The following is a 56262-nucleotide window of genomic DNA, read 5'->3' on the forward strand; positions in this document are numbered from 1 at the left end:
CGTGCCCAACAGGCAGCGACGCCAGAAGAAACGGAAAAAACCAATACACAGCCCCAGGGCCAGGATCAACCCCGCGTATCCCAAAAGCCCTTTGGCATCCACTTGCAACAGGGTCAGGTCGTCTACCACCCGTTTGATCACCCGTGGAATGAAAAGCTGCAGCAAATCCACGATGATCAGGCACAGCAGCCCGAACACGATGGTGGTGCGATTGGCCAGCAGATAGGGTTGGATGAGTCTAAAGGGTTTCATAACTCGGTGATCGGTGATCGGTGATCGGTTGTCGGTTGCCGGTTGCCGGTTGCCGGTTATCGGTTGTCAGTGAACTGTAAACCGTGAACCGTGAACCGTAAACTGAAAGCCAGAGTCAGGACGGCAGCAGGTTGAGTGCTTGAACACAATACCCACCGGCGTTGAGATCAATAAGGGTCAGGGCGCCATAACCCAGGCTGATGCGAAACAGGTTTTCCGTGGGCATGCCCAGGATCTGGCAAAGAAGCATGCGGATCACGCCTGCATGGGTGACGACCAATACAGGAGAATCGGATTTTTCCACGGCGGCTTCAAATGCCGGCACCACCCGCTTTTTCAAATCCAGAAAACTCTCCCCATCCGGCGGCCGGAAGCCGGCCATATCCAGGCCGCGCTGTCGGTAGGCATCGGCCCAGCGGCTTTTCACCTCACTGACGCGCACCCCCTCCCATTGGCCCAGGCCGATTTCACGCAGCCCGGGAATCGTTTCAATCTCACACTGACCACCGGTAACGATCCGGGCGGTTTCCAGGCAGCGCGACAGGGGGCTGGCAACGACCGATCCCAGCGCGAGCGAGGCCAGACAGGACTGCCAGTAGGCTGCCTGCGCTTTGCCGACAACGCTCAGTGGCAGATCGATCTGGCCGATAAACCGTTTCTCATTGGTCGCGGTTTCAATTTGACCGTGGCGCAGCAGCAGAATCTTCTTCCGCTGATCCGCAGCCAGCCAATGGGTCAACATGGGTTGCATCGCTCACCTGCTGCCTTTTGAGACTATTATCTGGTCGATGGTTGCCGCTGCCGCGCGTTCGATCTTGGTTTGAATCGTAAGCGCCGCCTGCCGCCGTTGCTCGATCTTCTCGGCGACGATTGGGTCATGGCCGTATTTGTTGAGTTTGGCGTCAAACCGTTTCGCCAGATTCACCACGTTGCTGCCTGAGACTAATTTATCGGCCAGGTGCACCACCTGGGCCTCATCGATGGGTGAATTCTCGTCAACATGGATCTGCATGTGCACGGCAACAATTTCAGCCAGAGCGGGAAAGCCCATTTGCTCAAGCAGCCTCGCCCCGGCTGCCGCATGGTTTTTTTCAAGCCGGGCCACATCATGAACCAGGGCTGCTGATCGTATCCTGGACATATCGAGTCCGGCGCCGGCGGTGTTGACGGCTTGGGCCAGCCGTACGGCCACACGCGCCACCTGTCGGCAGTGATCGATGATCGATGCCGGCAGGCGGACGACCTTTTCCATAAGCTGCCGGCACTCATCGTCAGTTAAAATGGCTGATGTCTCCGACCGGCTGGAAAGCTGGGCATAATCATCGGGCGTGTCCATGTCCAAAAGCACACCGTTGTCTGCCACCGGAATGTCTCTGGCTTGGTCACCAAAGCGGTCGAGCAGGGTGCGCAGGCCCCCATCGCCGTTATGGGCAAGAATTGCTTCTTTAAGATCACCGCGGATCAGCGGCGGATGGCCACGACGGTCGTCAAAAGTGGGGTAGGCGATGGCCGGGGAGTGGATGCGTCCGGTTTCCAGAAGCACACTTAAGGTATGCGAACGGACCAGGGGGATGTCCACGGGATGAACGAAAAACGCCGGCGTCGCCTCCGTTAGGGCACGGACACCGGCCAGAACAGACGAGAACATGCCTTTATCGTGATCTGGATTATGCACCAGAGCAACCGAGCGACTACGGACCGCTGCTTCGATGGTTGCCGATCGAAAACCAGTGACTACATGAATGTCAGTAACGCCCACCGCCTGGTAAAGGCCGATCACCCGATCAATGGCTGCCAGACCGGATAGTTCCAGCAGGGGCTTGAATTCTCCCATGCGGCTGGAATAGCCGGCGGCCAGGATAATCGCTGAAGGGGAAGGGGGGGCTGGCATGTATGTTTTGTCCTTTACGGTTGTTGGATTTTAAAATTTATCGAGTAGGGTCCGGTATTCCGCTTCACTCAACACCTTCACTCCCAGCTTGGCGGCTTTTTCCATTTTTTTGGCGCCCACTTTCGCGCCGCAAACCAGATAGTCGGTCTTCCCGCTGACGGCCGTCTGGACCCGGGCGCCCAGGCCCCGGGCCTCGGCCTGCATGTCCTCCCGCGACATTTTTGTCATCTTGCCGGTGAAAACAATGCCTTTGCCGGCAACGGGACTGTCCGTATCCGCCACTTCCGATGCCAGGGGCGTGCGGCGAAGGTTGAAGCCCAAGTCCAGCATATGAGAGATCAGCGGTCCCAGTCGTTTCAGATCCGCATCAATGGCCTGGCTGGTGATTTTGCCAAAGCCCTTGATCTGTTCGATCCGCTGCTCGGTCAGGCTAAGAATATCATTAATGGCCACATGGGCCAGAAGCTTGCGGCTGTCTCCGGTTCCCAGATTACTGATGCCAAAGGCGGCCAGAAAGCGCCAGTCCTCCACCGGCCTTGTGCGGCTGATGGTGATGGCTTCGGCCAGGTTTTTGGACTGTACCGGACCGAATTGCATATCGAGAAAATCCTGCTCGGTCAGCGCATAGACTGCTTCCAGGCTGCGGTAGCCGCTTTCCACAATGCGGCGGATGGTTTTGATGCCGAACCAGTCGGCATTGCCCAGAATACGGAACCAGTGGCTGATGCGTTGCTCGATCTGGGCCTGGCAGTCCAGGTTGGTACACTTGAGAAAATCATTCTGCCATACCAGTGGATTGTCGCACGACGGACAGGTATCCGGCAGGTGAATTTCTCCATGGGCCTCCAACACCGCTTCCAGTTTGGGAATTACTTCTCCACTGCGGATGATTTCGATACGGGTGCCCGGGCCGATATTCAGATTGCGGATATTGCCGGCATGATGAGCGGTCACGCGCCGGATGGTGGCGCCGGAAAGCGGTACCGGATCCACAATCATGACCGGCGTGATATTACCGGTGCGCCCCACCTGCCACTGGATGTCCGTCACGGTCGTCGCGGCGGTCTCTCCCTTGGACTTGATGGCAATCTGCCAGCGGTAGTGATGGGCCGTGGCGCCCAGCTGTTCTTTCAGCCGATCGTCGGTGACTTCGGCAACCACGCCGTCGGTGGGATAATCCACCTCGGCCAGGAGCGCCTCTGCCAGTAGCCGGTACGATTCCACCAGCTGGTTTCCATCGACGGTGATCGATTTTACCTGGTTGTAGGGCAAGAAATGAACCATGCCGTCATCCAGGGCACGTTTGGCATTTTCGTTGAGCGTGTCCGAGGTGATGATTCCCACCACCATGTTACGGGGGTGTTCGAAAAATTCGGCCATATTCTCGTCGAAGTAGGATTTGACGGCAACGATTTCGCCCACGCCCTGGCCGCGACCGCCAATGGGGACCACGCCTTTGGCAAAGGCGCTGGAAATCTCATACCCGGTTTCGCCGTTGCCCCGCGTCGCGAAGATCGTGCCGTCGTCCCGGCCGGCCAGGCCATCCAGTTTGGGCGTCAAGCGGTACTCGACCGATCCCAGTCCCAGGGCCTGGGCTTCTTTTTGCACGCGGGTGACGAATCGTTCCAATTGCTCCCGGTTGTATGCCTTCTCAATGGAAAGCATCGGTACGGGGTGGCGCACCTGGCGGCGGTCGGCAAACTGCTCCACCTCCACCGTGTGCAGGAAAGGATGCTCCGGCGCCATGGCGCGCAACTTTTCGACCAGGGTGTCGTATTCATCATCGCTGACAATGGGCGCACCCTGGCGATAGGCGCTATTATAGGCTTTGAGCAGATCGACCAGTTCGGCTATGGTTTCGGGTATCTGATCCAAGGTTTCCGGTCCCTGATTACTAATGTTTGGTTTGCAACGTGCAGATGATCAAACGAAGGACAAGGGACGACCGCTTCGCTCGGACGATGGACGGTGGAAAGCGTCTCGTCCGTCTTCCTTCATCCCTCGTTCTCTCATCAAGTCGTCCCCAACGTCCGTGCCACCAACAACGCCGCCCGGCAAACCTGCTCACGGGCTTTCCTGAATGCCGGGGTTTTAAACCCCGGCCGCCACTGGTAGTCGGATAGTTCGTCGGACACCACCAGAATGCCCGCCGCCTGGATGGACCGGAACCCGGCCACGCTGAAAATGGCGGACAGTTCCATTTCCACGGCCAGGGCGCCCTGGGCCTGGTAATGCTTCACCTTTTCCACGGTTTCGCGAAAGATGGCATCGGTGGTCCAGATGGAACCATCGTGGTACGGGGCCTGATGGTGCTGCAGGGCCAGCCGGGACTGCTCGGCCAGTTGCCGGGTGGGCAGGGCCACATGGCATGACGGGGAGCAGTAATGCCCCGATGTGCCTTCATCGACCATCGCGCTTTCCGGTACGATGATATCTCCGGCCTTGACGCGGGGAGAAATGGATCCGCACCAGCCCACAAAGAGAACTTTATCGACCCCCCAAACGGCCAGGGTTTCCAGCAGCATGGCGGCATACGGGGCGCCGACCAGTGGGCCGGCCAGGGCAAAACGCCGATGCGCGTCCGCATGGATTTGCAACTGGCTCATGTAGAATTTGCGCTGCTCCACCATCGGGGTTGCGGCGAGCCGGCCCAGCAGGCGCAGATCACTCTCGGTGGCGGCAAGGATGGCCATGCGGCCGGTGACCGGTGGCGTTTTGCCTTTTACGGGATTGACGATGGCACGACGATCGGGCATGGGTCTGTTTTATCTTTGGGTTTTAAGGTTTATTCCGGAGCCTGCATATCGGTCAGGTCGTCCTTGAGCTCATCCATGATATCGTAGAGCCAAAGGATATCCTCGATGGTCAGGCGGCCGGCCTTGACCGGGGCACGGTCGCTGCCGTCCTGCTTTTTGAGAATACGCGGGCCGATCTGTACTTTGGCCTCGCCTTCGCCATAACGGTTGATTGTTACGACCAGCCCGGTTTCCGGGCACTTCCATTTCTTGAGCACTTTATCTTTGCTGGGATCAAAAGCCATGCTGATCTCCTATTCAGGGTATGTGGGTTGAATTCATGTTTCTTCATCTCTGCGCGTACGTCCACCAACGGCTTGATTATCCGATTAGAATGTCAAATGAGAAACGCCAAATGCCAAATGAAGGATTTGAATCGATTTTAAAAGGACATCATTCCTTCATTTGACATGTTGAATTTTGCCGTTGGCATTTTTGATTTTTATTAGGTCGATATCTGTGAGAAGTCGGCAATCTGACCGAAGATGGCCGAGATGGATGCCAGCAACGCCAGCCGGTTTTGGCGAACCGCGGCATCGTCGGCCATGACCATGACATCGTCGAAAAATTTGTCCACTGGACCTTGCAAGGTCGCGATGGTCCCCAGTGCGCTGTCCAGATCCCCCTGGACCAGCTGTTGGTTGACTTGGGTACTGATTTTTTGACAGGCGCTGAATAGATCACCTTCTGCAACCTGGGTGAACAAGCTTGGATCGACGGCTGCGGCCGGTGGCGGGTCCGCTTTTTTGAGGATGTTTTCTACCCGCTTGAAGGCCGCGGCAAGGGGGGTGAACTCAGGCTTGCCTTTGAGTTTCTCCAAGGCTTTGGCCCGTCGTTCCACATCCGGAATCTGATCGGCAGAGGCGCTGATGACGGCGGCAATTACGTCCTTGGAAAGTCCTTCATCGGCCAATAGGCGGGCAAGACGGTTGTTCAAAAAGGTCAATACGGCGGCCTGGGTTTTTTCAGACGGCTCGGTCTGTTTGTCGGCGAACAGGGAAATGCTTTTTTCTACCAACTGATTTAAAGAAATGTTGATGTTGCGCGCGCGCATGATCTGCAAAATGCCGATGCTCTGACGCCGCAACGCATACGGATCGGCGGCACCGGTGGGAATCAGCCCCACGCAGAAACAGCCGCAGATGGAGTCGATTTTTTCGGCAATGGAAAGCAGCGCCCCGGTTTCCGTTTCAGGCAGTTTTCCGCCGCTGTGGGTGGGCCGGTAATGCTCCTCGATGGCTGCCGCGACATCGGCCGGCTCACCGGCTTTCTGAGCATAAATTCGTCCCATGATACCTTGCAGTTTGGCGAATTCGCCCACCACCTGGCTGACCAGATCGGCCTTGCACAGATGGGCGGCCCGGACCACGTTTTCCTTTACGTCCGGGTTGACGGTATCCGCCAGCCAGGCGGCCAGGGTTTCAACGCGCATGACCTTGTCATGCATGCTGCCCAGCTTGGCTTGAAAAAGCACCCGCTTGAGTTTTTCGACCCAGTCTTCCAAAGGAACCTTGACATCGGCATTGTAAAAATAACGGGCATCGGAGAGCCGCGCCCGAAGCACCCGTTCATGGCCGGTGGCCACCAGGTCCATGTCCCGTGTACGGGTGTTGTTGACCGCCACGAAACCGGGCATCAACTGTCCGTCTTTGTCCACCACGGCAAAGTATTTCTGATGCTCGCGCATGGCCGTGATCAGGATTTCCTTGGGTACCTCGAGAAAGATATCGTCGAATTTACCGGCCGTGGCCACAGGATGCTCCACCAGGTTGGTGACGATGTCCAGCAGTTCTTCATCGGGAAGTACCTGGCCACCGATACCGGTGGCGGCCTTGGCCACTTCATCGGCGGTCATCTGGCGGCGCCGGTTGATATCCACCACCACATTGGCCGCCAAAAGCGTTTCTTCGTACTTTTCAGGCGCGTCGATGGCAACATTGCCCGGATTCATGAACATATGCCCGAGCGCGTGGCGACCGCTTTCGATCCGGCCGTCCAGAGTAAACGAGATCACGTTGTCGCCCAAAAGGGCCACGATACTTTGAATGGGGCGGGCAAACTGGATCGACATGTCGGCCCAGCGCATGCTTTTGGGAAACGGGGTGGCCAGAATCACCTCGGGCAACATGGTCTCCAAGAGCTTTTCCGTTGCCTGACCATGACTGGTTTTTTGTGCGCTCAGGTAGCGGCCTTTTTTTGTTTCCACGACATCAAGCCCGTCCACGGCCACACCGGCTTTTTCGGCAAACTTGACTGCCGCCATGGTGGGTTTGCCCGCATCGTCAAAGGCCACTTTTTCCGGTGGCCCCATGAGCTGTTCGGTAATGGTTTCCTGCATGGGCGCGACCTGATCAACAAACACCGCCAGTCGCCGCGGGGTTCCGCAGGTGCGTGCCTGACCATGGCCGATACGGGCCGCGTCCAGGCGCTGCAAAAGATTCTGGGCCATGGCGTCCAATGCCGGCTGGATGTAACCGGCCGGGATTTCCTCGGCGCCTATTTCTAAAAATAAGGTATCCATGTTCACCTCAATTACGATTTCACGTTCGATGTTGACGCTACCCCAAATGGATCAGGTGGTCGGCTTAAGGAGCGGAAACCCCAGGGTCTCACGCTGTTTCAGATAGCCCACGCCGCAGGCCCGGGCCAGATTGCGGATGCGACCGATGTAGCCGGTGCGCTCGGTGACGCTGATGGCGCCGCGGGCATCCAGCAGATTGAAGGTGTGACTGCATTTGAGGGTGAATTCATAGGCCGGCAGCACCAGATCGTTTTCAATCACCCGTTTAGCCTCTTTTTCATAGCGGTTAAAAAGGTCCAGCAGCATGTCAACATCGGCAATTTCGAAATTATAGGCAGACTGCTCCACCTCCTGCTGGTGGTGAACCTGACCATAGGTGACGGTGTCGTTCCACATGAGGTCATAAACGTTGTCGATGCCCTGCAGGTACATGGCGATACGTTCCAGGCCGTATGTCAACTCCACGGAAATAGGCGCCAGTTCCATACTGCAGGCTTGTTGAAAATAGGTGAACTGGGTACACTCCATGCCGTCCAGCCACACTTCCCAGCCCAGGCCGGACGCGCCCAGGGTGGGAGATTCCCAGTCATCCTCAACAAAGCGGATGTCGTGTTCCAGCGGATCGACACCCAGTGCCTGCATGCTTTGCAGATAAAGCTGCTGAACGTCGGTGGGGGAGGGCTTGAGCAACACCTGGTACTGATAATAATGCTGCAAGCGGTTGGGGTTCTCTCCGTAGCGGCCGTCGGTGGGGCGCCGGGACGGTTGAACGTAGGCCACGCTCCACGGTTCAGGGCCCAGGGCTTTCAATGTGGTATGGTGATGAAACGTGCCAGCACCCACTTCCTGGTCATAGGGTTGAGCCACCACACAGCCTTTTTGGGCCCAAAATTTGTCCAAGGTCAGAATCACATCCTGAAAATTCATCTTGTGTTCCTCGATTGTTTGGTCCGACCTCATCTTCGGTCCGTCAACCAATTGAATCAATTTGTAATCGAATAGCATCAGCGACCCTTACCAAAAAGGTCCAATAACCGCCTTACGTAGCATTTCAATTGGGGTTTAACAAGCCCTAGGTTGGATAATGGCTTATTAGACGACTCCTTGTGAATCCACCCGGCAATCGATCAATCCCGCTGTGGGACGCTCGGCAAGCAGCGTTTCCCAAACCGGTTTGAGGGCGGCAATAGCATCCGCCTCACCCATGGCCCACAGGCATCCGCCGCCACCGGCACCGGTAAAGCGGGCCCCGCACTGCCTGTCCATGGCGGCGGCAGCCAGCCGCTCACCCATGGATTCGAGCACCTGAGGCGTCATGGCTTTACGCAGGGCGGTTTCCTCATTCATGGCCGCTGCCGCGCGGCGCATGTCAACGGCTTCTAATGCATCGGCGAACTGATGGGTCAATTCGATGATGCGCTGCCACACGGCGCGGTCCTTGCCGCCAATGAATCGCCTGACCCAGGTTTGGTTGACATCTTTTGAAACGTGGGTCACGCCCAGATAGGCCACCAGTAGATGGCGGTCGAGGCCGGCGCATGCCGATGGGTCTGCCAGCGGGCGGCGGGAAAATGCGGGGTAGTCGGCCGTGGCCGGCCACCCCCAGCAGTTGACACCACCAAAAGCAGCGGCCAGCTGATCCTGAATCCCGCAAGGCACGCCGGCCACCCCTTGCTCGATGGCATGGGCCAGGAGCACCATTTGCGTTCTGGGGATCGGCGACCGGCCCATGGTTACGCCTAATTTGGAAAAAGCGGCGATCAGCGCCACAGCGGCCACCGATGACCCGCCCAGACCGCTTTGAGGCGGAGAGGTGGAATGAATGCCGATGTGCACCCCTTTCGCGCCGAAATAATCGGCCACGGCGAACATCAGTCCCAAGGGATGGTCGTAAGGGGCCGCCTGCGGTGCAAAGGCTGCTTCGGCGATACCATGCGACGAGATCCAGATCCGGTCATCTGTTGCCGGGCGCAGGCTGACGGTGGTGCGCTGGTCAAGGGCGATATTGACTGTGGCCGGTCGATGGATTCTCAGCGGATAGTGAAACGTGCTGATGTCCAGTGTGCCTCCGAAATCGATACGGCAGGGGGCGGACGCCTTCACCGGGGTGTTCTCAAGCAGCGGGCCGACTGTGCCCATGCTCAGATTGTCTGGGGTTGTTGATATCATTTTTTAGAAGTCAATCCACACATGCGGCCATTGCTGGCTGGTCATTTTTTTATGCAGTTTTGAAGAAATATCATGAGGGTACCATTAAACGGTAAACCCGGAAAGAACGGATATCATTATTGGTAAAAAAATATGCCGAAGCGATTGCCATGCGCATTCTCAAACAGGCGCTAAGGGATTTTCGCTTGACTTTCCTGGCCGCTATACTATCAGGGGTGAGAAAAGTGATGACAATTGAGAACTTGGCTATGGCGGGGATGTTTGGCAAGGCTTTTGCGCACGAAAGATGCGGTTAAGGAACATATGACGATGGTGACCCAAACGCATAAAGAACCGGACCGGTTGCACAGACCCTGGACAAATTCATTTACTCATTTTACCGGCAATGGATTTGCCATGGCCGTCATGACCGGATTGCTGGTATTGGTTTCCGCGCTCAATGGTTACATGAATGTCACCGGTTTGATGTGCATCCTGCCGACCATCAAACGGATCGTGGTCCTTCTGGGCATCGTTATCGAACTGGGCAAACTGACCTTGATCGCCATTTTGCACACGCACTGGGTATCGGCCCATCGGGGGTACCGATGCTTTTTTCTGGCCGGGGCGATTTTGTTCACGGCTCTGACGTTCACCGATGTTTTCGGATTTTTGAGTTACAACCATACCCGAACCGCCGAAGGCCTCGACATGCTGACGGTCGAGAAGGATGCCCTTGATCGGGAAGAGGCCTTGCTGCGTGCGCAGATGCAGCAGATCGACGATACCTTGGACGGTTTGCCGGACAACCATGTCAGCAAACGATTGAAGCTGCGCGAAGCCGCCGGTTATCAACAGATCGAGCAGCGCCTGGTGGAAATCGCCGGTCTGCGCGCCGGTGTATCTCAACGGCAAATTTCTTCAACCACGCACCTGGGACCGATTTTCAACAATGCGCGGATGATCGGGATGGATGAAGAGGCCGCCGTCTTTGTCTATCTTTTTGTGCTGTGCATCGCCACTGAGATGGCTTCTATCGGCACCCTGATCGCGATTATCAAATTCAACAAGGCCGCACGGCAGGTGACCCCTCGCCGGTTGCCCGAAAAAACGGTGGCGGATGACGAAGCGGAAAACACCGAACCCGAAGGGGAGGGGCCGGTGGATGAGGAAATTGCCCCCACAGAGACTTTTGTTGAGGAGCAGGAGGAGACCCCACCGGATGCCATCAGCCACCAGCGCAATCATACGCTCGCCGTGATCGTTGGGCGGTACGACTTATCCGATGCGCAGTTGGCGGAGATCACAGGCAAGAAAAGAGAGCATACGGTACGCGCATGGCTGGCCGGAGAATCCACGATACCCGAAAAAGCCATGCGGGATTTGCTCAGATGGGAGAAAAGTTTGGCCAGGAAGGTAAAGAAGCTAAGGGTCCGCAGTTAGTGCCCATCCATAAATGGCCAATTTGCCCGATATCGGCGTTGCGCGAAAAATTTAATCCTCGGAATATCAACCATATGCCTGTGGTTAAATTTTGATTTTACTTACTATTACCCTGTGATCGGCCGGATTGAGCCTTGAGTGCTGCGCCGCGCGCCATGGCCCTGCGGATGTCCCGTAGCACCTTGAGACTTTTGGGCGATTTGCCGATATGAAACGGGACAAAGGACTCCAAAAATGCCAGGCCTTCGGCAATGGCCGTTGGCGTGAACCGAATCCGGGAGGCCAGGCCCAGGTCATTGCTGTCAATCCACATCAGCTGCTTGAGTGTACCTTTGGAAAGACGCAGTGCATTACCAATCGCCCCGCCGCATCGGGGACAGATGATTCCGCCTTTGGCAGGATCCGCCACCACCGATGCGCATTCGATCCGATCCAGGTCGGTTTTACAGGTATGACAGTGATCGAAATTGGGACGAAACCCCGCGATGGATAAAAACCGCATTTGAAACAGGATACTGAGAATTTCAACCGGTATCTCCCCACGATCGAGTTCGTTGAGTACATGGATCATCAAGTGGTACAGATTTTTTTGGGGCTGCCCGTCGGCCATCCATAAATAAATTAATTCAGCCCAGTAACTGGCATAGGATGTCTTGAGAATATCTTCACGGATTTTAAAGTAGGGCGCTTCAAGGGAGGCTTCCTTGAGAACCGGCATGCCTTTGCCCTTGCCGCGGGTGAGCACGACATGAATCAGGGAAAAAGGCTCCAGTACGCCGGGAAAGCGTTTGACGCTTTTTTTGGCCGATTTGGCGATGGCGCTGGTTTTGCCCTCGGCTTCGGTAAACAGCGTAACAATCAGATCATAATCGCCATATTCGATCCGTCGCAGCAGGATGGCAGCGGTGTTTTGGTTGGTCATGGTTTCAGATGCCGAGAAATACGGTGGCGATGGTAAAGTAGAAATAGACGCTGATGATATCGATGCTGGTGGTGACAAAGGGACCCGTGGCCACGGCAGGATCGATATTGATGCGGGCCAGGAGCATGGGCACACATGATCCCACCAGCGCGGCCACAGACATGGAACAGACCACGGCCATGCAGACGGCCAAAGCCAACATGATGGTGCTATATTGCAGCTGGGCGACGGATCCGATCAGCACGCCGTACACCAGACCAAGAATGAGCCCCACGGCCAGTTCTTTGCCCACCACCGACCACAGATCATGGACATCGAGACGGCCCGTGGCCAACCCGCGCACCACGATGGTGGAGGACTGCGTGCCGATATTACCGCCCATGCCCATGATCACCGGAATAAACGCCGCCAGATAGGTGATGCGATTCAAACTGTCCTCAAAATGGGTAATTACGTAAAAGGCGAATATCCCCCCCAGACAGCTGGCAAAAAGCCACGGCAGGCGGATGCGAGTGCTTTTAAATACGCTTTTGGTTTCAACAAACTCCTCACCCACGCCAGCCATTTTGAGAATGTCCTCGGTGGCTTCTTCGCGGAAGATGTCGATGACGTCATCCACGGTGACGATGCCGACCAGGCGGTTGTTTTCATCGACCACCGGTACGGCCAGGATATCGTACCGGGCGACGAGCTTGGCCACCTCTTCCTGGTCCATGTGGGTCTGGACGGAAAGCACATCCGTGGTCATAAAGGCTTTTAACGGGGTGTAGGGTTTTACCACGACCAGTTGCCGCAAAGAACAGACCCCCACCAGTTTGCCGTGCTCGTCCACGGCGTAAAGGTAAAACGGCATTTCCACATCGGCAAATTCCTTTTGGATTTGCTCGATGGCGTCCTTGGCCGTGATTTCCTGGTTCAGGGCGATGAAATCCGGGTTCATGATACCACCGGCAGTATCATTGGCGAAACGCATCAGGTCCTCGACTTCATCGGACCCCTCTTTTTTCATGCGTTTGAGCAGACTGCTGGCGGTTTCTTCGGGAAGTTGATTGAGCAGGTCGGCCACATCATCGTTGGGCATGTCTTCCAGGATGGCCACAACCGCGTCTGGATCCATACCATCGATCAGGGCCACGAACAGGTCCTCATCCATCTCGCTGAAAAGGATGCCTTTTTGCGCATTGTCCTCGATCATCTCGAACAGCATGCGCTGGTCCTGGAGCGACAGGTCTCGAAAAAGGATCGACAGATCGGCACCATGGGTCTTGTTGACGATTTTGCGCAGACGACTACCGGCGCCCCGGCGCAGAAGTCGCTTGATGCTGATCATCAGAATTCTTTGTCGATCCTGTTGCATAAAAATAGAGTGTTAAGTGTAAAGTTTTAAGTGTTAAGTTGTGGAATGCTGCCGTTCTTCATTTATCTGACGAAAAGCCCTGGCTTAAAGCCTTATACCTTACACCTTAAACCTTTTTTTATGGTAATTTCAAATTCACCACCTGGCCGCTGCTGCCAAAAATGTTCACCGGTTCATCGTTGAAAAAAATCTGCAGCCCATTGGCATCGCCGATCATCAGATTGAAATGGTCGGTGCCCTCCAATTCAAGGCGATCTTCGGGCTTTAGATCATATGCGCGTACGTTTTGATCGTCCACGATGATTTTGAGCCAGGTCTGTTCCAGGGCAACCACCCGCAATTTCAGTTTGGCCGGTTCTTTTTCGTCGTCTGTATACTGCTGTGAGCTCTGATGTTCTGTGGCCGAGGGGGCCGGCCGATTTGGCGATGCCGGGTTGGCGACGGGGTCGGATTCCGGAAAAAAATCCGTGTAGCGCACGACCAGCAATATGCTGGCAATCAAGCCCATGATTAACAGTAAACGGCGGAGGAGCCCGATTTTAGCCTGTCGTTTCAACCGCCGCTTACGGGTGGCGGCCTGCCGCTTGAGATTGGCCAGGTAAAGGTTGATGGCCACATCGGCATCGGCGCCTACGGTACTAGCATAGGCGCGGATAAAACTTTTCAAATAAGCCTGTGGCGGAAGCCGGTCAAGGGCGTTGGCTTCCATGGCCAGAAGACAATTGACGGTGATTTTTGTCCTCGCGGCGACGGTCTCGATGGCCATTTCCCGCTGCAAGCGAAAATTTTTTAAATAGCTTCCAAATGAATCCTGTTTCACTTCCGATTCCATATCAAAACCGCCATATCATGAAGTGGATGATCCATTATTTGATGATTTTAATGTGCGAGCGCTCGCGCAAGGCTTCAAGCCACGAAAGAAATTTTGTATCCACTTCTTCTTTGAACAGTTTCTGATGAATCTCCTCCCTCACACTATCCAGGGGCTTTCCCTCGTCGCGATTGATCGACTCCACGAAAAAGAGCTGAAATCCTAAATCGGTATCCAACACCGCGGTGGTTTGGCCAGCCTTTAACCCTTCAAGGGCGGTTTGAATCAGGGGCGACAGGGAAGATGTTTCAAACTCACCAATATCCCCGCCATTGACTGCCGTTGGGCCCTGGCTGACGCTGCGTGCCAGATCGGCAAAAGATTGCCCGTTTTCTATTCTCTCGCGAATGTTTTCAAGCTGCTCGCGCATGGCCTGTTTCTCACTGTCGGATGAATAATCAGGCACCTTCAACAGGATGTTTCTCAAGTGATAATGACGCTTGCCACCGTAAAGTTCCGGATGATCGTCGTAATACGCCTTGATATCCTCTTCGGTGATCACGATTTTGGATTTGACCTCATAATTGACCAGACGCGTTCTCAGAATCTGTTCCCTGATCTGATTGCGATACTGGTCCATGGTCATTTGTTCCTGCGCCAAAAAGCGACGCAAATCCTCATCGGTAAAATAATTGGCGGATTTAATGCGTTCGATGGTGGCATCGATCTGGGCCTCATCCACCTGAATATCGTTGCGCTTGATTTCCTGGTCGGTGAGTTTTTCATCCACCAGGCGATTCAACATGTCCTCGCGGACCTTGAACAGCATTTCTTGCTGCTTGTCTTCGTCCGGAACCTGCTGCTGGATACGCTCGGCATAGGGTCCCATGCGGCTGTTGAGCTCGGAGAGCAGAATAATGTCTTCGTTGACCACCGCAACGATTCGATCGACGACTGTTGATGCGACCGTTGTGGTGGTCAGGCCGAGAAAAATGGCCGTCATCATCCCAATGCATACTGCGATACAATGATTTCGCTTCAAGTTGATCTTAGTCCTCGGCCTGATCGGCCGTGTTGGTGTCAGGGGTTGCAGATTGGTCCCACAGTTCCCAGTTGATGGTTACCTGGTAACGCTCACGCAGCTGGTCCATCCATGGGGCATACGCAGCTTCCACTTTTTCCCGGCGCAGTTGTTGGACGATCCGATGTTTCAGGTCCGCTTCCGGCGGTTTATCTTGATCAACGGAAAATTCCGTTTCGTGGGCCTTGTAGTATTTTTCGATGTCCTGTGCCGATATGGTCACCGATCGGGCCAGATCAACCGCGATCACTTTTTCGATCAGCAGCCGTGCCCGCAATCGATCCTTCCATAAAGAATAGGGGATCGCGCTCTCCAGTAGCATCTGCTGGAATTCGTCATCCTGGTAATCTTTTTTGAGGTCCTCGATGGCGGTTTCCAATTCCTGGTCGTCCAGCGTAATGCCCAACTCTTCGGCCCGGCGCTGGATGATCAGTTCTTCGGCCATTTGGTTCAATACCCGCAAGCGTGCCTCTGCCAACAACACCCGGTCGACATTGCGGTTATCGCTATAGGCGATTTTGGCTGTTTCGAAAACGCGTTCGAATTGGCCTTTGGTAATCGTTTGACGATCGGTGCGGATCAGAACGGTATCGTCGGACCCGTAGGGGTCGGGCGAATCGCAGCCGGTAAAAAGCAGGCCTGCAAGTAAACAAATGGTCAAGACCAAATGGTGCCACGGCGCCTTGCGGGATCGATCCGGTATTGGCCGGGGTTGTCGATAACGTACTGCAAATTTTCTAAATATTCTTATCATAAACGATCAGGAGTTAACATGTTGCGCTATTTCGATCAAGATGTTTTTCGTTTCGGCCAGCATGGCGCGGGGTGCGCTTTTGGATAACGCGGTTTTCATCAGGTAATCCGGCGTCAGCTGATAGCGGCCGTTGCCGGCGTTGATCATTTCCACGATGCCCAAGGGGCGTTGCTGATGCATATCGCTGAAGGCCAGGGCCAGTTGCTGACCAAAAAGATCCAGACGTTTGACGCCGGCCCGGACGCACAGCACCCGCAGCATGATTTTGAGCAGCAGGTTTTCGGTTTCCTCGGGCAGGGGGCCGAATCTATCGACCAGCTCGGCTTTCATGGCCGAGATCTGTTTGAGATCGGTCACCTTGGCCAGGCGGCGGTAGATCAAAAGCCGCTGGTCGATATCAGGCACATAGGTTTCGGCGATGTAGGCGGACATGGGCAGGTTGATTTCCGGCTCCAGGCCTTCGGTAATGGGCTCGCCCTTTAACTGGGCCACGGCCTCTTCCATGAGTTTGAGAAACATATCATAGCCCACGGCGGCAATATGGCCCGACTGACTGGCTCCCAGAATAGCGCCGCCACCACGGATTTTCAAATCGTTCATGGCGATCTGAAAGCCCGATCCCAGATCGCTGTGCTCCATGAGCACTTTCAGGCGCTTCTGGGCGTCAATGCCCAGGCGGCTCTCTTCAGGAATAAACAGGTAGGCATAGGCCTGCTCGTCCGAGCGACCCACCCGGCCGCGCAGCTGGTACATCTGGGCCAGGCCGAACCGATCGGCCCGGTTGACCAGGATGGTGTTGGCCGTGGCCACGTCAATGCCCGACTCGATGATCGTCGTGCACACCAGCATGTCGATTTCGTTCTCCATGAACTGCATCATCACCGTTTCAAGGGCGTCCTCGGCCATTTGTCCATGGGCCACGGCCAGGCGGACCTCGGGAACGATCTGTTTGAGGCGGCCGGCCATGCGTTCGATGGAATTCACGGTGTTGTGCACGAAAAAGATCTGTCCACCGCGGGCCAATTCGCTTCGGATGGCCTCGCCGACAACGGTTTCATCGAACTCGCACACATAGGTGATAATGGGATGACGCTGTTCCGGGGGCGTCGAAATCACGCTGATGTCACGAATCCCCATCATGGACAGATGCAGGGTGCGGGGAATCGGCGTGGCGGTAAGGGCCAGCACGTCCACCGTGGCACGCAGGCGCTTGAGTTTTTCCTTATGCCGTACGCCAAAGCGCTGTTCCTCGTCAATGATGAAAAGGCCCAGATCGTTAAAGGTGACATCCTTTTGCAGCAGGCGGTGGGTGCCGATCACAATGTCCACGGTGCCTTTCTTGATTTCCTCGACGATACTGCGCTGCTCGGCCTTGGAGCGGAAGCGGCTCAGGCAGGCTACCTTGATCGGGTAATTGTCGAAACGCCGCGAAAAGGTGGCGTGGTGCTGTTCGGCCAGCACCGTGGTCGGTACCAGCATGGCCACCTGTTTGGCCTCGCTGACCGCCAGAAACGAGGCGCGCAGGGCCACCTCGGTCTTGCCATAGCCCACATCGCCGCATACCAGGCGATCCATGGGATTGGGGTCGCGCATGTCGGCCAGCACGTCTTCGATGGCCTGCAACTGGTCCGGGGTTTCCTCATAGGGAAAATCCGCCTCGAAGTCCGCGAAATGGCTGTCTGCCCCACCATAGCCATGCCCGGCCTTGATTTTGCGCTGGGCATAGATTTTGAGCAATTCGCCGGCGATTTTCTCGGCGGATTGACGCACCTTTTCCTTGGCCCGCTCCCAGGAGCGGCCGCCCATTTTGTCCAGGGCCGGCATAGTGCCCTCGACGCCCATGTATTTTTGGATCAGGCCCAGGCGGTCCACGGGCAGGTAGAGCCGGTCGTCGTCCCGGTAGACAACAAGCAGAAAATCATTGACCGTGCCTTCCAATTTCAGTTTGACCAGCCCCTCGTACCGGCCGATGCCGTGCTCATCGTGGACGACCAGCTCACCCTGCTTGAGATCGGAAAAGGTGAGCAGATCGGTGTGCACGCGTTTGGCAGGGCGGGTGGAACGTTTGGTTCGCGGACCGAAAATTTCGGTTTCCGTGACCACGCTCAGCCGGTCCGCCGGCCATACAAAGCCGCCGGTCAGCCGTCCCTGGCAGATGAAAACCCCCTTGGGTCGCCCTGACAAGGGAAAGGGTTCTTTTACCAAAGCCTTCACCTGATAGGGCGCCAGGATCGCGGCCAAACGGTCGACCTGCCGCGCGGTCTCGCAGACCATCACCAGGGTACGGCCGGCTGCCTGCTGATCGCCGATCCACTGTACCAACGGCTGGGCGGGCTGCTCCCCTTTGCGCGCCTGGTCCATGGTTTGGGCCAGGTCGCCATTGTCCGTCATGGTGGCCTCGACGGTCAGACGCTGGGCCTGGCCGGTCAGCGCCAGCGGCGTCAGTGAAATCGCCTGACGCTCGGTCAGACCGGATTCGATTTCCGCCCAGCTTAAAAACAGCGCTTCAGGGCGGACGCAAATGCGCTGGTCGGAAAGGGCCTTGTCATAGTTGACCTGGGCCTGCCCGGCGCTTTTGTCGGCTGCCTGACCCAGTTCGGCAGGGTTCTCGGCAATGATCACGGTGTCCGGCGGCAGGTAATCAAAAAGGGTGTCCATGCGGGGATAGATCAAAGGGGTCAGATTCTCGATACCGGGAAAGACGCCCTGATCCTTGATTCGCTGCACAAGGTCCCGAACCGTGGTCGGTGGCAGGTCCTGATGGATGGCCTGGCCCCGCAGGCGGTTGATGATTTCATCCAGGCGGTCTTTTTCCAGGGTTACCTCCCGGGCCGGAAGGATCACCGCCTCCTGGGCATGGTCACGGCTGCGCTGACTGGATGGTGAAAAAAAACGGATGCTCTCGGCAAAGTCACCGAACAGTTCGATGCGTAGGGGCTCGTCGTACAAGGGCGAGAAAATGTCGATGATACCCCCGCGCACGCAAAAGTCACCGGGCTCTTCGACCACCACCGTGCGGGTGTATCCGCCGGCCACCAGTTTGGCCACCAGGCGGTCCGGCTCGATTTCCTCCTCGGCGATGAGCAGCTCGGCATAATCGGCCATAACGGACTTGGGAATCAACCGCTGGCGCAGGGCCGCAGCCGTGGTGACCGTGACCTGGGGGCCTTTTTCGAAAGAACCGGAAAAAAGGGTGTACAGGGCCCGGATGCGCCGGGCGGCGGTCTCATTGTGGTAGGCCATGAACTTGAACGGCGAAAGGTTGTAGGCCGGAAAATAAGCGGCCGATTGTCCGGTTTCACTGTTGAAACACTCGATTTCAATCCGCCGCTGGTCGGCCAGCTTGGCCGAGGCGGTGATCAACAGCACGGGACGCGACAACTGGCGGACAATGGCCGTGGCCAGGTAGGCTGCGGCGCTGCCCGCAAGGCCCGTGATGGTCAGGGGACCGGTGCGCCGGCCAATGGCGCGGACCAGTCCCCGTGATGCAATTTCCTCTTGTTGGTGATCCACAAACACGATTGTTGGTCTTTCCGTTTTTATTTGAAGACATGACCGCCCGCAACAGGCTGTCGCCTGCCGGGAGACGCTCCACATGATTCATTTTGTAAGTGATAACGAAACCATTGGCAAGCCTGATGGGGAATTTGTTCGATAACACCCCCACCACCTTAATTGATTCCGGAGTCTCCCAGCACTTCCGGGCCGACCAAGTCCGGGAAATAATAACGCAGCACTTGGGCCGGGAAACCGATGGTCAGCGGTGCTCTGTGGGAGGTTGCACAGGCGAGCCCTTCCTGAACCAGTTGACTGACAATGCGACGCGCATGCCGGTCGCTCTGGTGATCCATGCCCATGATGGATCGGGCCTCACCACGCGGCACAGTGCCTTGTAAAAACAACGCTTTCAAAAGCCGGCCGGCACGGGGATCCAGTGGGTCCAGCGCGCCGCGTGATTTGTCGCGATCCCGTATGTAGCCATCGATGCGTGCATCAATCCGGTTCAAGGCCAGGATCCGGTCCATAAACGTAATTTGATCCAGGCAAACCTCAAGAAAGTAAAGACAATAATCGGCAAAAAAGGCCTGATCGAACCCCTGGCCATTTTCGTCGGGAGAATCGGCCGATTGCAGGTTGGTCATATACCAATATTTGTCCCGCGAAAACCCCCTTGACAGGGACCACAGGTTTCCCCGGTTGATCCCGATATGGGCCAGATACAACCCGGAAAAGAGTCTGGCCACACGGCCGTTGCCGTCCCGAAACGGATGCAGCCAGACCAGCCGATGGTGACTGGCGGCGGCGGCAATCAACCGTTCGTCGCCATGGAACTGGCCTGGGTGGTACAGCTCGCTGAAGGATTCATACACACCCGGCAATTGCCGGGCATCCGGGCCGTGGGGCGTGATCCCACCGTCCAGGGACACCGACCCGTCGCGAAGCTTGCCCGGTAATACGGAAAATTGAGTAAAACCGTCCCCGCCATGGGTGAACTGATGTTGGGGGGGAAGGTTTTCATAAAAGGTACGATGAATGGTGCCGACAAAATCGAGGCTGCACGGATTATCGGGCGGGGCCGTGGAAAGCGCATGCATCATGGCCCTTTCGGTTTTTACGTGGGCGGCACACAGTTCCTGGGCATAGCGACGCTCCGCGTCCTTGGCATAATCTTTGTTCAGCGCCGCTTCGATATCCAAAATGGTGGTCTTGTGCCCTTCGATCAGATTGGAGTGGTAACTGTTGATAAATCTCAGCCGGTCGCCCAGCGCCTTGGCCGTTTCCTTGGCAATCCGTCCTTCCAGTGTGGCTGCGGCGATAACGACCGCCTGGGCCATGTCCTTGAGTTCACCCAGCCGCTGGTCTGGCAGTGGCGGATGAAAAACCAGATTGGGCGAGGGATTGGAGGGAAGTTGTGTCATGTCTGGTTTTATTTCCGGTTTATCTATCTAAAAATTATACATATATAACTTAGTTAAACCCGATTCTATGTCCGGTTTAATGGGAAGGGTCAAGTCCGGTACTATGTCCGTTTAATATAATATGTTTACAATTCGTTCAATGATATTGGTGAAAATATATGTCCGGAAGGGTGAGGGGGTGAGGGGGTGAGGGGGTGAGGGGGTGAGGGGGTGAGGGGGTGAGGGGGTGAAGGGGTGAAGGGGTGAAGGGTGAAGGGTGAAGGGTCGAGGGTATCTGGATCACAGGCACAAAGCCCAAAAAAGCCCTATTTTGCCCCAATTCAAAAAATGCCTTGACCGGCCTAAAAGGCCGTGATAGTAGGCTTTTCAACGATTTGCCACCGTAGCTCAGCTGGTAGAGCAGCTGATTCGTAAGAAGCTGGGCGGTTGTTAAAAATTAGGTAGTTACAACGCTGTGAGTTGTTTGTGTGCCAAAAACCGCGATTTACCCGCCTAAATCCACAGGTCCAATATTTACCTCTCCAATATCGTCCACATGCTCATCGGTAAGATGGCTGTAAATCATCGTCGCTTTTATATCGGAATGACCAAGGAGTTGTTGTATCTCGAGAAGGGTGCGGCCTTCTGCAGCTTTCATACTGGCAAACGTATGCCGTAGGCTGTGCAATGAAAGATTTCCGTATCCTCCCTTTATGAGGGCTTCCTTCACCCGGTGCGATACAGTATCCGGGTGGCGCCAACGCTCAAAAACATAACCGCTTTCTTTGGGGCCAATGGAGAGCAAGACCGACAAGAACAATCGATTGATTTTATAGGACCGTTCTAATTTTGATTTCGTGGTTTCGGTTTTTACCGTGTAACGACCGTCTTCAAGGCTGACATTTTCCCATCTGAGGCCGACCAATTCCGACCGGCGCCGGCCAGTGGCAATGTAAGCGGTCACCATCCTCCGCAAATCCTTATCCTTTATTTTGGACAACAACCCGCTCAACTCAGCCTTTTTAATAAATTTTGGCAGCCTTTTTTTTCTTGGCAGCTCTTTGACGTCTGCGAATGGGGAATTTTTTATGTATTTCCATTCGACCGCTTTTTTAATCACAATTCGCGCATGGCGAATATAGTTGTTTATGGAGTCCGTTTTGTTTCTGTTTTTCCGGCATTCGGCGATCATCAAGTCAATGTGTTTTTGGCCCAATCGATCGAGCTTGATTGATTTACCGGCCATGTCAACCAGCTTTGAAAGTGCCAACCGGTTTGCACGAAATGTTGACTTGCTGTCGATCGCGGTCTCTGCCCATTCCAAATATTCTCTTTGAAACGCTCCCAGGGTAACGGTGCATATCCCTGTGATGTCAGCAATCCGGCCGGCAAAGGCTTCTCGTTGGATAGCCTTATAAGCTCTCTGTGCCTTGGTCTTGTCCCTGGTTTTTAGCGATGCCCGCTTACCGTCTTCATAGCGGACATAATAGGATAAAAACTTGCCAGTCTCAGGATGGTATCGCTTATAGAGCTTCATGATGATTTTCATACGATAATAATATCCTATTTGGCAAGATCCTGATGGGTTTCGAACTGACAGTAACTACGTAACCTGTTGAAATTTTGTGATGGCGTTGGATGCTGTTCATTGACAAAATTATATTGAATAATTTTTTACCATTATTATGTAGATTCTGCATAACACTGCTAATTAAGACATAAAATAGAATTTACGGCTCGCATTTCATTACAACTTTCAATTTGGCTTGCTGTTATTTAAAAAAATAACAGCACTTTAAAAGCATGGAGTGGAGCATGTAAATTAAATGTAGAGGTTTTTAGTTGCTCAATTGATTAAAAAGCGTTTAATATTGGTCAGTTTTAATCTGTTGACAGGCTTTTTTCTTTAATTTGCGCTGCAACAACAAAAGCAAAAGAAGAAGTCTATATAATCTGTAAGGTGGCGCCCCGCTGCGCGCGGCGCCACCGGCCCGAGTTGAGCGGCACGCCGCTCCAACGCCGTGGTGGCTGTCACTGGCTGGCGCTAATAAAGCATGTCAGCAACTCGAGCATAATAGGATGGCTTGCGCGCTGATTCGCGGTCGCCACCAAGTCGTTGGAGCGGACTGGCACGTCTTGCACGCAAGCCTTAAAGGCTTACAGCAAGCCTGTGCCAGCCGCTCAACTCGGGCCGTTCGATGTAATAAAATGATAAAATTAAAATTCAAACTTGATGATCAATTCCTCGTCGATGGCTTTAAAAGATATAGACGACAGCATGCGATTCGCAATAGCTGGTTTGTTTTAAAGATAATTCTTTCATGTGTTTTTTTGATTCTCGCATTTGTTTCCATATATCATGGAGATTACAAGCTGTTATTTTTCTTTGCGGTTGTGGTTATTCTAATGCTCTATGGGCATAAAATTGATTACCTTTTTATTAAGCGTCGTAGTCGTAAATCGCCACATATAAACGAGGACGTCGAGATTATTCTGAGCGAAAATGGTTTCCAAGCTGTCAGTTCAAAGTCTGAAACCAAGGCTAAGTGGTCAATTTTTACTGAAGCTGTGGCTTTTCGAGATGGATTCCTGCTTTTCCAAGGGCCAAGATTATTTAACTGGTTGCCTTTCAATAAGATTTCAGAAGGTAACATTCAAAAGCTAATTGATCTTATAAAAGCCAACATTGAAATTTATAAAATCATCGAACAACCGGCTTCACAGGGATTCGGGCCAAAAAGCGGCCCTCACCCGTGAGCCGGAGCGTTCGGCTTCCTGGAAATAAACAAGTCAGGATGCTATTTCTATTAATATTAAGATAAGGAGAAGCTAATTATGAAAAAAAAGTTTTCAGTTGTATCAGTTGTGGCATTAATTATTCTAACAGGATGTGCGGCACAGTCGCCTATTGTAAAAACACAACAAGTTGCACCTCCATCTTTTGATGAATACGTAAATATTCCATTTAAAAAGTTTACAAATAGAATGTTTTTAAATGATGTTAAAGATAAATACATCAGGCTTGATGCTGATTTTGGGTATCTATATGATGCTACTCGCGTTGGAGGTTATCCATCAGAAGAGTGGGTCAGGATACAGATCATAAAAGACTCTATTGGTTTTGATAATGTAATGGTCCCAAAATCTGAGTCTGATTTGATATTCGAGTTAATGCGCGGTGAAGCGATCACGATATATGGCAAAACAACAGTTTGGTCGTCATCATACAAAGGTATCAAGCAACCGGATGAAATCGCCATAAGAGTAACAAAGGTTGAGAGGAGAAAAAGCCAAAATTCGACCACCATTCCTGATATTACAGGCTGGGAGATGGTGAATATCCAAAATCATAATGATCTTGAGATCAAGACATACCACAATGGCGGTAAGACCATTATAATACAATACAAGGGGGGGCAGCCTATTGGGTTTTGGAAAGCACCCATCCCCCAAGGACAAGCTATGACTACTTATTGTGATAAGGATGGTGATGGTAATTTTGAAACTGTCCTTACGAATAACCCATATTGCGAATAGTAATAGCCGAATCGGGTAGCCGGGGGTTTTTCTCCTCCAGCCCCCACACCACCCTAGCAAGCGGGTCCGCACTGGGCGGTTCCCAGAGTCATCCGGGCCGTGGCCGGGATATTGAATGACAAACAACAGCTCTTTGACAGATACTACTGGCGGCCATCAGGAGCACAATGGTTTCATATCGCGCCAAGCAAGGCATATTTGACCTGGTCGGCCCTGCTGTGCTTGAGCCTATGAGCACTGGCACCTACTCTGAGTTCGGCCCTTCACCATGTCCCGGCCATTACACCGGGCGTTGGGCTACTATGGCCTCTGCTGACTTCTGACCGATCACCCGGGCGGTTGCCCGCCGAGGCGTTGCGCACGAACAAGCAGCCGATATCCATCCTGGTTGCGCCCTTTGTTTCTTTGCACGGCGTCGGGCGGCTGCATTCCCGAGGCCGTTGGGACTTGGTCAACCGGTTGCCCGGCCGGTCGTTTCTACGGATGGTTTCGGATGCCGTCTGTGGCAACCTGCCGGTCAGATCTCCCCGGATAAGGACGTGAACTGTCACTGCACAACCGCGCCATTTACCGTATCTCCTGAACCCAGGCTTCGTTATGTTGTGCTAACTTACCCGGAGACTCGGCCTTATATGACGTTTCTGTTCGTCGGCTCACAGTTTTGCACTCGGGCTTCCTCCAGACAGCTCCTCGCGAGGCTGCCCTTGCCGTCGGCTAATGTTTCGATCTGAGCCAGAGGGGCTCGGATCGGGTTCACACATAGGGGACTTGCACCCCATTAGTTCACGCCCATGCCGGGCGTACACATCGTCATTCACTATATTGCCATTCCGCTCCATGGCAACTGGTGATACCGGGCGTTACCATCACAAATTTTCAAAGAGCGATAAAGCTTAATCAAACCTACTTATTTAAATTCAGCAGATATCGAACTCCCCATGACTTAATAGGTTCACCGCAACCCCATACGATGCAAAACATCAAGTACGAAAGCATCATCACGTTCAACAAATTGTCGCATCGATTCCAGGCTGATCCGGCGGTGGCCACCTTCTGTGCGGTACCCTGATATGGTCCCATCATCAAAAAGGCGTCTCAGCGTTTTGAGGGAAAGGGCGAACATTTTAGACGCGTTGGTCAGCGTTATGTATTGCGGTGCCGTCAAATCAATACACTCTCCGTAGGGAAATCACATCACAATACGTTCCTTTATTAATGGTGGGTGGCCTTATACCATCCGCCAGGTTTATTAAGCGATGATCCGGATTTCAGCAGGAACGCTTTCATGCAACCATTCTTTTACATTCTGGATGGCTTGAAGCTTCCACCGACCGCCATCGGCTTCGAAAAGTGCGGCCGTGGGCAGCTCACCATCGCCATTGCCGGATCTCATTCGGAAAACAAACCGACTTGCAGGCTGCTCGGCTTCCAGGAATGTTCGGTAAGGGGTGAGGGTAACCGGATTGGGCAGGTTGATATTTTCAACCCGGGCGATGCCGGCCTTGGCTGTGACCTGCTGGGTGATCCCATCGTCACCGACTGTCACGACTTTTTCGTCCTTTATGTTGCCGACGATTGAAAGGATCCGCTCCACCGTTTCATCCTTGATGAACATGGATTGCAATTTGATGTTGAAACTTTCAATGCTCATGTACTGGCCCCATGGAAAATCATCCATGATCAACCGGGCCCGGATGTATTCCTTGCGCTGCTCGAACCCGCCGAACAACGGACTGTACAGTCGGACGTCATCAAAGTTCAGGATGTGAATGGTCAGGTCTTCAACTTTGAGTCCATCCGGGTTAGTCATGATGTAGTCGGTCAATCCGGATAGGGTGTGGACGGTGAGCTCACCTGGTTCAGGATCCTTTACCGAATAAATCTGCTTGCTTGTGTAATCGCGGCCGTCAAAATTCAATTCAACTGGCCTGCTAAGATCGATGACTTTTTCCATGGCTTGAGTGATCATTTTGTTGAATCTCCTTTTCTTAATTTGGTGACGTTGCCGGATTCCTCGGTTTGTTCCTGTTGCTCTTGTTGACGCTGTTCAAACTGCAGCCTCATTTGTTCGGGGCTGTGTTCGTAGGCCTCGGCCCGGCCCTTGATATCAGCCCCGATATAGGCGTTGGTGGAATAGGGCTCGGCTGTTGCCAGTTTGGACGAACAAACTATGTCCAGCTTGGCATAGCTTCTTTCCTTGGGTTTGATTTTGACTTTGAGGGTGACCTCCCTGGGAGCGGTTTCAATCGAATTTGGATCGGCGATGTTGTCCAGGACGCGTTGGAGCTCATCATCGAACCGCTCAATAGCCGCGCCGCCTCCCAGGTTAGCCAGGGATAGCTTTTTTTCGCTGATATTCAGTGGCATTGGGGTATCCTTTTTTTATTTTGCTTTAAGATTGAGTACTATCAATCCGTGTTGCATATTCCGGCAAGTTACTCGGCATGGTCAGGTGAACACCGTCATGGGTGATCAAGCCGGCCACCGTCTTGGTCATCAGATTCACGCAGATGGCGGCGGTCTGCAAAAGACGCTTGTTGAGCTCTACCCGCCAGTGGGGATTATCCATGGATATGGCGTCGATCTTGGCCACCCGTTTCCGGAACATCCGCCGGAATTCCTCCAGGCCGCATTCGTTATTCATGTCTACCCAAAGGAATTCTTGGATAGTTCTGGCTGCTTTGATTACGTCAATGATGTATTTCTCTTCGTCGTTCATGATTATTCACCTACGAATCCAGAAAACTGCTCAATACAGGTTGGCATACGGCCGTCGGACTCGCCGGCGATATCTTCGATGATCATGGATGCCTCCGCAGGATCGATATCCAAGCCGTTGAGGTACCCGGTGAAGCGGTCGAACTCCTGAAGCAGGAATCCGGAAACGAGTTTGGCGTCATTGGGTTTCATGGTTTCCTCCTGTATTTTTGGGTCGAAAAAAGGACATCTGAATCCGGTCCGGCGCCGGCCGGTCGTATTTGGTCAAGATCCTTGCCAGCTGGCATTCCGGACAGAGGCCGTTGACGAATTCGCTTGGCGGGTATTCGAGTCCGCAGCGGCACCGCAGGCCGGCTTCCAGTTTTTTCCGGTGTGGCATGGTCACCACCTGATCAGTTGACCGGTAAAGGGCAGACCATGCGTTTGTGTGAAAAACGCCAGCATGTCTTCCCACTCATGGCCTTCCCTCCTGAAACCATCGGCGACGGCAAGATTTTTCATGGGCCCTTCGCAGAGCCAATTATTGATAAAAACCGTTCCATGGGGGAGGATGTCGATCCTGTCTGCAAATAGGCATGTCGATTCCAAAAGCTTGCGACACGCTTTCGTTCTCAAACCGGTGTAATGGTAAAGACGGTCGCCGGCCTTAAACGGCCTTTTGCGCATGGCCCGGATCGTCTGGCGTTTCTCGCCGGACTCTACCAGTGGGGCGAATTGTTTCTTGTAATTTAGGATGGGCACGATCTCACCTTTCAATATTCATCCCGGTCATATCCCCAATCGTCCTCATAGTCGTAATATAGCGACGCCCTGAAATCATGATCCTCCAGAGCTTTCACTTTCGCCTTCTGTTCAGGGGACCATTCGGATTGAGGTAAATTCTCCTTGATGATGGAGACCTCTCTTCGGATACTTGCAGCATTTCGCTCGGCATTCATCCGGGCTTCCGTTGCGCGCTTGGCAATCTTGTATTGTTCCTTTGCCTTATCCACTAATCGCTGGGCCTCTTTGCGGGTTTCATCGATATCTTTGCTGGTGATCCTCCCAATCCCATCCGGGTTTACGCCCAGGCAAACCTCAAAATGGCAGTCGTCAAAACTGTTCATTACTTTGACGCTGGCACTTTCAAATTCCATAACAAAGTCCTCCATTTCAGTATTGAGAAGGTATAGCATAATATAACAAATATGATTGACAAAGTGTTATAATATGGTATTTTGAGCTATGAAAACGATCAAGTGGAACAACAAGGCCCGCAAGCAGATAAAGAAAATTCCGAAACATTATCAGGAAGCGATTTTTGATTCGGTGGACAAATTGGAGGATTTCCCAAAATGCACGAACCTTGATATTGTTCCTCTCAAGAACCATCAATACGATTACAGACTTCGTGTGGGCCGTTACCGGGTATTGTTTGACGATAAGAAAGAGGTCCAAATCATCGCGATACAGGAGGTCAAGAAAAGAAATGAACGAACATATTAACCACCAGATCATTACCCAGAACGGCAAGCCGGCATTTGCTGTTGTTCCATGGGATGAATACCAGCGCTTACTGCGTAACCAAGTTGACGCTGACGATTCTGATATTTGGTTTCCCAATGACGTTGTTAAGGCAAACGTCAGGGGGGACACACTGGTAAAAGCCTGGCGTGAGCACTTCGGACTTACCCAGGAGGAACTTGCGGATCGGGCAGGAATCAAGCAGCCTTCTCTTGCGCGGCTGGAAAGGGGCGATTCAACTCCCAGGAAAAGCACCCTAAAAAAACTTGCCGATGCCATGGATATCAGTGTTGAGCAGCTCATTGACTAGAATTTCCCCATCTCGGCCAACTCGTTCATCTCATCAACAACCGCCTGACATTCATCCAGGTTCATGGAATATGGGAACGTGGTTGAAATCGCGTTTTTCTGAAACAGGTTTTTAGTGGCTATACTGAATAATTTCTCATCTTGGCTCTTTTTGGCGATCAGGTCCGATCTTGCGGCGCGGAGTTCGACATCAATTGTTTGGTTGTTACCACTCTGACCCTCCAGATCGGCGCCGGGGTTATCGCTTTTGTCATCTGATTCACCGTTTCCCATCCAATCGAGTTGGAATGGAAAACGCATATCTTTATAAATCCGCTCGAACTTTGCGACCAGCTCCCGCTGTTGGTCTTCTGGCATGCTCCAGATGGCTTTTTCATATTGGTGAACGTATGCCGCAAGGCCTGTTTTGACACCGTCTCCGGTACGCATCTTGTTCCATTTATCCGGCCAGAAAGGGTGCTTTTCGTTCCATTGAGGGAGGCCATCCAGGCGGGTGTCCTCCGGCGGTCGGCTATTGGCTCCGGAATATCGGGATGCATCGGTAAGCTGGCTTTGCTGACCGTTTGTTTCCTGGATACGGGCGTACCAATCCGTAACCTTGAGCATGAGGTCGGTGGGTTTGGTGTTGATGGCTACACGAAGCGCTTCAGCAATAGGCTTTTTGGTCAATTGGACGTTGCGGTGGATGAATGCCTCAATTTTGCTGAACGACTCGGGTGTTTTTACTCCAGCAGAGGCCACATTTTCTTTGAGCAGTTCCCAAAGCTGATCTTCGTTCATGCCATCGACGAGGGGAGGGGCGGTTCCATTCGATTTTTGCTCGGGGTATTTCGTTTCCTGTTTTTCGACTTTTTTTGAGGAGTCACTGGGCGCAGGTTGTTGGCTTTTGCTATTACCGGAATATAAGGACGGTCCATTGCGGTCCTTTAATAAGTCTGTGACATTGTCCGGCGGAGTCTGTTCCTGGGGATCCCGTTCTGTTTGATCAGCGGTTTTCATATAATCGTTCCATGACGCTTCGCCGTCTCGGATCGTTCGATACATGGAGCGGAGTTCGGCTATTTCTGCGGGCACGATGGTTCCAATGTCATGACCAAGATACTTTTCAATCTGAGTCGGTTTGATTCCGATTCCCGCAAAGGCATCAACGATCTTTTTCTTTTCGCCATCCGGATCCATAGCGGCTTTGGACCGCAATGTTTCCCTGGCCTGCTTCAGTCCCTCCTCGATGATGTCGGTAGGGATCAGGCGGAGGCCCTCGTTTCTAATGATTTTTGATACCCATGCTGATTCCTTTGTCAGCATTTCATCATCCGTGGCTCTAAGGATATAAACGACATCACCGTATGTGTTTTTACGTTCGCTAATGACATCCTCTTCGCGGCCTTTTTTGCTCCTTCGCTCAATTGTTTTCTTGATCTGGATGTCGCGGGAAAACTGAGCGTTGGTTTCAAGGTCAATGGCGGAGACCCGGAGACGTTTGACATCGTCATCCTCATAAAGCACTACCGTCTCAACGCGAACGTTTTCCCATTCGCGAATGGCCAGTTCGGCGAAGCGGACAGAGGGGCCGGTTATTTTGTGTTTGCCAACCGGCTTGCTATATTCTGCCTTCTCGGCAAACTCGGTTCTTTTACATGCCATCAAAATATTTGATCTGGCCTGCATTTGATTTCGGGGTTTTTGCATGGCAACGATGTAGGCGGCCTGGATTTGTGCCTTGGCCGCTTCCGCGGCCGCAACAGCTGCAGGATCGACTAATTGCATCGTACCGACGGCTTTGCGGGTTGGGAAAAATGACTGTTCTTCCATGTCCGTTAATTCTCCTCTTGATTTAGTTTCTTATAGCCCCATGGCTTCAAGCCAACCTGCTGGATCAGATTCGGGGCCCCTGGCCAAAAATTGTTCTTGTCGCACCAAGCGAGATACTGCATGGCTCTCATTGATTCCTTTTTGCCGAGCGCGATGAATTCCTGTGTTGCCTGGAAAACCGCAACTTCATGCGGGGGCTCGACCTCGACGACCACGAAAATATAAGTGGGATGATGTTTACCGGTAACGATATGCATGCCGCGTAAGGTCAGTGCAGCTGACCAATGGTATTTCAATTTTTCGGCATGGCGATCAAAGCTGTCTTTGTCGATAGGCGTTTTTGTGGTTTTCAGGTCGACCATGACCCTGTCGGCAGGGATGTAATCCGGCCGGCATTTCATGGTAATCGAGTGGCACCCGTCCGGGGCATCGTACTGGTGGTTGGCCATGTATCGATATCCAGTATCCTTATTGGTTGCCTCATTCTTAAAAAGCTCGTTCCAAAAACAGGAAACCTCCGGATGCCCGCCAGTCAACAGGTCTCTTGCTTGTGAGTGATCTGGCTTTTCGAGAACTGATTCTCGCATACCAAGGACAAGCTCTCTCTCCGCAGGCGTTATGATCGTTTTATTGATAGGTTGCTTGGCTTCCCATGCACGATAGGCATTGGTGTTTTTTGATCCGTTTTTACCAAGCACTTCCTCAGGGATGACGGTTATTTCGGAATTCCATTTGTCAGGTTCCAAAATAGCCGTGTGGGTGGCTGTCCCAAGTGCAAATTTAGATCTGTCCGGCGGATTCTCCCGTTTAAAGATGAGCTTGTATGGATAGACGGCGAAGTCGGCCAAACTGCTCTTGGAGTAGCTGGTGTGGTTTCCGTGATACTCTTCATTTGAAAGACTTGGATAAATCCCTGGTTCCATTTCTACTTACCTTCATCAGTATATGAAATCGCCTCAAGCCCTGCATACCGATCAACGAGCGCTTCACGTTCATCGATCTTTTGTTTAAAATCCATTCCCCAATGCGATAACCATAAGAAAAAGATCAGTAGACTGATTAGGGGAACGATAATCCGGACGCGATCCCAATCCCTGGCTATAATCAGTATGGCGGCTTTGAAAAATTTCATTGGTACTCCTTTTTTGGGGCCCCGGCGCTGTCACTACACGGCTGCAAGCAGTGGCCGGCCCATTCCGGCGGCCGGGGTAAAATAAAAGTCAATTATCCTCATCTGATTTCTTCTGGATCGCCTGGAATAAGTCCCACATGATCTTTTCGATATGGGGATGCAGCTCACTGCTGTCCACCTTGATCATTTTTTCAATAGATTTTAGCCTGGCTGTTTTTGCTTTTAAGTACGCAACCTTAGCTTCCTCAAGAGATATAGTGCTCTTCAAATCCGATTCAATCCTATCGATTCGAGCCTGCAGAATGCGAACTCTTGCTTCAAGGATGTCGATTTGTTTTTTACTCAAGATCGTTTTTCTGGCATTTCTAAGTAGACCTATGGCCAACCCACGGGGAAGCCTTTCTTGCTGTTTGGTGATTTCCATCAGACAGACACCATAAAAGTCACAGTTGATTTAAAACGCGGATGAAGCTCATCCATAATGTTGAACAAGTAATACACCCTGCCGACTGTGTGCCGTTCATCTTGTATCCCTACATATTCGAGAAACTGAGGAGCGACACTGTTTTTAATTGCTGCTTTATTGAGAATTGTTTGCATACAGATCTTTTACCATTGAAAAAAGCGATTGAAGTTATTGCTTAAATTTGACGATTGGCTGCTTGATACGGTTTCAAATTTTTAACGAAAGGATGCTCACCAAAATTTATTTTTTCTCTGGTGGCGCTGTAGGAAATAATAAACCACAGCTGCGGCTAACTTGCCCAAAATACAGCCAATAGCAAAGAACATTAAACATTCGACCAATATCTCATCCGGTATCGAAAAATTCATTTTATATCAATTAAGAACAGGAGGTTGATAGTGAGTGGGAACATCCCGAACCAAATACCATTATGGGTTCCTATTATATGTGTCCTGCTTGGTAGTGGCATAACGCTCGCATCATCTATCGTTACAACGATAATAAGCAAGCGATCAGAAGAAAGGAGACATACAAAGACACTGCTAATTGGAACAGCATTCGAACACTGGAAACAGTCGGCCAATATCGCCATTGAAAGGTCAAGAGAAACCCGTATGCCGTATGCCATATACCCTATAGAGTTGTACATCACGCACATGGCGTTGTTATCAAAGGCACTTGAGAACTCTGGGACAAATCCAAAGGAAATAGCCGACGCTTTGAAAGAAGTACAAACTACTGTAAGAATAGTAAAAGACAACATGGATGAAGATTCCAATCGATGATTGAATCAATTTTTATTGCTTTCCGAACTAAACCCGCATTCCGGCGGCTTATGTGCCAATCAAGGCTATTTGCGCCGGGTGCCTCCCCAGGGGATTTGCCGCGAGGGGAAGCTGTTAGGCTGTGGTGATACAGTACACAATAATAACAGAATTAGTCAAGAAAAAAACTGTAAAAATTGTATTTAGAATTTCTAAATAGCGGGTAATGATTGCAGGAGTGAAGTGCAATACCTTGCCAAAATTGAGGATTGGAATGTTATATCTTCAAGGGATGGGATAGGGGGGAGAAGAGGGTTTTTACGATGAATCTTTTGCAGAAAGCCCACGAATAAGAGTCGTGGGCGTGTCAAATCCCCTTTAGAGCGCTATTCACGAAATGCCGATGGCTTTTCTTTGCTGTCTTGTCGGTGCGTTAAATAAAAATAAAAGAATGAACTAAGTTCAGTAAGATAAAAAATAACAGCCAATGCAATTCTTTTCGGTCCGGTGAAAGTAGATCATTTCTTGTCGGCTTGTCCGACCGGGCCCTCATCCCAAACAAGCCTTAGTGCCCCGTGGAGTTTCTGCGGTCATTTCCAGATCTTTTTTCATCGCCGTCAAAAGCACCGTCTGTCTTGCGGCGTTCGCCTTTACGGCGGTCAAATTCACTTTTTAGCTGTAATTGAGCGAGTTCCGATCTCAGCATGCCCTTTATCTCGCGCAGATGATCTCCGTCTATATCTTCAATCTTTTTAAGAATTTTGTTTAACTCTTTTGCCAATGTTTTATTTTTAAACGTTTTGATAATCTCAACGTGCTCAACATCAACGACATTTTCTATCGATAAATCCTGAGTGGGAGATTTTCCGCTTAAAAGCCAATCAGCAGAAACACCGCCAGCTAAAGCAATTTTTAAAAGCGCTGGTGCTGAAGGCATGGAACCCTTCAAATACATCCTGAAAGATTGATCTGTAATTCCAGCTCTTCTTGCAAACTCGGCAGGGTTCTCACCAGCAATCGCAACAATGCGCTGTGTGATCTCATGTTTTATGTTATTATTGTTTTCACTCATTGACAAATACTGTAAAAATTGTGTATTCTATCACCAATCAAGAATCAAAATCAGGGAGTAAGATTCAAAAACCATGGACAACAGCACGTTAAGACTCAAATGCAAAACGTTGATGGCCCAAAACGGCTACTTTGAGCGTGGGGCCAAAAAGCGCCTGGCCAAGGAACTCAACATTAACAGAAATTCGTTGTGCATGGCCTTATCCGGTTACCGCAAAGGCAAAGCATCTCTCAATGTTCTGAGCAAGATCGTTGAACGCTTCGAGGATGCGCAGAGGGCGTAAAAGATCACCCCGGCCTGCGGCAGTCGTTTGTGTCTGAACAGGCTGTTGCGCCTATATATATTTCTATGTGCGTTAATACACAAAGTCAATGGATAACACCTATGGAACAAAGAAAGCTTGTTTTTGCAGAAAGTGTTCAAAAACAGATAATTAATTACCAAGAGGCATCCAAAACAGAATCCCGCACAGCCGGTTCCCAGGTAAAGCTCACTCCAACCCAGAAACAAGCTCTTGAATCAATTTGTCGTGAAAATGGTGTTGGTGTTTCTACATTCATTGCACAAGCCCTTGATTGTTACATTGAATTATTTCCTTACAAAGAAAAATTGAAGCGTCACCATGACGCTATAATCACCATGTTGAACAGCATGGCATAAAAAATTTTATCCAGACAAGTTAACCTTAGTGAACCCATGTTAACCTAAGTTAACCAATATAGAAACAGATGGTTATAAAATGGACCCATTAGGAACTATGCAAAATATGGCCGGGAGGAGAGAGGGGAACGACATCGATGACCTCGAAAAGAAGAGGGATGGCCTGGTCATGGTGCTCGGCTGGGTAGAGGGCAGGGCCGTTGAGCTGAGAACCAGAATCGAAAACATTACCAGGGAAATATCATCAGAAATACGGCAACGTGACCGGCTAAAGAGCTGAAAAACGAATGCATCGAGGATATTTCGCATTGTGGCGTAAGATTGAAGATCATCCGTTTTACACGGAGCCGCGTGAGTTCTCTAAGCTCGAAGCTTGGCTGGATATCCTTATGCAGGCACAGCATGATCTTGAGCCTCAGCGGGTTGTATTCGGGATGAAGGTGCTGACATGCCATTATGGCGAATGCCTCAAGACGATCAAGACTTGGTCGGACCGTTGGCGGTGGTCAAGAGCAAAAGTGTTTCGCTACTTAAAACTGCTAAAAAAAATGGAGCAAATTGACTTCAAAAGCGAAACAGTAACGACACGGATTTTAGTAAAGAATTATAGTATTTATGACCCGAGGCGAAACGCAGGCGAAACGGAAGTAAAACGCGAGCGAAACGCACGTGAAACGCGGGTGAACACAGACAATAATGATAAGAATGTTAAGAATACTAGAGAGGGGGGCTTAAAGCGCGCAAAACAGATTCCATCCGACTTCATCCTTTCCGAGTCCATGAAACAATATGCCCTTTCCAAGGGCATCCCCACGCACCAGATTGAATCAATTTTTGAACAATTCGTCAATCACCACAAAGCCAGGGGAAGCGTCATGAAGGACTGGGCGGCAGCATGGCGGACGTGGTGTTTGAATGAGCAGAAATTCGGCAAGGTCAAAGGACGTGTCGTCGATGGATCTGTGAAAAGCCATACAGTGCCTAAATGCCAGAACTGCGGCATGCAGGCTGATAATGTAGTCACAGGGGCTGAATGCCCATTTTGTGGGCGGAGAGCCTGACCATTAATCTAACCGAAAGGAGGCTTCAATGACCTAACAAGCCTGTTTTTAGAAACGGGGAGCGCAAACACCGGCCCTGGCTACGGTGGCACGTTTTGGGGCCGGTAACCAAATACGAACGAGGAGGAGGGGATGGCGACCAGCCCAACTCAAAGAACAATCCGAGAACTGAAGAACATGGGGCGCCGTTGCGGTATTGTTGAACGTTTCAACGCGCATGTCGGGCCGGCCGGAGTCCGGCAAGATCTATTTGGCATCATCGATGTGATCGCCTTGGATCCCGAAACTGGTGTTGTCGGGATACAGTGTTGCGCCGGATCCGGATTCTCCGCCCATAAAAAGAAAATTTGTGAAGAAAACGCCCAGGCAACCAAAGATTGGTTGGAAACACCCGGCACCAGCTTGGAGATATGGGCTTGGCGAAAGGTTAAAAAAGTTCGTGGCGGCAAAGCTATGATTTGGCAGCCCAGAATCGAAACCATCAGCCTCGAAAATATCAGATGAGATTCTATTTCAGCAATACTAATCGCGCCGAATTCGATCGCCAGATCGACCGCATATGGTCACAGCTGCAAGACAGAGGACCGTGTGCTGCTGACATCGATGCTCATAGAAGGGCCATGCCGCATTCGATCCGGGAATACTATTTCGCCTATGTCCTGGGACCGATCGGCAAAGAAACAGGTGAGGACAAAAATAGCTTACACGGATATTTCAAGTCCCGGTTTGGGATTTTCTACACCGATCCAGCCCAGACCTTTATCCCTAATGAATTCCACGTTTTTGGGTATGCAACGACGCTTTCACCGATACAAAAAGAGGCTTTTATCGGTGATGTCCGGTCTTTCGCATTCCATAGGCTGGGGATCATTACGGAGCCATGGAAAGGTGTGGAATGAGCATCGGTAGCCATAGGGGCTTTAGAAACTTGCGATAATTAAATTGCCGGGGTTTTCAGTTTTATTGCTCTTTGAAAATTTGTAATGCTAATCAGAATCTGGGAGTCTGAGTCTTTTTAGTTGATTCCGGCTGCCCGTAGTTTAACAATCGCATGCCTATCAACATGTTATAGGTAAGTTGAAAGAAAAGCATGCTGTACAGTATAAGATACTCTCTTTGGATACTCCATGCCGCTGGTGTCTCATATGCGATGTTATCTACCCTCACTTTTCCCACCATGATCATAACGATACAGAGAATACCTATTCCGAAAAGGACAAAATCGGTCGCCCTGCTGTAAGTACTTTTGGATCGCTTCCTGATCAGCCAGAATAGGGAGGCTATATTAAACAGCAAGCCGAATATCATACCAATAAACATGGTCAGGTCTAACAGAGCGATCTGATTAACAATGGTAAATATCCGATCACGAACCACCCACATACAGATGAGAAAGAAAACAAGGAACGCGGTAGCAAGAGCACCCAGCCAGAACAAGGAATCCTCCGACCCTATTTTGAGTTTAGTCATTCAGAACCCTCCCTAATGAAAAGAATCCGTAATATTGGCGTCGACCTCCTGCAACCTGACAACATTGTTACTCACAAATAATACCATGAGCAACGTTTTTACGGAAATATTTCCGAGCAATTTTAGGGATGAATAGTATTCATTAATATTATAGATTTTCAATAGTTTGATAAGCTACAAGTACTGAAAGATAGAAGTGTTTAGGGCCGCCCCGATGGATGCTCCACCATCCTCAGGGCGAATGGCTGCTCGAGCACAACCAGACATCTGAAATCAGACGGCCCAAAGTATGGGCCAATGCACAAAGTTGGATCTCAATCCCAAGGAGGTGTCGTGAACAGCCCATTAGCCTATATTGGCGGTAAATCGAAACTCGCCAACACTATCATCGATATAATGCCCGAGCATAAAGCCTACTGTGAGGTATTCGCAGGGGCGGCCTGGGTGTTTTTCAAAAAACCAATGTCCAAGTACGAAGTCCTCAACGATTTGGACAGCGACCTCGTTGTTTTTTATCGGGTCTTGCAGAATCATCTTGAGGAATTTTTGAGACAATTCAAATGGCTTTTGTCATCACGAGAATGGTTCGAGGATTGGAAGAAACAGCAAGACGCAGGCGGGCTAACTGATATCCAACGGGCAGCGCGCTATTATTACCTGCAGCGCCTTTGTTTTGGCGGTCGGGTCAGGGGACGGTCTTTTGGCGCCGGTCCTATGCATAGCCCACGGATCAACCTGTTACGATTGGAAGAGGAGCTTTCCGCTGTACACCTGCGCCTGGTCCGGGTCAGTATCGAGCATTTGACATGGGAGAAATTTATTTCACGCTACGACAAACCGGAAACATTATTCTATTGCGATCCGCCATATTACAAATGCCCTTTCTATGCTCACAACTTGGAATTGCAGGATTTCAAAAAGATGGCATCAGTTTTGGCCGGGATTAAAAGCCGGTTCATTTTGAGCATCAATGACCATCCGGATATCCGGGTGGTGTTCAAGGACTTCGATATAAAGCCGTTGACGCTGAATTACACGGTGTCCAGAGGAAAGCATACAACCGGTAAGGAGTTGTTGATTACTAACTATTGAGTATGGTCTCGGAAGGATGATGATGAATGTTAGTGAGAGTAGTTTTGAGAAGTTCTTAACCCCGCATATTGTGTGCCAGGGTGTGATGTCTTGCGGGTCCTTCCTCGTAGATCCGCTACAGCGGTGCATCGAGACGCGACTGTCTCAAATTTGTGAGACAAAAAATCGGGCTGCGGAGGCCTGATTTTACTGAGTATTTTCATTGATACACTTTTACGATACATCTTAAACCTTTGATTTTAGGCTCTGAAACGCTGTTTTGAAAATTTTCTGTCATGAAAAAAAGTAAAAAAAAGAGCGCAACCGGTTGCGCAACCGACGCAAAGGGGTTGCTCAACATGACAGAATATGGCCGGCGGATCGGTGTCAGCCGTCAGCGCGTCGGCAAGTACATCGAGAAGGGGTACATTTCAGAATCGGCATATACGAGGCAGGGCAAAAAGGTTCTGATCAATCCTGAGATCGCTGATGCCGATCTGGATGCATCTCTCAGCGGCAGCCAGTTGATCAAGGCGAATCTGACAACAACAGCACCAGGAGATAGTGACCCCAATTCATCCGAACAACGGGTAAACACTATCACGGATGGAGTCGATCGGAAAGAGGCCGACCGGCGAAAGGCCCTTGCCCAGGCCAGGCACTGGGAGGTCAAAACAAAAATCCTCGAGGACCTCTATATCGATCGAGAATGGGCAGAGATGCAGCTTGCCGCCCGGGCCATGGTTTTGAAGTCGGACATGGAAAACTTTTTTCGTTCCCGGGCCCCGGAGATCATCGCCAAGTGCGATGGCAAACAGGAATTTGCCCCCGATGTCATTGAGTACCTTTTGACCAACCTTGAATCATGGTTGGGGCGATATTCCGAGCCAATCGAATTCGAAGTTAAACAACGGTGAGATAATGCTGAACGGATTGGTTGAGCCAATATCATTTTTTATCTGGTCGGAACCAGAGCGACGGGTATGGAAGCCCAAAGAGGGTTTGACTGTTTCCCAGTGGGCGGCCAAATACCGGTTTGTGACAAAAGGGCCGGCCCAGGGGCTGTGGTCGAATGAATTGACCCCATATCTCGTTGAGCCCATGGATGCCTGGAACCTGCCTTGGGTGCGCCACATCATCCTTTGCTTTGCTCCCCAGACCGGAAAGACATCAGTGGCCATCAACTGTTTGCTTTATTCCATTGATCAGGATCCGGGCCCGGTAATGTACATCATGCCCGACGAGCACGTGGCCAAGCGAATCAGCAACCGGCAGCTGATTCCGACGATCAAGGCGACGCCCAGGACAAATGCTCTGCTCAGCAAGCGCGCTGACGATGTTTCAACCTTGTCGGTGAAATTTACCAACGGCATGGACATGATGATGGCCTGGGCCGGATCCGCATCCGCCATGGCCTCGGAATCCATCCGGTATTTATTCCGGGACGAGCCCGGAAAATATCCGGATTTTTCAGGGAGGGAGGCGGACCCGTTCTCCCTTTCCGACGTCCGCATGAACACCTACACTCACACCTCGAAGGTGATGGACTTTTCAACGCCAAATCTCGATGGTGATGCTTTTGACAAGATTTGTAAAAACGAGCCCGACGAGATCAAGAAGCTGCATGCCAGGTGCCCCAAATGCGGAACCCTGCAGGAGATGAAGGACGAAAATATCCATGCATTCGGTGAGCGCGATTACCGTATAATCAAGCGTAAGAACCTAGCCCGATACACCTGCATCGATTGTGGTGATGCTTGGAACGACGGCCGACGCAACGAGGCGGTGAGGCACGGGCAGTGGGTGGCCACCAAGGGAGTGGATCGTCCCCGGTGCCTGATGTTCGGCGAGCTTCCAAGTTGGTACAGCCCATTTGTATCCCTCTCCACCGTGCTGGGAGAATTTTTCAAGTCGAAGAATGACCCTCAAAAATACATGGCCTATGTCACCCAGCATCAGGCGCGGGCCTGGAAAGAGGTTCTGGATAAAAAAGACGATGTTCAGATCCTTTCCCACAAAACCGACATGGAGCCGGGAATCGTTCCGCTCGGGTGTATTGCCCTGACCGCGGGCATCGATATGCAAAAATACGGTTTTTGGTTTGTTGTCCGGGCCTGGGAGCCGGATCTAACCAGTCACTTGGTTCAATACGGCCAGCTGTCATCATGGGAAGAGGTAGAGTACCTCGTTTTTGAATCCCGCTATGAAATATCTGAAAGCGCCGGCGAGACCATGGGGATTTGGCGGGCGGCCATCGATACCGGCGGTGGAAAATCATCAGACGGGGATTGGTCCCGTACTGAAGAAGCATATCAATGGATCAGATCGCACCGGCCGGGTGTGGTATTTGGAATCAAGGGTAGGGGAGGCAAGGCGACGCAACTGAAGCGAATCACTGTTTCGGTAATGGACAAGATGCCGAGCAGTAACCGGCCGATACCGGGAGGCCTTGAATTGCGAATTCTCGATGTCGACCAATTCAAAGATTTGCTTCATTGGCGCCTATCCCGCAAAAGAGGGGAAGGCCAGCAGGACAGCCAATGTTTTTATCTGCACAAAGATACCGGAGAGGATTACGCCCAGCAGTTTCTTGCCGAAGAAAAGCGACGTGACCGAAACGGAAAAGTTGAGTGGGTGCCGATCCGGAGGGACAACCACTTGCTTGACTGTGAGGTCATGGCCGCGGCATGCGCTGATTCAGAATGGTTTCCGAGTTTGTCCATGCTCGCCATATCGTTAGAATCGTCGAAAGATAATCGGCCAAGAAAGGAAAAACGGCGGGAGTCATCGGAGGCGGATTCCAAAATCAGGTATAACCGACCGGATTGGTTGAATAGATGACTGAAAACAAGAGCGTCGTATGTTTCAAAAACGCCGAGGAAATTGGAAAATATATCGGCGAAAGCAAGAACAGCATCACCCAGCTTGTCCTTGAAGAAGGTCTGCCGGCATGGAAGCGCAATGGGTGCGGTCCCTGGAGGGCACTAAGTGTTGATCTGGATAAATGGATAATAAGCCAGCGGAACAAATATTTGACACGATCGGTAGTTGATGCGGAAATTGACCGGGATGGATAATGTGCCCCGCCTCCATCGTTGTTGATAAATTGGAATTATCCCACGAATGTTGGGCGAGTGCGGCTTCCAGATACCCTGTACGTATCTTTATCCGCGCCCATTTACCAACGAGTTTACATAATCTTGTCTATCACAACATTTGACAGAGCTGGCCGACGCAAGGTAATCTCAATACATCCCAGATCGCCACATTTCTGTGATAGATTCATTTTCCCGATCTAATCTGCACCGAACTGGAAGTTCGGCCGCACCCATATGTAGTGGTGTTTGGAATTGGCCCACGATCCACCTACTTGGCGACATCTCAATTATTCCAAACAAAGATGTTGGGTTCAGAAGTAAAGGTTACATAGAAATCAGGCATTTATTTGCAATTTCTATATTCAGTCTTTCCACCAGACGGCTCAATACAAGCTATCGAGGGTCAACAGCTTGGTTCCTATTTTCGAAAAGATAAGTCTACCAATAGTAAATTTGTTTGTGATGCTTGTAGCCACTGTGTCTTGACTTTGTTTTTTTCATATATACTTTTTACATGATTGTTAATTTTCATTTATTTTTGAATGTTCGCCATTGATGGCCCTTCCAACCAAAGACCATCAGTATTTGATTCGCTGATACGTCATCCTCTCTAAGTTAACGACCATTTTTACCGATTCAGGTATGAGATGAATGCATTCATCTCAATTATCATATAATTCTTAAAATAAACTAGGGACGATAACTATACTAAATAGACTTTTTGATAGATGACAATTACTTGCATTGACTCATACTTAACCTATTACTAGACGACACTAATATTTCTTTGAGCACGATAAGCGTGCTCTCTGTTTTCTCTACTTTTGAATTTTATGTTGTTTCAGAGGAGATATATATTATGGCACGTTCACTTCGTACGACCCTTGAGCCTGACATTGTTGCGCTAACAATCAAGGCATTACGCATTTTTTCAACCCACGCAAACCTTTCTAATGATTTTGAGAGGGATATGACTCAATCATTTATCGATCTGGATATCTCAAGAGAGGTTGCAACCCGGCTTGTCGCAAATTTTGATACGATTAAACCAGCAGTGCGCATGCGGATCCTCGGGCCGCTGGGTGCCTCGGATACACAGATTCCGGCCGGAATAACAAAAGGCAGCCGGACGCCCAATGCGCTTGCGGCTCGGTCAGTGTTGCGGCCCGGTTTGGTAAACGAGCTTGGAGCACAGTTTATGTTCGAGACAGGTGCCCAAACCCACAATGGCATTCTAGGTTCTGCCCATGCCATTATACCGCAGCCACATGCCCTGCAACCGCTTGAAGAACAAATTTTGGCACCTGAGCGATTTACCATCACTTATCAGGGAATGCATTGTCGAGATGAAACTGGTTTAGATTCTGTAGGTTCGGATGAGATCTACATCCTAACCAGTGCAGTACATATTACAACGGATGGCACCAATATTGTGCGTACCGAGCGTCATCCGCTGACCGCTAACGGGTCGGGCGTATACGGCGATGTAGATAGCGATGAAACCCGGATTGGTCCGGTAGCCGCTTGTTGGGCTGCCGATGTGTCCGATTTTCAGGCGGGCATGTCGCTCACCACAGTGTTCATGGAGCACGATCAAGGGGATCCAGACGCCTATCGGGATGAGGTGGATGCCGCAGTCAAACTATCAATTGCCGCTGCGACCTATTTTTTTCCCCCTGGGGGAGTCTTGCTTGCCCTGATCGAAGCCAGCGGTCTTGTTACTGACTTTTTCAATTGGCTTTTGGGCACAGGAGATGATGAGATTGGCACAGCCTCGGTTGTTTTGGGGACTTTGAGCGAGCTTGAAGACTTTGCTCGCACCGGATTGGGCCACTTGTTTGTGCGCCGCGATGGAAAGCAGGTAGATACTGGGCTAGCAAATCATTTCACAGCGGCTGTTAGCGGCAACGACTATCTCGCTGCCTATCGCGTGGTACGCCAGCCGACCGCGCCATTAAAGCAAAGGATCATCGACTAATCCTATAAAGCAAAACACGAGCACTCGCGATATTCTGGTGCTTTGCGCCAAACTGCTCAGGGATGGAATTGAAAAAAGGTTTCATCCCCGAGTACAGTTGACCACTTTCACCAACGTCAAGGTGCGGTATTTTCTGGAAAAGAGCATCTGATTAACTAGAAGCCATCTCAAAAAAACCGTAGTAGTATTTTAATGCAACCAAGATGAACCATGCCCAGGAAATTTTCTACATGGTATTCGTACCGAACAATCAACCGCCTGAAGTTTTGAAGCCAGGCAAACAGACGCTCCACCTTCCATCTACGCCGATAGCGTCTCAGTTTTCTGCCGTCTTGGGTGTTCGGCTTTTTCCGTCCTTTGCGATGAGGGGCAATCATTTCGACACCTCGAGCCTCAAGGAGTCGATCGTCAAGTGGATCGCTGTCGTACGCCTTATCACCAATCAGCTTATCAGGGGCATACTGAGTAAAGCTGCTGTCTATCGTACCCAAGATACCTTCCTGATATGGTGTCCCCATTACCCCGGTGGACCGGAACAGGTGGGTCGGTTACAGCCCTGCTCCGCTGCGGCCTTCCCCGAATATAGGGCGGGTCGGCATCCCCGACTGTCCTTTCGAGGCCTTCTCAGGGTTCACTCGCGTTAAGGCCTGCCAGGTTGCTGCAGCCCTTTCGGCTTACATCTGTCCCCAGAGCTTCAGCAGGTGGATCTCTCCAGCCCACTGTCTGGGTAGCTACCGGGATGAACCGACAATTTCCCGGGCGGGACTTGCACCCGCTGGCATCTTGCGCCCTCGTGTCGCACCTACATATGGGGGTTTGTCGTTTTCGATGATTAGTTGACTTTCAATTTGCTATCACAGGCGAAAAACGGCCGCAGATTCCTTTGATCCCTCCAACTAATTACCACTTTGGCCCGATTACAGATATGTATATTCCGCTCATCCGAAATCATTTAAGGTCACGGTGCAGATTACAATACCATACCTTGAATTCGGCTTGAATACATATAGATTGAGATATACAAAAGCTTGACCAAAAAAACATGTCAAGTCCTAATTCGCCCCGATTCGCCCTGATTCGTCACGATTAACCCCTTTTTCGTCACGATTTCATTTTCGGCCAAAACCCCATGTTATGAATATTGCACAATAGGCAATGTCCATTTCATGGGGTTTTTTCATGGCAATCAAAACCACCCTCGAACAGATCGAGGAAGTCCAGGCGGCCATCAGCGCGATAGAGACATCTGGCCAGGATGTAACCATGTCCGACGGCAAGCGGTGGACTATGGCTAATTTATCAACACTCTATGCCCGTGAGGAAAAACTCCTGGCCCGGCACCGACGCGAGAACGGCGGAGGCCTGACCATAAACATCGGCGGACCGAGGCGGGATTGATGTTCAACGCAGCACAGCAGCAGATCTTTACCAAGGCCGTGGAGGCCATGGCATCCATGACCGGCAAGCCCATCTTGTACGGGCCGAACGGTGATGCCATCCGGCCGACGGTTTCCTATTCCCTGCGTAGGGATGCCGCCAAGAAAACCGGTTCCCTCAAAAACTGGAATCCCCAGGAGGTATTCTCCAACCAGGTAGAGGCCCGGGAACGATCGGATATTGTCAAACGCTCTGTGGATTTGTCGAACAACGACCCCCATGCTGCGGGGATCATCGATACATTCGCAACCACCGTGATAGGATCCGGGCTTTTCCCCATGCCCATGATCAATGCCGACGCAATGGGTATTGCCCAATCCTCGGCAGACCGCCTCGAATCCGCCATGTCAGCCGTTTTCAACCGTTGGGCACCATTCGCCGATGCCGGCCAACGCATGCATTTCGGGCATATCCAGTATCTCTCCAAGGTCTCCATGATGCGTTACGGAGAATATTTCTGCCTCCTGCCGATGATCAAGGATGAAAGGCCGATACGTCCATATTACCTATCCTGTCAGCTCATCAACCCAATGCGAGTGAAAACACCGGTGGACAGATCCCAGGATCCCAACATCCGTGATGGGATCGAGATGGGGCCATACGGTGAGGCGAAATACATCTGGATCAAGAAGAGCGCGACAGCCGGCGGTCGAGCCCACCTCCCGGATGTATCATCCAATTTTCTTCGGCAACCGGTCCGTACCGGTCACCGGATCAATGTTTTGCATGGATTTGTTTGCAAGGATCCCGAGCAGGTGAGGGGAATGCCGATCCTTGCCCCGGCAATCAAGTTTTTGCGTGACTTCAACGATCTGCTGAACGCGGAGCTGGTGTCCAATGTGGTCACGGCAGCTTTGAGCTATTTCATCGAGGTTGCCGACGATCCCTACAACCTGGCGGCCAAGTTCGCGACGGATATTTCCAGGCACACGGATTACAACGGGGCACAGCGTACGGTCCGTTACGAGGAAACCTACCCGGGCCGGATCATGTACGGGAACGCCGGCGAAAAACCGCACTTGCTTGCCGCCAATCGTCCGGGCACCACCTTCGAGCCGTTTACCAAGACAGTCAAGAAATCCATCTCGATGGCCTGCAACAACATCCCTTACCCAGTGCTTTTCAAGGATGTGGAAGGGGTCAATCACGCCGGCTTCCGGTCCGCCATGCTTGAGGCCTGGCGGGTGTTCTCCATGGAAAGGATCTGGCACGGTCGCGACTTTTGCCAACCGATTTTCACCATGCTCCAGGAAGAAGCCTACCTTCGCAACGAACTGAAGTTTCGCAATTTCTATTACCGGATGCATGAGGTTTGCCGGTGTGATTGGCGCGGGGCTCCCAAGGGAGACATTGAGCCGATCAAGGCGGCCAACGCCAACAAGATCCTGAAAGAAATGGGCGTCAAGACGGATGCGAGAATCATCGCCGAAAACGGTGATGGTGATTTTGCTTCGACCATCAGGCAGCTGAAAGAGGAAAAATCGGCCAGGAAAGCGGCTGGACTTCTGGATGAACCGGAACCAGACCAAACACCAAACCACGGCGCCGAGGAAAACAACAATGCCCAATAAAGCCCGGCTTCAGCACATGGATTTTTTCTGGGGGATTCGCCCGGAAGCCATCGACACCCTTGACAGCGTCATGGCCACGGTGGGTCCCGAAAAGGTGGCTGAGTACATGGCGGCCGTTGGTAGCCAGAAGGATAAGGATGCCGGCTATCAAATTCGCAACGGCGTGGCCGTGATCCCCATCACCGGCACCATCACCAAGGGCAGGAGCTTCTGGTCATTCCTTTACGGGGGGGGAAACCTCAAACGCCTGACCCTTGCCGTCAACAATGCCCTGGCCGATCCAAAGGTCTCGTCAATCCTCCTGGACATCGACAGCCCCGGAGGAACCGTGTCTGGTACCGAGGCGTTTTCGGATCTGATTTATTCTGCCCGTGAGACAAAGCCAATCGTGGCCTTCGGTAACGGCATGATGACTTCAGCGGCCTATTGGATCGGTTCCGGTGCCAACAAGGTGATCGTCGAAAGAACCGCCGACGTCGGATCCATCGGCGTGCTCTATGTGCATTGGGACACGAGCAAAGAGGATGAAATGTACGGCTGGAAACGGACCTTGATCACCGCTGGAGAGTTCAAGGGGGTGGGCAATGACATCGAGCCGCTGTCCGACCGCGATCGTGGAGTTATCCAGGCCGAACTGGACACCATTTACGACATCTTTACCGAAACGGTAGCCCGCAACCGAGGCGTAAGCACCGAGACAGTACTCAAGGAGATGGCGGGCGGCCGGGTGTTCATCGGTCAGCAGGCGGTCGATGCAGGCCTGGCCGAAAAAACAGGAACTTTTGATGATGCTCTGCAGGCGGCGGTTGATCTCATGCCGCCGAAATCCGGGCTTTATTTTTATCAATCACGTGTGGGGGCAGCAGCCCCTGGAAAGGAGTTTTCCGCCATGAGTGGAAATCAAGAAATTGTTGCTCCCAAAACTGCTGGCGAGTTGACGGCCATGTTTCCGAACTTATCCGCTGAAATCCGGCAGCAAGGGGCGGACAGCGTCGACACCGGCAAGGTCCAGACCGAAGCAACCACCGCCGAGAAAGACCGCATCGTCGGCTTGGCCAAGGTCCATTTCGGAGAGGAAACTGCCGGGAAGTTCGAGGCCATTATCAACACAGGCGTAACCGTTGAGCAGTACAAGGCCATCCGGCCGGAGCCGGAGCAAAGCGGGGAAGAGCAAGCCATCAACAAGGCGAAGGAAGGCATGCTGGCGGCGATCGCCCAGTCCGGCGCCGAGAACCCCGGGGCAGGGGAGGGGAATGGGGGGGACAAAGACTTCATGGCCATCGTTGACGAAACCATGTCCACGAAGAAGGTCAGCAAGTTCAAGGCCATGCAGATGGCGGTCAAGAGCCATCCGAAACTGCATCAGCAGTACATCAAGGATGCCAACCGGCGCGGTGGCGAAACACAATAACCCACCTTAACCCAAACACGGATCTGCAAGGAGAACAACGATGCAACAGAGAATGGATCTTAACCTTGTCGCCGGTTCGGCCCTGGCCAACCACCGACTGCTGAAACTGTCCAGCGGCGAGGCGGTTTACAACACCGAGACCAGCACGGACCAGCCCATTGGAGTCAGCAAGCTTAACGTCGATGTGGGGGGCGATGTTTCCATCGAACCGGTGAACAAGCCCGGTACCGTCGAGATCTGCGCGGCTGGCGCCATTTCGCAGGATGCGGATGTCTATGCCGCCGATGATGGGAAAATACAGGCCTTGCCGGCCAGTGCCGGCACATACCGCAAGATCGGCATCGCCATGAAAGCGGCCAGCGGGGACGGAAGCATCATCGAGGTGCTGCCATACGGATACACGGACACCACCACGGTGACGTAACCAGTAACCACGGAAAAATTTTCAAAAGGAGACAAGCAATGCCTCAACCGACAAATGATACCGCTGTCAGCCGTCCGGACCTGTCGCAGCTGGTAAGCGAATTTCGTGAAACCGCCATGACCGCGGCTATCGGTGGCCGGGTAATGCCGTATTTTCCGGTGTCCGAGCAGTCAGCAGAATTTCCGGTCATCCCCAAGGAAGTCATGCTGAAAATCCCGGACACCCGGAGAGCCATGCGCGGCGGCTATCCGTCCGGCGACTGGGAGTTCGAGATGGGCTTTTACGCCACCAAGGAAAACGGCTGGGAAGAGCGAATCGACGAGAGAGAGCGCAAACTCTATGCCCGCCTGTTCGATGCCGAGGCTGTGGCCACCCAACGGGCGGAGAAAATCATCCAGCTGTCCAAGGAAAGCCGGGTTGCCAACAAAATTTTCAACGCGTCCAATTTCACACCCAATGCGGTTACCAACGAATGGGACGATGCGAATAACGCCACGCCGATCGAGGATGTCAAGGCAGCCAAGAAGGCCGTTCGCTCTGCATGCGGCATGCTGCCCAACACATTGATCATTTCCTACTCAACGTTCTTAGACCTCAAAAGCTGCGCTGAAATTATTGACCGCTTGCTCTACACGTTCAACATGATCGACATGGAAAACCTTACCAGCAAGCAACTGGCAGCTATCTTTGACGTTGAGCAGGTGCTGGTGGGCGGCGCGGTTTATGACAACGCCGACAAGGGGCAAGACTCATCCATCGCGGATCTTTGGGACAACGAGTATGCCATGCTGACTATCTGCTCTCAATCCCAGGATATCACCGATCCTTGCATCGGCCGGACGTTTGTCTGGACCGAGGAATCCCCGGGCAGCGGCGAACCGGTGGTGGAGTCCTACTATGAAACCACCAAGCGAAGCGATGTGGTCCGTGTGCGCCATGATTCGGATGAACGCCTGATCAAGTCCTATGACGAAAATGGGAGTGTAAAATCCGACATCGCCGCGGCTGTTTCCTATCTGCTTTCCAACATCACCACCAAATAACCAACGGGCGCTGAAAACGGCGCCCAAAGCCAAAATGGTGAACCATGATTGATTTCGATTCACTGCTCACAGACGAAGAAAAAGTGGCCATTGCCACGTTGGAGGCCGGCGGTTTCTTGTCACTGGCGGAGGCCAGGATAAGCGACTGTCGGGATCTGAATTCAGGCAAGCGTATGCGGACGTTCAGACTTCGGGGCCGGTACGACATTATCATTGCCTGCAGGAAGCTTACAGGAAGATCCGCTTCTGTTTCGGTCGAAGATACAACCGTTGCCGAATCCGCAGTAGCGCTCAAACCTATCGGTGAAATGTCGCGCGGGGAGCTGTTGGAAGAAGCAAATGGATACGACGAAATCACCGGCGAGTATGCGCTGAAGAAAGCCGAACTGGCCGAGGTTGTTCAAAAGGCACGCGATAAGCGTTCCGGGAACACCACCTGATGGCATTCTCCGACGCGGCCAAAATGGCGCTGGCCAATCTCTACTCAACCGAAAAGTTCGGTGTCGAGGCCACGTTCACCCCCCTTACCGGAGAGCCGGATACCTTCAACATGATCCTCGGTGTCGACAACAGCTATCAGCCGGGCGGATCCGTCCAGGTGGCCGAGCCGCAAACCACGATCAGCTACCAGCGGGCAAACCTGGACCGCAAGGTCAAACGCGGTGAGACATTCACCATCGATGGCACGGTCTACACGGTCCGGTCGATGGCCGACTATCCGGACTCGTGGACGGAATACGAGGGCAAGGCGTCGGTGGAGGCTGAATAAATGGAAGTCAGTCTGAACAAGTCGAGTTTGAGTAAAGCCAAGCTGATGCTCTACGGTGTCAAGGACGGCTTTCCCAAAGCGTTTTCCCGGGCCCTGAACAAAACAGCGAACAACACCAAGACCGAAATGGTCAAGCTCGTTCGCCGGGACTACAATTACAAGGCCGCGGCTGTCCGCAAGCGTATTACCGTCAACAAGGCCACCTTTGCCAACTTGTCCTCATCCGTCAAATCAACCGGCGACCATGTCCACCTGACCGACATCGCCGGTACCCGGCAGACCAAAAAGGGCGTGTCGGTGAATGTCAAGAAGTCGACCGGCATCAAACTCATTCCCCGGGCGTTCAAGGCTCCCGGGCAACGGTCTGGGAGGGATATCATTTTTCGGCGCCCGGGCAATCCCAGGGGCCAGCATGAGAAGCTTTACGGCAGGTACGGTCCGCCGGGCAGTGGAGGCAAGATCGGATCCCGGGCCCGACTGGATACGTTCTCGGCGCCTCATCCGGAGATCGTCTACAACACACCCGAGAACTGGGCCCAGCTGCAGAAGGCAGCCGATCAGAAGCTGGGCACCAATTTCGCCCATGAGGTCGATGTGGTTTTGAAGGGGATTGCCTGATGGCGGACACGATAAGAGAGAAGATCATTGCCGGGATTGTATCGACCTTGGATGGGTATGCTTCTTTCACGGTGATCGGTTCTCCCACGGTTGTGCGTGGATATGAAAACTACGATCCTGACGTCCATGAATTCCCGATTATTGCCGTCATGCCAAGGCAGGAAGATGTCGAGCGCACAACATACGGGTCGTATCAATGCACCATGCAGGTCGACATCTATTGCCTGGTAAAGATTGGGTCGAACAATCCATCCGAGCTTGCCGAGGCGGTGCTTGGCGAACTGATTACGGCCGCTCTCCGTTCAATCCCTTCCGGTGCGTCAGACATGGTCTACGTCAACGGCGGCATCGATGATTACATGGATCTGTCCAAAACCGTGCTGACCGTCGGCATCTCCATCGAGGTGACCTACGAAACCGATATCGGCGATCCCTACACCTTAACCACATAGGAGATTTTCAAATGGCAACATCCCAGAAATCCAAGATCGCTGTCGAGCTGGGCCGCACCCTGGTTGATTTTGCGGTCATGGCCGACTCTGGCGACCATCAGGTTTTTACCAGCAGTGACAACCTTTGGTCCGGGAAGTCCGGCTACGAGCCGGATGTCAGGCCCAACGGCATCGTGTCCGGTCAGAAGCTGTTGTCCTCACATGCCAGCAACGACACGGTGACGGTCGCTGCGTTCACCGCCTACAGCAAGGGAACGCTTCATGAGGTGGCCGCCTCCAGCCTGGCCCTGACCCGGCCGTCCACCGACGATTATAAAATCTGCTCGGTCACGATGGATGAGGACGGCAATATCGCCCAGGTCGAAGGCACCGAAGGCACCGGATTCTCCACGACTCGTGGATCCGCCGGCGGCCCGCCCCTGATCCCGGTGGATTCTGTGGAGCTCGGCCAGGTCAGGTTCAGCAGTCAGACGGCGGCCGTGATCGCATCCGATGAAATTTACCAGGATATCGGCAACCATGCCGAGTATTCCGACTATCCGGTACCGGAGACATTCAATATCGGCAACGGTATCAATGCCACCAGCTCGGCGGAAAAGAATTCCCACATCAAATTCAACGAGGCTCTCCCCCTGAGCCACGACGGCGGCGTACCGAAACGAACCTACATCAAATATTATGTGCCGGTTTTCACCGTGATGCCCCGCGTGTCTGATTTCAAACCCGCTGCACTTGGAATCAGCAAAAGCAGTGTGTCGATTTACGAGGGCTCGGGTGTATCGGGCGCCATTGGCTCGATGAAAGCGGATTCGGTTGGCGATGTGTCTTTCACCGTCTACACGAACGACAACATCACCGATGGCATCCTGCGGGAAGAAGGCGAGACCATTACCGTCAAGTTCTGGCAGGACGCAAACAAGGCCCCTTATATCCTCAGCCAGGGCATGCTTGGCGTGGACACGGATTTTCCGACCAACTCACCGAACACCCTTTCGGCCACTGTTTACTGTGAAAAACCGTCCGTGAGGTACAGCAGCTAATGAATCTTGAAAAATTCAAACAGGCAAACTTTGAAAGGCGAACGGCAACGGTACCGGTACCGGCCCTGTCCGCCTTTTTCGATGATGGCCAAAAGGCCGAGCTGACCGTTCAGGGGCTAACCGGTCAGGAAATCGCCAGGGCCCGGGAGCGGATCCAGCAAAACACGGCCATTAATGAGCTGGTGGAAAAGATCGTCAGTGAGAAGGCCTCCAGCAAGATAGAGGGCCTGCAGCAGGCCCTGGGTCTGACTGATGAGGTGCCGAACGACCTGGTCTATCGGATCGCCATATGCGAATTCGGCGTGGTGTCGGTAAATCTCGAGCAAGAGGATTGCGTGAAGCTTGCCGCCAACTGTCCGGAGACCTTCTACCAGGTCACCTCGAAGATTCTTTCCCTTACCGGCATGGGGCAGGTGCCCCAGGGGGAATTGATCGCCTCTGGAACGACCCAAGGGTAAAGGCGGCACTGGCGCTTTGTTCCAGGGGCATGGGCGGGCAACGGTTTCTTTTCGAAGCGATCCCGGATCTTTTTCCCCAGGGGTTCCTCACCGACGTCGAGCTTGGCTTGTGGGCCCGCTTTTACGACGAGCAGAAAACAGGCAAATAGATGGCTGACCTCAAACGTACAATTGAAATCCTCTTCGAGGGCACGAACAATACCGGTACCGCCATTACGGCGGTGGGCCGTGGCCTCGATAATCTCAACTATCAGGTGGCGTCCGTGGCCCGGCCGTTCGCGGATTTCACAACTGCCGTGGTCAAGCTCGATGCCGTGCTGGCCGGTCTCGCCGCTGCCGGCCTGACCTATGCCTACAGTGAATCGTCCAAGCTGCAGAGCGCCTTCACCGAGTTGAAGAAGGTTGCCGGCGATAATGCGGAGGTCCTGGAGGTAGCCAAGTCCAATGCCAAGGGCCTTTCCAACGCCTATGGTGAAGCGGCATCCGATATCCTCGCATCAACCGCCAATTATGTGCAGGCCGGGTATAACGTCGAAGCGTCCATGCAACTGGCCAAGACCGGCATGGACCTGGTCATCGCCGGGGGCGTCGACGCGGCGACTTCAAGCGAGATTCTGATTGCCTCCCTTAAGGGATTTAAAGAGCCCGCCTCCGAAGCCGGCCGCCTGCTGGATATTCTCAACGAAGTATCGAATAACTATGCCACCGACATCGAACAGCTCGGCGTTGGAATGGCAACCCTTTCGCCGATCGCCCGGACTATGGGTTTTTCGATGGAAGAAACCGCTGGCCTGCTGACACCGGTAATCGAGGTGTTCCGGTCGGGAGACGAGGCGGCCAACGCCCTTAAAACCGGCCTGCTGAAGCTGATCGATGACACCAAGCCTGTGCAGGAAGCGCTAACATCCATCGGTGTGTCGCAAACCGATGCAAACGGGGCCCTGCGGTCCGGCAAGGACATCCTCCTGGATGTCAGCAAGGCCTTCCAGACGCTGGATGAGGATCAAAAATTATTCGTCACCCAGCAGCTGGTGGGCATCGAGCAGAGTGCCCGCATGGTCGAGGTGTTCGACGGCCTGGCCAAGTCCTCGGAGATCACCGCCACGGCCATGAATTCTGCAGGCTCCGCGGCCAAGGAGGTCGCCGAGCGTTTAAATGACCCCGAAGTGGCCATCAACCGGCTGGTCCAGGGATTCAAGAACCTGGCGTCATCGATCGGTGATGATTTTCAGGAGGCCGGTACCGGAGCGATCAACGGCATCACGGCAATCCTGAATTCGCTTGAAGACGCGGTGGACGAAGGGACTTTCGATCCGCTGATCGATGCCCTGAACGACTTTCTTGAAGGCGTCGAAGAGGATTTCAAGGAACTCGCAGAAAATATACCGGAGGCCCTCGAGGGCGTGGATTATTCAGGGTTCCTGAATGCGCTCGGTGAGATTAAAGGGATTATTGGCAGCTTATTCGACGGTGCTGATCTCAGCAAACCCGAGAACCTTACGGCCGCCATCCAAAAGGTTGTTGATACCCTCGGAAGCATTACCCGTGTCAGCGCCACGATTGGCAAGGTCTTTGTTGAAGTTGGTGGATACATTTTAAAATTAATCAATTGGTTCAACAATCTTGATGAGGACACGCAAAGCCTTATTGGAACAATTTCCGGGATAGGGGCTGGACTAACAGCGGTATCCATCCCCATTGGCGTGGTGACCACTGCAATTACCGGCCTGGGAAAAGCCATCGTCCTTCTTTCCGCCAATCCAATTGCGGCGGTTGCACTGGGAATCGCTGGCATTGCCGTGGCTGGCGCAAAGGCATCCGAGGAGATCGCCAAGTGGACATCGAAAAACAAGCTTGCCGAAGAGTCGCTGCGGTTTGCCAAGGAGGTTGATGAGGATATTGCCCGGATTTATGCCGAGGCCGATAAGGTTGCACCTTCCATGGAGAACATGGCCGATGCCGCCTATGAAAGCAATCTATCCATCGTCAAAGGCATGGAGAATGCCAGTTATAGCACAGAGGAACTCACCGAAGATTTAAGGCAATTGGGCGTTCTTGTTGAAAAGCCAAAAAAAGTCGAGATCGATACCGATGAAGCTGAAGACAAACTCCAATCTCTTGAAGTCTGGCGTGAGTCCACCGGTACCTGGGAGACCATCAAGGTTCCGGTGGACACCTCAGCAGTGGATAAAGCCAAAAAGGAGATTGAAGAAATACCGGCGGAAAAGCGCCTTGAAATAGAAACCAATTTAGAAATCGAAAAGATAAGGGCGCAAGCGGACACCGTTCAAACGGCCGTTGAATGGAAGGCCAAGCTTGATATTGCACAGGTTGAAGCCGCCACAAAACAACTTGAAGCCGTGGTCGGCAATGTCTCGGAAATGTTCGCGGACACTGGCAAGACTATCACAGGCCTTTTTAACGAGTGGGATTCTGACGCAAGTTTTTCCGAAGTCTGGGCCATACAATCGGCGTTAAGAGAAGAGGCCGAAATCAGGAAACAAATGGCCAAAACGCAGGAAAAGTTAGCCGACGCACAGATAAAATATATGAACGCAAAAACGAACAGAATCAAAAGCGGTGATGCCATGATTACTGTCAATGGTGATGGATTGCAGCCGCACCTTGAAATGATCATGTGGGAATTACTTAAAGTTATACAGATCAGAATGAGTGAAGAAGGGGTTGATTCTTTACTTCTGGGTGGCGTCTCATGATTTCATTATCAAGAATACTGCCAGGGCCAGGTTTAAAAATACGCAATTATCAGGATTCTGGCGCCTATATGAGTACCGCCAGGATATCAAGAGCGGCATTATTGAACGGTTCGAGCCACTTTTCAAACCACGGCGTATCCGATACGGACAGGGATTTTTCTATCAATTGCCGGTTGTCTCAAGAAGAAAAGAAGCTGTTAAAAGAGATCTATAAAAACGCTGAAACAGTGCGGCTTACATTCTGGGAAGGTAGCTTTTTAGCGCTTGTTTACCGTTGCGAAATACAAAGGGACGGCGAAGCAGAAATAACGTTTTATTTCAAGGAGAAGTTGGCATGAAGTCTTTTAAAATGGCATTCGGCACGATCACCGGTTGTATCATTGAGAGAATTAAAAGTTTTTTCGGTTTACGTCAGAAAATAAAAATCGGTTCTGTCTGGCATGTCGAACACTGGCGTAAGGGTGTTATGTTGACGGAAAGAGTCGTTGAAAACCTTTGTCCGGATGAATTTATAAATCATGTCCTTGACGTCGCGCTTTCCGGCGGTTCTCAAATTACGACATGGTATCTCGCGCTTTTCTCTAATAACCATACTCCGGTGGCGTCAAATACCTACGCTTCGCCAGGATATACGGAAGCAACGGGATATGATGAAACAGTAAGGCAGACATGGCAAGAAGGCGGGGTTTCTTCTAAGACCATCACTAATAGCGCCAATAAAGCGACGTTTACAATGGACGGGACGGACACCACTATTTATGGGTGTTCGCTGGTGTCCAATAGCGTCAAAGGGGATAC

General features: G+C 52.1%; 64 protein-coding genes and 1 pseudogene (2 of these 65 cut by a window edge). 32 read left to right on the forward strand and 33 right to left on the reverse strand.

Annotation, left to right across the window (positions count from 1 at the left end; genetic code table 11):
• From Dvar_RS18140 to Dvar_RS18180, 9 genes are all read right to left on the reverse strand, one after another.
• Nucleotides 1-252, reverse strand: partial view of an ABC transporter ATP-binding protein gene (locus tag Dvar_RS18140; protein ID WP_419663141.1) — the 5' portion only. Its footprint begins 1485 nt before the window's first position; the window shows 252 of its 1737 coding nt (coding positions 1-252); its start codon is at nt 250-252; the stop codon falls past the left edge of the window.
• Between the two features lie 115 nt (nt 253-367).
• A complete protein-coding gene (locus Dvar_RS18145; RefSeq protein WP_419663143.1) occupies nt 368-1003 on the reverse strand; it encodes a histidine phosphatase family protein in 636 nt (211 codons plus the stop codon).
• A gap of 3 nt (nt 1004-1006) precedes the next feature.
• On the reverse strand, nt 1007-2143 hold the full coding sequence (locus tag Dvar_RS18150; protein ID WP_419663145.1) for a DVU_1551 family NTP transferase: 1137 nt from the start codon (nt 2141-2143) through the stop codon (nt 1007-1009).
• A gap of 30 nt (nt 2144-2173) precedes the next feature.
• Complete coding sequence (locus tag Dvar_RS18155; protein WP_419663147.1) at nt 2174-4018, reverse strand: BRCT domain-containing protein; 1845 nt, start codon at nt 4016-4018, stop codon at nt 2174-2176.
• A gap of 137 nt (nt 4019-4155) precedes the next feature.
• Nucleotides 4156-4899 (reverse strand): nucleoside phosphorylase, encoded by a 744-nt coding sequence (locus Dvar_RS18160; RefSeq protein WP_419663148.1) that lies wholly within the window; start codon nt 4897-4899, stop codon nt 4156-4158.
• 29 nt (nt 4900-4928) lie between these two features.
• The gene (locus Dvar_RS18165) at nt 4929-5183 is read right to left on the reverse strand and encodes a hypothetical protein (protein ID WP_419663150.1); all 255 of its coding nucleotides are present in this window, start codon (nt 5181-5183) and stop codon (nt 4929-4931) included.
• 200 nt (nt 5184-5383) lie between these two features.
• The gene (glyS, locus tag Dvar_RS18170) at nt 5384-7459 is read right to left on the reverse strand and encodes a glycine--tRNA ligase subunit beta (RefSeq protein WP_419663152.1); all 2076 of its coding nucleotides are present in this window, start codon (nt 7457-7459) and stop codon (nt 5384-5386) included.
• Between the two features lie 51 nt (nt 7460-7510).
• Nucleotides 7511-8386, reverse strand: coding sequence for a glycine--tRNA ligase subunit alpha (gene glyQ / locus Dvar_RS18175; protein ID WP_419663154.1), 876 nt, complete (start codon nt 8384-8386; stop codon nt 7511-7513).
• Nucleotides 8387-8551: 165 nt separating this feature from the next.
• Complete coding sequence (locus Dvar_RS18180; protein WP_419663156.1) at nt 8552-9628, reverse strand: galactokinase; 1077 nt, start codon at nt 9626-9628, stop codon at nt 8552-8554.
• Between the two features lie 119 nt (nt 9629-9747).
• On the opposite strand from Dvar_RS18180, the gene Dvar_RS18185 reads away from it, so the two are divergent.
• Entirely contained in the window at nt 9748-9924 is a 177-nt protein-coding gene (locus Dvar_RS18185) for a hypothetical protein (RefSeq protein ID WP_419663157.1), read from the forward strand.
• Between the two features lie 13 nt (nt 9925-9937).
• Nucleotides 9938-11050, forward strand: coding sequence for a hypothetical protein (locus Dvar_RS18190; protein WP_419663159.1), 1113 nt, complete (start codon nt 9938-9940; stop codon nt 11048-11050).
• Between the two features lie 97 nt (nt 11051-11147).
• Here Dvar_RS18190 and recO read toward each other — a convergent pair whose 3' ends face one another.
• From recO to Dvar_RS18230, 8 genes are all read right to left on the reverse strand, one after another.
• Nucleotides 11148-11972 carry a DNA repair protein RecO gene (gene recO / locus Dvar_RS18195; protein WP_419663160.1) on the reverse strand — a complete coding sequence of 275 codons (825 nt, stop codon included), beginning with the start codon at nt 11970-11972 and terminating at the stop codon, nt 11148-11150.
• Between the two features lie 4 nt (nt 11973-11976).
• Entirely contained in the window at nt 11977-13302 is a 1326-nt protein-coding gene (gene mgtE, locus Dvar_RS18200) for a magnesium transporter (protein ID WP_419663162.1), read from the reverse strand.
• 145 nt (nt 13303-13447) lie between these two features.
• Nucleotides 13448-14161, reverse strand: coding sequence for a helix-turn-helix domain-containing protein (locus Dvar_RS18205; RefSeq protein ID WP_419663164.1), 714 nt, complete (start codon nt 14159-14161; stop codon nt 13448-13450).
• A gap of 34 nt (nt 14162-14195) precedes the next feature.
• Nucleotides 14196-15182 (reverse strand): peptidylprolyl isomerase, encoded by a 987-nt coding sequence (locus tag Dvar_RS18210; protein ID WP_419663165.1) that lies wholly within the window; start codon nt 15180-15182, stop codon nt 14196-14198.
• 7 nt (nt 15183-15189) lie between these two features.
• Nucleotides 15190-15975 carry a SurA N-terminal domain-containing protein gene (locus Dvar_RS18215; protein ID WP_419663166.1) on the reverse strand — a complete coding sequence of 262 codons (786 nt, stop codon included), beginning with the start codon at nt 15973-15975 and terminating at the stop codon, nt 15190-15192.
• A 6-nt stretch (nt 15976-15981) separates the two neighbouring features.
• Complete coding sequence (mfd, locus tag Dvar_RS18220; RefSeq protein ID WP_419663168.1) at nt 15982-19494, reverse strand: transcription-repair coupling factor; 3513 nt, start codon at nt 19492-19494, stop codon at nt 15982-15984.
• Between the two features lie 152 nt (nt 19495-19646).
• Nucleotides 19647-20894, reverse strand: a complete 1248-nt coding sequence (locus Dvar_RS18225; protein WP_419663170.1) for a Fic family protein — start codon at nt 20892-20894, stop codon at nt 19647-19649.
• A 484-nt stretch (nt 20895-21378) separates the two neighbouring features.
• Complete coding sequence (locus Dvar_RS18230) at nt 21379-22422, reverse strand: site-specific integrase (protein WP_419663171.1); 1044 nt, start codon at nt 22420-22422, stop codon at nt 21379-21381.
• Between the two features lie 530 nt (nt 22423-22952).
• On the opposite strand from Dvar_RS18230, the gene Dvar_RS18235 reads away from it, so the two are divergent.
• Together Dvar_RS18235 and Dvar_RS18240 are read left to right on the forward strand one after the other, a co-directional pair.
• On the forward strand, nt 22953-23630 hold the full coding sequence (locus tag Dvar_RS18235) for a YcxB family protein (RefSeq protein WP_419663173.1): 678 nt from the start codon (nt 22953-22955) through the stop codon (nt 23628-23630).
• 78 nt (nt 23631-23708) lie between these two features.
• Nucleotides 23709-24410 carry a hypothetical protein gene (locus Dvar_RS18240; RefSeq protein WP_419663175.1) on the forward strand — a complete coding sequence of 234 codons (702 nt, stop codon included), beginning with the start codon at nt 23709-23711 and terminating at the stop codon, nt 24408-24410.
• Nucleotides 24411-24673: 263 nt separating this feature from the next.
• Here the strand turns inward: Dvar_RS18240 and Dvar_RS18245 are convergent, their stop codons facing one another.
• From Dvar_RS18245 to Dvar_RS18285, 9 genes are all read right to left on the reverse strand, one after another.
• Nucleotides 24674-24961, reverse strand: a complete 288-nt coding sequence (locus Dvar_RS18245) for a hypothetical protein (protein ID WP_419663177.1) — start codon at nt 24959-24961, stop codon at nt 24674-24676.
• A gap of 401 nt (nt 24962-25362) precedes the next feature.
• A complete protein-coding gene (locus tag Dvar_RS18250; RefSeq protein WP_419663178.1) occupies nt 25363-25575 on the reverse strand; it encodes an excisionase family DNA-binding protein in 213 nt (70 codons plus the stop codon).
• Nucleotides 25576-25659: 84 nt separating this feature from the next.
• On the reverse strand, nt 25660-26379 hold the full coding sequence (locus Dvar_RS18255) for a hypothetical protein (RefSeq protein ID WP_419663180.1): 720 nt from the start codon (nt 26377-26379) through the stop codon (nt 25660-25662).
• Nucleotides 26376-26777 (reverse strand): hypothetical protein, encoded by a 402-nt coding sequence (locus Dvar_RS18260; protein WP_419663182.1) that lies wholly within the window; start codon nt 26775-26777, stop codon nt 26376-26378. The genes Dvar_RS18255 and Dvar_RS18260 overlap by 4 nt, the downstream gene beginning before the upstream one ends.
• A 25-nt stretch (nt 26778-26802) precedes the next feature.
• Nucleotides 26803-27129 (reverse strand): hypothetical protein, encoded by a 327-nt coding sequence (locus Dvar_RS18265; protein ID WP_419663183.1) that lies wholly within the window; start codon nt 27127-27129, stop codon nt 26803-26805.
• Nucleotides 27130-27131: 2 nt separating this feature from the next.
• Nucleotides 27132-27320, reverse strand: a complete 189-nt coding sequence (locus tag Dvar_RS18270) for a hypothetical protein (RefSeq protein WP_419663185.1) — start codon at nt 27318-27320, stop codon at nt 27132-27134.
• Nucleotides 27307-27507 (reverse strand): hypothetical protein, encoded by a 201-nt coding sequence (locus Dvar_RS18275; RefSeq protein WP_419663187.1) that lies wholly within the window; start codon nt 27505-27507, stop codon nt 27307-27309. Before Dvar_RS18275 ends, Dvar_RS18270 begins: the two co-directional genes overlap by 14 nt.
• Nucleotides 27508-27509: 2 nt before the next feature.
• Entirely contained in the window at nt 27510-27869 is a 360-nt protein-coding gene (locus tag Dvar_RS18280) for an ASCH domain-containing protein (protein WP_419663188.1), read from the reverse strand.
• Nucleotides 27870-27880: 11 nt separating this feature from the next.
• On the reverse strand, nt 27881-28264 hold the full coding sequence (locus Dvar_RS18285; RefSeq protein ID WP_419663190.1) for a hypothetical protein: 384 nt from the start codon (nt 28262-28264) through the stop codon (nt 27881-27883).
• An 88-nt stretch (nt 28265-28352) separates the two neighbouring features.
• Here Dvar_RS18285 and Dvar_RS18290 point away from each other — a divergent pair, with 88 nt between their 5' ends.
• Complete coding sequence (locus Dvar_RS18290; protein ID WP_419663191.1) at nt 28353-28613, forward strand: type II toxin-antitoxin system RelE family toxin; 261 nt, start codon at nt 28353-28355, stop codon at nt 28611-28613.
• The gene (locus Dvar_RS18295) at nt 28597-28941 is read left to right on the forward strand and encodes a type II toxin-antitoxin system prevent-host-death family antitoxin (RefSeq protein WP_419663192.1); all 345 of its coding nucleotides are present in this window, start codon (nt 28597-28599) and stop codon (nt 28939-28941) included. Before Dvar_RS18290 ends, Dvar_RS18295 begins: the two co-directional genes overlap by 17 nt.
• Here Dvar_RS18295 and Dvar_RS18300 read toward each other — a convergent pair.
• The 4 genes from Dvar_RS18300 to Dvar_RS18315 all read right to left on the reverse strand — a co-directional run bounded on the left by Dvar_RS18300 (nt 28938) and on the right by Dvar_RS18315 (nt 32308).
• Entirely contained in the window at nt 28938-30752 is a 1815-nt protein-coding gene (locus Dvar_RS18300; protein WP_419663194.1) for a hypothetical protein, read from the reverse strand. The genes Dvar_RS18295 and Dvar_RS18300 overlap by 4 nt on opposite strands.
• Before the next feature lie 5 nt (nt 30753-30757).
• The gene (locus tag Dvar_RS18305; RefSeq protein WP_419663196.1) at nt 30758-31675 is read right to left on the reverse strand and encodes a PD-(D/E)XK nuclease-like domain-containing protein; all 918 of its coding nucleotides are present in this window, start codon (nt 31673-31675) and stop codon (nt 30758-30760) included.
• A 2-nt stretch (nt 31676-31677) separates the two neighbouring features.
• Nucleotides 31678-31884: a hypothetical protein gene (locus Dvar_RS18310; RefSeq protein ID WP_419663198.1), complete on the reverse strand. Its 207-nt coding sequence runs from the start codon at nt 31882-31884 to the stop codon at nt 31678-31680.
• An 88-nt stretch (nt 31885-31972) separates the two neighbouring features.
• Nucleotides 31973-32308 (reverse strand): hypothetical protein, encoded by a 336-nt coding sequence (locus Dvar_RS18315; RefSeq protein WP_419663199.1) that lies wholly within the window; start codon nt 32306-32308, stop codon nt 31973-31975.
• Nucleotides 32309-32748: 440 nt separating this feature from the next.
• Between Dvar_RS18315 and Dvar_RS18320 the strand changes: the two genes are divergently transcribed.
• A complete protein-coding gene (locus Dvar_RS18320) occupies nt 32749-33135 on the forward strand; it encodes a hypothetical protein (RefSeq protein WP_419663200.1) in 387 nt (128 codons plus the stop codon).
• Between the two features lie 544 nt (nt 33136-33679).
• Here the strand turns inward: Dvar_RS18320 and Dvar_RS18325 are convergent.
• Nucleotides 33680-34186, reverse strand: a complete 507-nt coding sequence (locus Dvar_RS18325) for a helix-turn-helix domain-containing protein (protein ID WP_419663202.1) — start codon at nt 34184-34186, stop codon at nt 33680-33682.
• Nucleotides 34187-34259: 73 nt separating this feature from the next.
• On the opposite strand from Dvar_RS18325, the gene Dvar_RS18330 reads away from it, so the two are divergent.
• The 6 genes from Dvar_RS18330 to Dvar_RS18355 all read left to right on the forward strand — a co-directional run bounded on the left by Dvar_RS18330 (nt 34260) and on the right by Dvar_RS18355 (nt 36806).
• Complete coding sequence (locus Dvar_RS18330) at nt 34260-34469, forward strand: hypothetical protein (protein ID WP_419663204.1); 210 nt, start codon at nt 34260-34262, stop codon at nt 34467-34469.
• A 101-nt stretch (nt 34470-34570) separates the two neighbouring features.
• On the forward strand, nt 34571-34846 hold the full coding sequence (locus tag Dvar_RS18335; RefSeq protein WP_419663205.1) for a hypothetical protein: 276 nt from the start codon (nt 34571-34573) through the stop codon (nt 34844-34846).
• Between the two features lie 79 nt (nt 34847-34925).
• On the forward strand, nt 34926-35126 hold the full coding sequence (locus tag Dvar_RS18340) for a hypothetical protein (protein ID WP_419663207.1): 201 nt from the start codon (nt 34926-34928) through the stop codon (nt 35124-35126).
• Nucleotides 35127-35154: 28 nt separating this feature from the next.
• Entirely contained in the window at nt 35155-35907 is a 753-nt protein-coding gene (locus Dvar_RS18345) for a hypothetical protein (RefSeq protein ID WP_419663209.1), read from the forward strand.
• A 132-nt stretch (nt 35908-36039) separates the two neighbouring features.
• Entirely contained in the window at nt 36040-36411 is a 372-nt protein-coding gene (locus Dvar_RS18350) for a hypothetical protein (RefSeq protein ID WP_419663210.1), read from the forward strand.
• 116 nt (nt 36412-36527) lie between these two features.
• Entirely contained in the window at nt 36528-36806 is a 279-nt protein-coding gene (locus Dvar_RS18355) for a hypothetical protein (protein ID WP_419663212.1), read from the forward strand.
• 91 nt (nt 36807-36897) lie between these two features.
• Here the strand turns inward: Dvar_RS18355 and Dvar_RS18360 are convergent, their stop codons facing one another.
• Complete coding sequence (locus Dvar_RS18360; protein WP_419663213.1) at nt 36898-37377, reverse strand: hypothetical protein; 480 nt, start codon at nt 37375-37377, stop codon at nt 36898-36900.
• A gap of 333 nt (nt 37378-37710) precedes the next feature.
• On the opposite strand from Dvar_RS18360, the gene Dvar_RS18365 reads away from it, so the two are divergent.
• The 5 genes from Dvar_RS18365 to Dvar_RS18385 all read left to right on the forward strand — a co-directional run bounded on the left by Dvar_RS18365 (nt 37711) and on the right by Dvar_RS18385 (nt 43524).
• Nucleotides 37711-38469 (forward strand): DNA adenine methylase, encoded by a 759-nt coding sequence (locus tag Dvar_RS18365; RefSeq protein WP_419663215.1) that lies wholly within the window; start codon nt 37711-37713, stop codon nt 38467-38469.
• Between the two features lie 275 nt (nt 38470-38744).
• Nucleotides 38745-39365: a hypothetical protein gene (locus Dvar_RS18370; RefSeq protein WP_419663217.1), complete on the forward strand. Its 621-nt coding sequence runs from the start codon at nt 38745-38747 to the stop codon at nt 39363-39365.
• Between the two features lie 4 nt (nt 39366-39369).
• Nucleotides 39370-41289, forward strand: coding sequence for a terminase gpA endonuclease subunit (locus tag Dvar_RS18375; RefSeq protein ID WP_419663219.1), 1920 nt, complete (start codon nt 39370-39372; stop codon nt 41287-41289).
• Nucleotides 41286-41525, forward strand: a complete 240-nt coding sequence (locus tag Dvar_RS18380; protein WP_419663221.1) for a hypothetical protein — start codon at nt 41286-41288, stop codon at nt 41523-41525. Before Dvar_RS18375 ends, Dvar_RS18380 begins: the two co-directional genes overlap by 4 nt.
• An 880-nt stretch (nt 41526-42405) precedes the next feature.
• Nucleotides 42406-43524 carry a hypothetical protein gene (locus Dvar_RS18385; RefSeq protein ID WP_419663222.1) on the forward strand — a complete coding sequence of 373 codons (1119 nt, stop codon included), beginning with the start codon at nt 42406-42408 and terminating at the stop codon, nt 43522-43524.
• 167 nt (nt 43525-43691) lie between these two features.
• Here the strand turns inward: Dvar_RS18385 and Dvar_RS18390 are convergent.
• Nucleotides 43692-44009: pseudogene (locus Dvar_RS18390) on the reverse strand (transposase); the annotation flags it as partial.
• A gap of 694 nt (nt 44010-44703) precedes the next feature.
• On the opposite strand from Dvar_RS18390, the gene Dvar_RS18395 reads away from it, so the two are divergent.
• The 14 genes from Dvar_RS18395 to Dvar_RS18460 form a co-directional block, all read left to right on the forward strand.
• Nucleotides 44704-44922 (forward strand): hypothetical protein, encoded by a 219-nt coding sequence (locus Dvar_RS18395; protein WP_419663224.1) that lies wholly within the window; start codon nt 44704-44706, stop codon nt 44920-44922.
• Nucleotides 44922-46532 (forward strand): phage portal protein, encoded by a 1611-nt coding sequence (locus tag Dvar_RS18400; protein ID WP_419663226.1) that lies wholly within the window; start codon nt 44922-44924, stop codon nt 46530-46532. The genes Dvar_RS18395 and Dvar_RS18400 overlap by 1 nt, the downstream gene beginning before the upstream one ends.
• Nucleotides 46522-47943 (forward strand): signal peptide peptidase SppA, encoded by a 1422-nt coding sequence (gene sppA, locus Dvar_RS18405; RefSeq protein ID WP_419663228.1) that lies wholly within the window; start codon nt 46522-46524, stop codon nt 47941-47943. The genes Dvar_RS18400 and sppA overlap by 11 nt, the downstream gene beginning before the upstream one ends.
• Nucleotides 47944-47983: 40 nt before the next feature.
• Nucleotides 47984-48367, forward strand: a complete 384-nt coding sequence (locus tag Dvar_RS18410; protein WP_419663230.1) for a capsid cement protein — start codon at nt 47984-47986, stop codon at nt 48365-48367.
• Between the two features lie 38 nt (nt 48368-48405).
• Complete coding sequence (locus Dvar_RS18415; RefSeq protein WP_419663231.1) at nt 48406-49410, forward strand: hypothetical protein; 1005 nt, start codon at nt 48406-48408, stop codon at nt 49408-49410.
• Between the two features lie 44 nt (nt 49411-49454).
• The gene (locus tag Dvar_RS18420; RefSeq protein ID WP_419663233.1) at nt 49455-49850 is read left to right on the forward strand and encodes a hypothetical protein; all 396 of its coding nucleotides are present in this window, start codon (nt 49455-49457) and stop codon (nt 49848-49850) included.
• Nucleotides 49850-50179, forward strand: coding sequence for a head-tail joining protein (locus Dvar_RS18425; RefSeq protein ID WP_419663235.1), 330 nt, complete (start codon nt 49850-49852; stop codon nt 50177-50179). Before Dvar_RS18420 ends, Dvar_RS18425 begins: the two co-directional genes overlap by 1 nt.
• Complete coding sequence (locus tag Dvar_RS18430; RefSeq protein WP_419663237.1) at nt 50180-50797, forward strand: phage tail protein; 618 nt, start codon at nt 50180-50182, stop codon at nt 50795-50797.
• Nucleotides 50797-51249, forward strand: coding sequence for a hypothetical protein (locus Dvar_RS18435; RefSeq protein WP_419663239.1), 453 nt, complete (start codon nt 50797-50799; stop codon nt 51247-51249). The genes Dvar_RS18430 and Dvar_RS18435 overlap by 1 nt, the downstream gene beginning before the upstream one ends.
• An 11-nt stretch (nt 51250-51260) precedes the next feature.
• Nucleotides 51261-52289: a hypothetical protein gene (locus Dvar_RS18440; RefSeq protein WP_419663241.1), complete on the forward strand. Its 1029-nt coding sequence runs from the start codon at nt 51261-51263 to the stop codon at nt 52287-52289.
• Entirely contained in the window at nt 52289-52747 is a 459-nt protein-coding gene (locus Dvar_RS18445) for a hypothetical protein (RefSeq protein WP_419663242.1), read from the forward strand. The genes Dvar_RS18440 and Dvar_RS18445 overlap by 1 nt, the downstream gene beginning before the upstream one ends.
• A 149-nt stretch (nt 52748-52896) precedes the next feature.
• Nucleotides 52897-55464 (forward strand): phage tail tape measure protein, encoded by a 2568-nt coding sequence (locus Dvar_RS18450; protein ID WP_419663244.1) that lies wholly within the window; start codon nt 52897-52899, stop codon nt 55462-55464.
• Complete coding sequence (locus Dvar_RS18455) at nt 55461-55802, forward strand: hypothetical protein (protein WP_419663246.1); 342 nt, start codon at nt 55461-55463, stop codon at nt 55800-55802. Before Dvar_RS18450 ends, Dvar_RS18455 begins: the two co-directional genes overlap by 4 nt.
• Nucleotides 55799-56262, forward strand: the 5' portion of a protein-coding gene (locus Dvar_RS18460; protein ID WP_419663248.1) for a hypothetical protein. The gene runs 115 nt beyond the window's last position; the window shows 464 of its 579 coding nt (coding positions 1-464); it begins with the start codon at nt 55799-55801; its stop codon lies beyond the right edge, outside the window. Before Dvar_RS18455 ends, Dvar_RS18460 begins: the two co-directional genes overlap by 4 nt.

Source organism: Desulfosarcina variabilis str. Montpellier, assembly GCF_048565275.1.
Classification (GTDB): Bacteria; Desulfobacterota; Desulfobacteria; order Desulfobacterales; family Desulfosarcinaceae; genus Desulfosarcina; species Desulfosarcina variabilis.

Coding starts and splice junctions, on each gene's coding strand:
- Dvar_RS18145 (WP_419663143.1), bottom strand. CDS start 1,003: ATGCAACCCATGTTGACCCATTGGCTGGCTGCGGATCAGCGGAAGAAG.
- Dvar_RS18150 (WP_419663145.1), bottom strand. CDS start 2,143: ATGCCAGCCCCCCCTTCCCCTTCAGCGATTATCCTGGCCGCCGGCTAT.
- Dvar_RS18160 (WP_419663148.1), bottom strand. CDS start 4,899: ATGCCCGATCGTCGTGCCATCGTCAATCCCGTAAAAGGCAAAACGCCA.
- Dvar_RS18165 (WP_419663150.1), bottom strand. CDS start 5,183: ATGGCTTTTGATCCCAGCAAAGATAAAGTGCTCAAGAAATGGAAGTGC.
- glyS (WP_419663152.1), bottom strand. CDS start 7,459: ATGGATACCTTATTTTTAGAAATAGGCGCCGAGGAAATCCCGGCCGGT.
- glyQ (WP_419663154.1), bottom strand. CDS start 8,386: ATGAATTTTCAGGATGTGATTCTGACCTTGGACAAATTTTGGGCCCAA.
- Dvar_RS18180 (WP_419663156.1), bottom strand. CDS start 9,628: ATGATATCAACAACCCCAGACAATCTGAGCATGGGCACAGTCGGCCCG.
- Dvar_RS18190 (WP_419663159.1), top strand. CDS start 9,938: ATGGTGACCCAAACGCATAAAGAACCGGACCGGTTGCACAGACCCTGG.
- recO (WP_419663160.1), bottom strand. CDS start 11,972: ATGACCAACCAAAACACCGCTGCCATCCTGCTGCGACGGATCGAATAT.
- mgtE (WP_419663162.1), bottom strand. CDS start 13,302: ATGATCAGCATCAAGCGACTTCTGCGCCGGGGCGCCGGTAGTCGTCTG.
- Dvar_RS18205 (WP_419663164.1), bottom strand. CDS start 14,161: ATGGAATCGGAAGTGAAACAGGATTCATTTGGAAGCTATTTAAAAAAT.
- Dvar_RS18215 (WP_419663166.1), bottom strand. CDS start 15,975: ATGATAAGAATATTTAGAAAATTTGCAGTACGTTATCGACAACCCCGG.
- Dvar_RS18225 (WP_419663170.1), bottom strand. CDS start 20,894: ATGACACAACTTCCCTCCAATCCCTCGCCCAATCTGGTTTTTCATCCG.
- Dvar_RS18230 (WP_419663171.1), bottom strand. CDS start 22,422: ATGAAAATCATCATGAAGCTCTATAAGCGATACCATCCTGAGACTGGC.
- Dvar_RS18235 (WP_419663173.1), top strand. CDS start 22,953: ATGGCTTGCGCGCTGATTCGCGGTCGCCACCAAGTCGTTGGAGCGGAC.
- Dvar_RS18240 (WP_419663175.1), top strand. CDS start 23,709: ATGAAAAAAAAGTTTTCAGTTGTATCAGTTGTGGCATTAATTATTCTA.
- Dvar_RS18255 (WP_419663180.1), bottom strand. CDS start 26,379: ATGATCACTCAAGCCATGGAAAAAGTCATCGATCTTAGCAGGCCAGTT.
- Dvar_RS18260 (WP_419663182.1), bottom strand. CDS start 26,777: ATGCCACTGAATATCAGCGAAAAAAAGCTATCCCTGGCTAACCTGGGA.
- Dvar_RS18265 (WP_419663183.1), bottom strand. CDS start 27,129: ATGAACGACGAAGAGAAATACATCATTGACGTAATCAAAGCAGCCAGA.
- Dvar_RS18270 (WP_419663185.1), bottom strand. CDS start 27,320: ATGAAACCCAATGACGCCAAACTCGTTTCCGGATTCCTGCTTCAGGAG.
- Dvar_RS18275 (WP_419663187.1), bottom strand. CDS start 27,507: ATGCCACACCGGAAAAAACTGGAAGCCGGCCTGCGGTGCCGCTGCGGA.
- Dvar_RS18285 (WP_419663190.1), bottom strand. CDS start 28,264: ATGGAATTTGAAAGTGCCAGCGTCAAAGTAATGAACAGTTTTGACGAC.
- Dvar_RS18290 (WP_419663191.1), top strand. CDS start 28,353: ATGAAAACGATCAAGTGGAACAACAAGGCCCGCAAGCAGATAAAGAAA.
- Dvar_RS18295 (WP_419663192.1), top strand. CDS start 28,597: ATGAACGAACATATTAACCACCAGATCATTACCCAGAACGGCAAGCCG.
- Dvar_RS18300 (WP_419663194.1), bottom strand. CDS start 30,752: ATGGAAGAACAGTCATTTTTCCCAACCCGCAAAGCCGTCGGTACGATG.
- Dvar_RS18305 (WP_419663196.1), bottom strand. CDS start 31,675: ATGGAACCAGGGATTTATCCAAGTCTTTCAAATGAAGAGTATCACGGA.
- Dvar_RS18310 (WP_419663198.1), bottom strand. CDS start 31,884: ATGAAATTTTTCAAAGCCGCCATACTGATTATAGCCAGGGATTGGGAT.
- Dvar_RS18315 (WP_419663199.1), bottom strand. CDS start 32,308: ATGGAAATCACCAAACAGCAAGAAAGGCTTCCCCGTGGGTTGGCCATA.
- Dvar_RS18325 (WP_419663202.1), bottom strand. CDS start 34,186: ATGAGTGAAAACAATAATAACATAAAACATGAGATCACACAGCGCATT.
- Dvar_RS18330 (WP_419663204.1), top strand. CDS start 34,260: ATGGACAACAGCACGTTAAGACTCAAATGCAAAACGTTGATGGCCCAA.
- Dvar_RS18335 (WP_419663205.1), top strand. CDS start 34,571: ATGGAACAAAGAAAGCTTGTTTTTGCAGAAAGTGTTCAAAAACAGATA.
- Dvar_RS18340 (WP_419663207.1), top strand. CDS start 34,926: ATGGACCCATTAGGAACTATGCAAAATATGGCCGGGAGGAGAGAGGGG.
- Dvar_RS18350 (WP_419663210.1), top strand. CDS start 36,040: ATGGCGACCAGCCCAACTCAAAGAACAATCCGAGAACTGAAGAACATG.
- Dvar_RS18355 (WP_419663212.1), top strand. CDS start 36,528: ATGCCGCATTCGATCCGGGAATACTATTTCGCCTATGTCCTGGGACCG.
- Dvar_RS18360 (WP_419663213.1), bottom strand. CDS start 37,377: ATGACTAAACTCAAAATAGGGTCGGAGGATTCCTTGTTCTGGCTGGGT.
- Dvar_RS18370 (WP_419663217.1), top strand. CDS start 38,745: ATGAAAAAAAGTAAAAAAAAGAGCGCAACCGGTTGCGCAACCGACGCA.
- Dvar_RS18375 (WP_419663219.1), top strand. CDS start 39,370: ATGCTGAACGGATTGGTTGAGCCAATATCATTTTTTATCTGGTCGGAA.
- Dvar_RS18380 (WP_419663221.1), top strand. CDS start 41,286: ATGACTGAAAACAAGAGCGTCGTATGTTTCAAAAACGCCGAGGAAATT.
- Dvar_RS18385 (WP_419663222.1), top strand. CDS start 42,406: ATGGCACGTTCACTTCGTACGACCCTTGAGCCTGACATTGTTGCGCTA.
- Dvar_RS18395 (WP_419663224.1), top strand. CDS start 44,704: ATGGCAATCAAAACCACCCTCGAACAGATCGAGGAAGTCCAGGCGGCC.
- Dvar_RS18400 (WP_419663226.1), top strand. CDS start 44,922: ATGTTCAACGCAGCACAGCAGCAGATCTTTACCAAGGCCGTGGAGGCC.
- sppA (WP_419663228.1), top strand. CDS start 46,522: ATGCCCAATAAAGCCCGGCTTCAGCACATGGATTTTTTCTGGGGGATT.
- Dvar_RS18410 (WP_419663230.1), top strand. CDS start 47,984: ATGCAACAGAGAATGGATCTTAACCTTGTCGCCGGTTCGGCCCTGGCC.
- Dvar_RS18415 (WP_419663231.1), top strand. CDS start 48,406: ATGCCTCAACCGACAAATGATACCGCTGTCAGCCGTCCGGACCTGTCG.
- Dvar_RS18420 (WP_419663233.1), top strand. CDS start 49,455: ATGATTGATTTCGATTCACTGCTCACAGACGAAGAAAAAGTGGCCATT.
- Dvar_RS18425 (WP_419663235.1), top strand. CDS start 49,850: ATGGCATTCTCCGACGCGGCCAAAATGGCGCTGGCCAATCTCTACTCA.
- Dvar_RS18430 (WP_419663237.1), top strand. CDS start 50,180: ATGGAAGTCAGTCTGAACAAGTCGAGTTTGAGTAAAGCCAAGCTGATG.
- Dvar_RS18435 (WP_419663239.1), top strand. CDS start 50,797: ATGGCGGACACGATAAGAGAGAAGATCATTGCCGGGATTGTATCGACC.
- Dvar_RS18440 (WP_419663241.1), top strand. CDS start 51,261: ATGGCAACATCCCAGAAATCCAAGATCGCTGTCGAGCTGGGCCGCACC.
- Dvar_RS18445 (WP_419663242.1), top strand. CDS start 52,289: ATGAATCTTGAAAAATTCAAACAGGCAAACTTTGAAAGGCGAACGGCA.
- Dvar_RS18450 (WP_419663244.1), top strand. CDS start 52,897: ATGGCTGACCTCAAACGTACAATTGAAATCCTCTTCGAGGGCACGAAC.
- Dvar_RS18455 (WP_419663246.1), top strand. CDS start 55,461: ATGATTTCATTATCAAGAATACTGCCAGGGCCAGGTTTAAAAATACGC.